The sequence below is a fragment of the Arenimonas sp. genome (assembly GCF_047602345.1).
Lineage (GTDB): Bacteria > Pseudomonadota > Gammaproteobacteria > Xanthomonadales > Xanthomonadaceae > Arenimonas.
On sequence record NZ_JASGHN010000003.1, the window covers coordinates 1 to 57,671 of the forward strand.

General features: G+C 65.3%; 45 protein-coding genes, 1 tRNA gene and 3 pseudogenes (1 of these 49 running past the window's edge). 33 read left to right on the forward strand and 16 right to left on the reverse strand.

From position 1 onward, the window contains the following. Positions 1-257: pseudogene (locus QM707_RS00995) on the reverse strand (hypothetical protein); the annotation flags it as partial. 218 nt (positions 258-475) lie between these two features. Here QM707_RS00995 and QM707_RS01000 point away from each other — a divergent pair. Further along, positions 476-812 (forward strand): annotated as a pseudogene (locus QM707_RS01000) (4a-hydroxytetrahydrobiopterin dehydratase). A gap of 35 nt (positions 813-847) precedes the next feature. On the opposite strand, the gene QM707_RS01005 reads toward QM707_RS01000, so the two are convergent. Next, the gene (locus QM707_RS01005; RefSeq protein WP_415000012.1) at positions 848-1,900 is read right to left on the reverse strand and encodes an RluA family pseudouridine synthase; all 1,053 of its coding nucleotides are present in this window, start codon (positions 1,898-1,900) and stop codon (positions 848-850) included. Positions 1,901-2,260: 360 nt separating this feature from the next. On the opposite strand from QM707_RS01005, the gene rne reads away from it, so the two are divergent. Then, a complete protein-coding gene (rne, locus tag QM707_RS01010) occupies positions 2,261-5,224 on the forward strand; it encodes a ribonuclease E (protein WP_415000013.1) in 2,964 nt (987 codons plus the stop codon). A gap of 51 nt (positions 5,225-5,275) precedes the next feature. Here the strand turns inward: rne and QM707_RS01015 are convergent, their stop codons facing one another. Continuing rightward, a complete protein-coding gene (locus QM707_RS01015; RefSeq protein WP_415000014.1) occupies positions 5,276-5,914 on the reverse strand; it encodes a response regulator in 639 nt (212 codons plus the stop codon). Positions 5,915-6,029: 115 nt separating this feature from the next. After that, positions 6,030-6,539, reverse strand: a complete 510-nt coding sequence (locus QM707_RS01020; RefSeq protein ID WP_415000015.1) for a YbjN domain-containing protein — start codon at positions 6,537-6,539, stop codon at positions 6,030-6,032. Positions 6,540-6,733: 194 nt separating this feature from the next. Between QM707_RS01020 and QM707_RS01025 the strand changes: the two genes are divergently transcribed. The 15 genes from QM707_RS01025 (at position 6,734) to QM707_RS01095 (ending at position 23,340) form a co-directional block, all read left to right on the forward strand. Then, a tRNA-Ser gene (locus QM707_RS01025) sits at positions 6,734-6,823 on the forward strand. A 274-nt stretch (positions 6,824-7,097) separates the two neighbouring features. Then, a complete protein-coding gene (locus QM707_RS01030) occupies positions 7,098-8,540 on the forward strand; it encodes an aldehyde dehydrogenase (RefSeq protein WP_415000016.1) in 1,443 nt (480 codons plus the stop codon). Positions 8,541-8,543: 3 nt separating this feature from the next. Further along, on the forward strand, positions 8,544-9,206 hold the full coding sequence (gene can / locus QM707_RS01035; RefSeq protein ID WP_415000017.1) for a carbonate dehydratase: 663 nt from the start codon (positions 8,544-8,546) through the stop codon (positions 9,204-9,206). After that, positions 9,203-9,634: a RidA family protein gene (locus QM707_RS01040; RefSeq protein ID WP_415000018.1), complete on the forward strand. Its 432-nt coding sequence runs from the start codon at positions 9,203-9,205 to the stop codon at positions 9,632-9,634. The genes can and QM707_RS01040 overlap by 4 nt, the downstream gene beginning before the upstream one ends. Before the next feature lies 1 nt (position 9,635). Next, positions 9,636-10,169, forward strand: a complete 534-nt coding sequence (locus tag QM707_RS01045) for a 3-hydroxyanthranilate 3,4-dioxygenase (RefSeq protein WP_415000019.1) — start codon at positions 9,636-9,638, stop codon at positions 10,167-10,169. Positions 10,170-10,201: 32 nt separating this feature from the next. After that, positions 10,202-11,212 carry an amidohydrolase family protein gene (locus QM707_RS01050; RefSeq protein WP_415000020.1) on the forward strand — a complete coding sequence of 337 codons (1,011 nt, stop codon included), beginning with the start codon at positions 10,202-10,204 and terminating at the stop codon, positions 11,210-11,212. A 46-nt stretch (positions 11,213-11,258) separates the two neighbouring features. Further along, positions 11,259-12,545, forward strand: a complete 1,287-nt coding sequence (kynU, locus tag QM707_RS01055) for a kynureninase (RefSeq protein WP_415000021.1) — start codon at positions 11,259-11,261, stop codon at positions 12,543-12,545. Between the two features lie 2 nt (positions 12,546-12,547). Beyond that, the gene (locus tag QM707_RS01060; RefSeq protein ID WP_415000022.1) at positions 12,548-13,597 is read left to right on the forward strand and encodes a GGDEF domain-containing protein; all 1,050 of its coding nucleotides are present in this window, start codon (positions 12,548-12,550) and stop codon (positions 13,595-13,597) included. A gap of 25 nt (positions 13,598-13,622) precedes the next feature. Then, positions 13,623-14,990, forward strand: a complete 1,368-nt coding sequence (locus QM707_RS01065) for an FAD-dependent oxidoreductase (protein WP_415000023.1) — start codon at positions 13,623-13,625, stop codon at positions 14,988-14,990. Between the two features lie 66 nt (positions 14,991-15,056). Continuing rightward, complete coding sequence (locus QM707_RS01070) at positions 15,057-17,642, forward strand: EAL domain-containing protein (protein WP_415000024.1); 2,586 nt, start codon at positions 15,057-15,059, stop codon at positions 17,640-17,642. A 60-nt stretch (positions 17,643-17,702) separates the two neighbouring features. Then, positions 17,703-19,136: an exodeoxyribonuclease I gene (sbcB, locus tag QM707_RS01075; RefSeq protein ID WP_415000025.1), complete on the forward strand. Its 1,434-nt coding sequence runs from the start codon at positions 17,703-17,705 to the stop codon at positions 19,134-19,136. Continuing rightward, positions 19,133-19,816 carry a DUF2461 domain-containing protein gene (locus QM707_RS01080; protein WP_415000026.1) on the forward strand — a complete coding sequence of 228 codons (684 nt, stop codon included), beginning with the start codon at positions 19,133-19,135 and terminating at the stop codon, positions 19,814-19,816. Before sbcB ends, QM707_RS01080 begins: the two co-directional genes overlap by 4 nt. A 215-nt stretch (positions 19,817-20,031) precedes the next feature. Continuing rightward, positions 20,032-20,889 (forward strand): hypothetical protein, encoded by an 858-nt coding sequence (locus QM707_RS01085; protein WP_415000027.1) that lies wholly within the window; start codon positions 20,032-20,034, stop codon positions 20,887-20,889. A gap of 9 nt (positions 20,890-20,898) precedes the next feature. Beyond that, positions 20,899-22,095, forward strand: coding sequence for a DUF4785 domain-containing protein (locus QM707_RS01090; protein WP_415000028.1), 1,197 nt, complete (start codon positions 20,899-20,901; stop codon positions 22,093-22,095). A 90-nt stretch (positions 22,096-22,185) separates the two neighbouring features. Further along, positions 22,186-23,340 (forward strand): MFS transporter, encoded by a 1,155-nt coding sequence (locus tag QM707_RS01095; RefSeq protein WP_415000029.1) that lies wholly within the window; start codon positions 22,186-22,188, stop codon positions 23,338-23,340. A 6-nt stretch (positions 23,341-23,346) separates the two neighbouring features. On the opposite strand, the gene QM707_RS01100 is transcribed toward QM707_RS01095, so the two are convergent. The 5 genes and pseudogenes from QM707_RS01100 to QM707_RS01120 form a co-directional block, all read right to left on the reverse strand. Then, on the reverse strand, positions 23,347-23,910 hold the full coding sequence (locus QM707_RS01100; protein ID WP_415000030.1) for an ester cyclase: 564 nt from the start codon (positions 23,908-23,910) through the stop codon (positions 23,347-23,349). Between the two features lie 17 nt (positions 23,911-23,927). Next, positions 23,928-25,076, reverse strand: a complete 1,149-nt coding sequence (locus QM707_RS01105) for an extracellular solute-binding protein (protein ID WP_415000031.1) — start codon at positions 25,074-25,076, stop codon at positions 23,928-23,930. A gap of 98 nt (positions 25,077-25,174) precedes the next feature. Continuing rightward, on the reverse strand, positions 25,175-26,164 hold the full coding sequence (locus QM707_RS01110; protein WP_415000032.1) for a 5'-nucleotidase: 990 nt from the start codon (positions 26,162-26,164) through the stop codon (positions 25,175-25,177). 40 nt (positions 26,165-26,204) lie between these two features. Beyond that, on the reverse strand, positions 26,205-26,975 hold the full coding sequence (locus QM707_RS01115; RefSeq protein ID WP_415000198.1) for an NAD kinase: 771 nt from the start codon (positions 26,973-26,975) through the stop codon (positions 26,205-26,207). A gap of 92 nt (positions 26,976-27,067) precedes the next feature. Then, positions 27,068-31,988: pseudogene (locus QM707_RS01120) on the reverse strand (NAD-glutamate dehydrogenase). 165 nt (positions 31,989-32,153) lie between these two features. Between QM707_RS01120 and QM707_RS01125 the strand changes: the two are divergent. After that, entirely contained in the window at positions 32,154-33,089 is a 936-nt protein-coding gene (locus QM707_RS01125; RefSeq protein ID WP_415000033.1) for a CPBP family intramembrane glutamic endopeptidase, read from the forward strand. Positions 33,090-33,155: 66 nt separating this feature from the next. Here QM707_RS01125 and QM707_RS01130 read toward each other — a convergent pair whose 3' ends face one another. Further along, positions 33,156-34,349, reverse strand: coding sequence for an acyl-CoA dehydrogenase family protein (locus tag QM707_RS01130; RefSeq protein WP_415000034.1), 1,194 nt, complete (start codon positions 34,347-34,349; stop codon positions 33,156-33,158). 103 nt (positions 34,350-34,452) lie between these two features. Between QM707_RS01130 and QM707_RS01135 the strand changes: the two genes are divergently transcribed. From QM707_RS01135 to QM707_RS01145, 3 genes are read left to right on the forward strand one after another with little or no spacing between them, the layout of a single operon-like run. Further along, positions 34,453-35,382 carry an ArsR/SmtB family transcription factor gene (locus QM707_RS01135; protein WP_415000035.1) on the forward strand — a complete coding sequence of 310 codons (930 nt, stop codon included), beginning with the start codon at positions 34,453-34,455 and terminating at the stop codon, positions 35,380-35,382. After that, on the forward strand, positions 35,379-39,158 hold the full coding sequence (gene metH, locus QM707_RS01140) for a methionine synthase (protein ID WP_415000036.1): 3,780 nt from the start codon (positions 35,379-35,381) through the stop codon (positions 39,156-39,158). Before QM707_RS01135 ends, metH begins: the two co-directional genes overlap by 4 nt. Continuing rightward, complete coding sequence (locus tag QM707_RS01145) at positions 39,155-39,901, forward strand: hypothetical protein (protein ID WP_415000037.1); 747 nt, start codon at positions 39,155-39,157, stop codon at positions 39,899-39,901. Before metH ends, QM707_RS01145 begins: the two co-directional genes overlap by 4 nt. 13 nt (positions 39,902-39,914) lie before the next feature. Here QM707_RS01145 and QM707_RS01150 read toward each other — a convergent pair whose 3' ends face one another. From QM707_RS01150 to QM707_RS01170, 5 genes are all read right to left on the reverse strand, one after another. Beyond that, positions 39,915-40,544 carry a DUF2058 domain-containing protein gene (locus QM707_RS01150; protein WP_415000038.1) on the reverse strand — a complete coding sequence of 210 codons (630 nt, stop codon included), beginning with the start codon at positions 40,542-40,544 and terminating at the stop codon, positions 39,915-39,917. 62 nt (positions 40,545-40,606) lie between these two features. After that, on the reverse strand, positions 40,607-40,843 hold the full coding sequence (locus tag QM707_RS01155; protein ID WP_415000039.1) for a SlyX family protein: 237 nt from the start codon (positions 40,841-40,843) through the stop codon (positions 40,607-40,609). Between the two features lie 4 nt (positions 40,844-40,847). Then, positions 40,848-42,188, reverse strand: coding sequence for a UDP-glucose dehydrogenase family protein (locus QM707_RS01160; RefSeq protein ID WP_415000040.1), 1,341 nt, complete (start codon positions 42,186-42,188; stop codon positions 40,848-40,850). Between the two features lie 49 nt (positions 42,189-42,237). After that, on the reverse strand, positions 42,238-42,978 hold the full coding sequence (locus tag QM707_RS01165) for an FKBP-type peptidyl-prolyl cis-trans isomerase (RefSeq protein ID WP_415000041.1): 741 nt from the start codon (positions 42,976-42,978) through the stop codon (positions 42,238-42,240). Between the two features lie 82 nt (positions 42,979-43,060). Then, positions 43,061-43,624, reverse strand: coding sequence for a glutathione peroxidase (locus QM707_RS01170; protein WP_415000042.1), 564 nt, complete (start codon positions 43,622-43,624; stop codon positions 43,061-43,063). 141 nt (positions 43,625-43,765) lie between these two features. Between QM707_RS01170 and QM707_RS01175 the strand changes: the two genes are divergently transcribed. From QM707_RS01175 to QM707_RS01200, 6 genes are all read left to right on the forward strand, one after another. Next, positions 43,766-44,011: a hypothetical protein gene (locus QM707_RS01175; protein WP_415000043.1), complete on the forward strand. Its 246-nt coding sequence runs from the start codon at positions 43,766-43,768 to the stop codon at positions 44,009-44,011. A 1-nt stretch (position 44,012) separates the two neighbouring features. Then, the gene (locus QM707_RS01180; RefSeq protein ID WP_415000044.1) at positions 44,013-44,381 is read left to right on the forward strand and encodes a GntR family transcriptional regulator; all 369 of its coding nucleotides are present in this window, start codon (positions 44,013-44,015) and stop codon (positions 44,379-44,381) included. Further along, positions 44,378-45,235, forward strand: a complete 858-nt coding sequence (locus QM707_RS01185; RefSeq protein ID WP_415000045.1) for an ABC transporter ATP-binding protein — start codon at positions 44,378-44,380, stop codon at positions 45,233-45,235. Before QM707_RS01180 ends, QM707_RS01185 begins: the two co-directional genes overlap by 4 nt. Continuing rightward, positions 45,232-46,188, forward strand: a complete 957-nt coding sequence (locus tag QM707_RS01190; protein ID WP_415000046.1) for an ABC transporter permease — start codon at positions 45,232-45,234, stop codon at positions 46,186-46,188. The genes QM707_RS01185 and QM707_RS01190 overlap by 4 nt, the downstream gene beginning before the upstream one ends. A gap of 184 nt (positions 46,189-46,372) precedes the next feature. Beyond that, positions 46,373-47,224, forward strand: coding sequence for a DUF2268 domain-containing putative Zn-dependent protease (locus QM707_RS01195; RefSeq protein ID WP_415000047.1), 852 nt, complete (start codon positions 46,373-46,375; stop codon positions 47,222-47,224). Between the two features lie 75 nt (positions 47,225-47,299). Next, complete coding sequence (locus tag QM707_RS01200; protein WP_415000048.1) at positions 47,300-47,971, forward strand: hypothetical protein; 672 nt, start codon at positions 47,300-47,302, stop codon at positions 47,969-47,971. Here the strand turns inward: QM707_RS01200 and QM707_RS01205 are convergent. Then, positions 47,968-49,368: a class II fumarate hydratase gene (locus QM707_RS01205; protein WP_415000049.1), complete on the reverse strand. Its 1,401-nt coding sequence runs from the start codon at positions 49,366-49,368 to the stop codon at positions 47,968-47,970. The two genes, QM707_RS01200 and QM707_RS01205, sit on opposite strands and share 4 nt — an antisense overlap. A gap of 156 nt (positions 49,369-49,524) precedes the next feature. Between QM707_RS01205 and purB the strand changes: the two genes are divergently transcribed. The 6 genes from purB to sucB all read left to right on the forward strand — a co-directional run. Beyond that, positions 49,525-50,892, forward strand: a complete 1,368-nt coding sequence (purB, locus tag QM707_RS01210) for an adenylosuccinate lyase (RefSeq protein WP_415000050.1) — start codon at positions 49,525-49,527, stop codon at positions 50,890-50,892. Positions 50,893-50,894: 2 nt separating this feature from the next. Further along, positions 50,895-51,788 carry a subclass B3 metallo-beta-lactamase gene (gene bla / locus QM707_RS01215; RefSeq protein ID WP_415000051.1) on the forward strand — a complete coding sequence of 298 codons (894 nt, stop codon included), beginning with the start codon at positions 50,895-50,897 and terminating at the stop codon, positions 51,786-51,788. After that, entirely contained in the window at positions 51,785-52,978 is a 1,194-nt protein-coding gene (locus tag QM707_RS01220; protein ID WP_415000052.1) for a JmjC domain-containing protein, read from the forward strand. Before bla ends, QM707_RS01220 begins: the two co-directional genes overlap by 4 nt. 9 nt (positions 52,979-52,987) lie before the next feature. After that, on the forward strand, positions 52,988-53,962 hold the full coding sequence (locus QM707_RS01225) for a GNAT family N-acetyltransferase (protein ID WP_415000053.1): 975 nt from the start codon (positions 52,988-52,990) through the stop codon (positions 53,960-53,962). 154 nt (positions 53,963-54,116) lie between these two features. Continuing rightward, positions 54,117-56,948: a 2-oxoglutarate dehydrogenase E1 component gene (locus QM707_RS01230; protein ID WP_415000054.1), complete on the forward strand. Its 2,832-nt coding sequence runs from the start codon at positions 54,117-54,119 to the stop codon at positions 56,946-56,948. Positions 56,949-56,988: 40 nt separating this feature from the next. Continuing rightward, positions 56,989-57,671, forward strand: the 5' portion of a protein-coding gene (sucB, locus tag QM707_RS01235; protein ID WP_415000055.1) for a dihydrolipoyllysine-residue succinyltransferase. Its footprint extends 493 nt past the window's final position; 683 of the gene's 1,176 nt are visible here — the first part of the coding sequence; the start codon lies at positions 56,989-56,991; the stop codon falls past the right edge of the window.

The following is a 57,671-nucleotide window of genomic DNA, read 5'->3' on the forward strand; positions in this document are numbered from 1 at the left end:
TGTTCTTGGTTCAAGTACGTATTGCTAAGGTTAATACGGGAAACACGATAGAATCCGAACAGCACCTCGGATTGATTTCGAGATCGACAGCACTGCACACGCTCGATCAGGCTGGCATCGCCCTTGGGAGCTTCGCCCTTGATGCGCGGCGCCTTGATCGTGAGCTGGTTGCCGGTCGGTTCGGCGTGGATGTCGATTTCGGCCCGTCGAGGAATTTCGCACTGGGCGCGTCCACGTAAAGCACGAAACTCTCGCATTGCACTTCCCGCTCGTCGCCCAGCAGATCGCCGTGTTCAGCGAACTCGAGCCGGGCGTCGGCCCGGGGCGTGCCGGGATGCACGGCGGAGATGCGGATGCCGACGGCATCGCCGCCCTGGGTTTGCAGCAGGCGACGAAAATGCGTCTGCGCCGATTCGGAGATGTTGATCATGGCGCTATTCTACGCCGATCGCCCTGCCCGCTTCCGGAGCCCGCCATGTCGTCCCTATTGACCGAACTCGCCTCGCGACATTGCAAGCCGCTGAAAGGCGCCAGAATCGCCTTCCGACCGATCGGGTCGACGGCTACCTAGCCGCGTTCCGGGCCGGGAACTGGCCGACGGCGGCGAGGCCATCGTCAAGACCTTCGCTTTCGACGACTACTGCCGGACCATGGCCTTCGTGAACGCGCTGGCCTTCCTCGCGCACCGGCAGGACCATCACCCCGACCTCGGCGTGCATTACGACCGCTGTGTCGTACGTTATTCGACCCATGATGTCGGCGGCCTGAGCCAGAACGATTTCATCTGCGCGGCGCAAGCGGAACTCCTGTAGTGGTGGGCTTTGGCCCACCACTACAAGCGCATCATCTAACGCAAGGAAAATGGTGGACCAAGGCCCACCCTAGAACCGATCGAGCACGGCCCGCAGATGCGTCCGCCAGCGAGCACATTGATCAGATAGGGTTTCGCGCCGCCGTCGAGCGCGAACTCCATCGACGCGGCATGCAGGAACAGTCGCTTCAGGCCAACCTGCTCGGCCAGGCGTTTGTTCGCCTCGCGATCGCCGTACTTCTCGTCGCCCGCCACCGGATGGCCGAGATGCTGGGCATGCACGCGGATCTGGTGGGTTCTGCCGGTTTCGATGCGTACTTCGCAGAAACTGTGCCCACCACGGCGCTCTATCAGTGTGAAATGGCTGATGGAGGGTTTGCCGCCCTGGTCCACCCGCACCATGCGCTCCCCGCCCTGCAGGACCGACTTCTGCAAGGGCGCTTCCACCGTCATTGTGCCCGAGGGCATCTTGCCCACCAGCAGCGTGAGGTACTTCTTGTTCGGCGCCTCCTCGTCCTCGCCCTCCCGCAGCAGGGCCTGCAGCTCGAGCAAGGCCGAGCGCTTCTTGGCGATGATCAGTACGCCGCTGGTGTCGCGATCGAGCCGGTGCACGAGCTCGAACGGCTCATCGGGTCGCAGGGCACGCAAGCCTTCGATTACGCCGAAACTGACGCCACTGCCCCCATGAACGGCGATGCCGGAGGGCTTGTTCAGGGCGAGGAACAGCCTGTCTTCGTAGACGATGCTGGCCGCCAGCCGATCCAGCATGGCTTTCGGCGGCGGCCGGGTCTCGCCGGGCGCCTCCAGACGGACCGGAGGGATGCGGACCTCATCCCCACCGCTGAGCCGGGAATCGGGCTTGGCCCGCTTTCCATTGATCCGGACCTGTCCGCTGCGCACGATCTTGTAGATGACGCTGCGCGGGGCGCCCTTGAGCTGGCCCAGCAGGAAATTGTCCAGGCGCTGCCCGTCGCGGTCCTCCGGCACCCGGACCTGACGAACTCCGCCCGAAGCGGCCTTGTCGCCCCCGGAGCCGCCGCCTGGAGACGGCCGGTTTCCATCCGGGCCGGGAGTTTTATTTGCCGCCATGGGTGCCCATCCGATACACTAAGTCCGCGAGATAACGTCCTGATTTCGCTGAGTTGCCGGCCGAAAGCCTGCAGCAGCGTTTCCCGACAGGCCGCTGACCACATCCCACGGGGATGTTCATGTTAGCCGGTGTGGCAGGCGGACGGATATCGCCCCGGGCTTCGGTCCGGGACCGAACCTGGAAACGCTCGGCGTTTCCGCGGCCCATTCATCGATACCAATGTTTTAGCGCTCCCGTGGGTTCGCCCAAGGTACTGAAGCGCTGGAAGTTCCCCCAGGGCCGAATGCGCCTGCGCTTCGGTCCGGACAACGGGCGTGGACCCCGGCGTTCCTCGCGGTAGAGCGCGTGAGGAACCTACAATGAAGCGGATGCTTATCAACGCCACGCAGGCGGAAGAACTGCGTGTGGCCATCGTCGACGGCCAGAATCTGTACGACATCGACATCGAACAGCCGTCGAAAGAACAGAAGAAGTCGAATATCTACAAGGGCCGCATCGTCCGGCTCGAACCTTCCCTCGAAGCGGCCTTCGTCGAATACGGCGGCGAGCGCCATGGTTTCCTTCCGCTGAAGGAAATCTCGCGCGACTACTTCGTGCCGGGCGTGAATCCCGACAAGGCGGGCCTGAAGGAAATCCTGCGCGAAGGCCAGGAGGTCGTCGTTCAGGTCGACAAGGAAGAGCGCGGCAACAAGGGCGCGGCCCTGACCACGTTCATCTCGCTGGCCGGCCGCTACATGGTGCTGATGCCGAACTCGCCCACTGCCGGCGGCGTGTCCCGCCGCATCGAGGGCGAGGACCGTCAGGCGCTGAAGGAAGCGATGGACGCGCTGACCATTCCCGACGACATGGGCGTGATCATCCGCACCGCCGGCGTCGGCCGCGACGCCGAAGAACTGCAGTGGGACCTGAACTACCTGCTGCAGGTATGGAAGGCCATCACCGACGCGGCGCTGTCCAAGCCCGCGCCCTTCCTGATCTACCAGGAATCCCGCCTGATCATCCGCGCCCTGCGCGATTACCTGCGTTCGGACGTCGGCGAGATCCTCGTCGATACCGACGCCATGTACGAGGAAGCGCGCGACTTCATGCAGTCGGTGATGCCGCAGCAGCTGCGCAAGCTCAAGCCGTACAAGGATTCGATCCCGCTGTTCAACCGCTTCCAGATCGAATCGCAGATCGAGAACGCCTACGAACGCACCGTACGCCTGCCGTCGGGCGGTTCGATCGTGATGGACCAGACCGAGGCCTTGACCGCAGTCGACGTCAACTCCTCGCGCGCCACCAAGGGCGGCGATATCGAAGAGACGGCGCTGCAGACCAATCTCGAAGCCGCCGAAGAAGTCGCCCGCCAGCTCCGCCTGCGCGACCTCGGCGGCCTGGTGGTGATCGACTTCATCGACATGAATTCGAGCAAGCACCAGCGCCAGGTCGAGGATCGTCTGCATCAGGCGCTCAAGCACGACCGCGCCCGGGTGCAGATCGGCAAGATCTCGCGTTTCGGCCTGCTGGAGATGTCGCGACAGCGCCTGCGCCCGAGCCTGGGCGAGTCCAGCCAGATCGTCTGCCCGCGTTGCGACGGCCATGGCCGCATGCGCAGTGTCGAATCCCTGTCGCTGTCGATCCTGCGCCTCGCCGAAGAGCATGCGATGAAGGAAAACACCGGCCAGGTGCTGGTGCAGGCCCCGAGCGAGATCGCCAACTATCTGCTCAACGAGAAGCGCCGTGCCATCGTCGAGATCGAGCAGCGCCACGATTCTCCGATCCTGATCGTCGCGGACGAACAACTCGAGACGCCGCATTACAACGTCAGTCGCATTCGCGAAGGCGACCTGGGCGAAGAAACGAGCAAGCCGAGTTATCACCGCACGACGCCGCGCAAGCTCGAGATCCACTCGCTGACCAAGGCGCAACTCAACGTGCCGTCGATGCCGGCGGTCACCAACGTCAAGCCGACGCAACCCGCGCCGCTCCGCGAAACACGCGAGGAAGAGCCCGCTCCCGCCGCTGCGCCTGCGCCTGTCGTCGCCGCGACCCCGGCGAAGCCAGGCCTCTTCGCCCGCATGAAGGCGGCGCTGTTCGGTACGCCCGCCATCGAGCCGTCGACGCCGGCGAAGCCCGAGCAACGCGAAGACCGCGGACGCGGCAACGACCGTGGCCGCGATCGCGGTCGCGACAACCGCAACCAGCAACACGGCAATCGGAACCAGGGCAACCGCCAGAACCAGCAGGCCCGCCCACAGCAACAACAACAGCACGGCAAACAACAGCAACAGCAGCAAAAGCCCGAGCGCAGCGAAGAACAGAAACGCCAGGACGAACAGCGCAAGCTGGAGCAGCAGCAGCGCCGCGAAGAGCAACAGCGCAAGGAAGCGGAGCGTCGCGAAGCACAGCGCCAGGAGAATATCCGCCGCGAAGCCGAGCGGCGCGCCGCACGCGAAGCCGAACGCCAGCAGCAGGCGGCGGCCCCGGCCCAGCCCCTCTCGGAAATCGGCGCCGACGAGCCGAAGGCCCTTGATGCGAACGAGGAAATCGTGATCGCCGCAACGGGCGAAGCCAGCGCCGCCAATCCCGCCGAGGCAGTGGCTGGAGAAGGCGGTCGTCGTCGTCGCGGACGCCGCGGCGGACGTCGTCGCCGTCGCCAGCAGGGCGAAGCCGGCGAAGCTGCCGCCGCAGGCGCTGTTGCCGGCCTCGGCGATTTCGACGAAGAAGAACCCGATGACGAGGTGGAGGGCGAGGAAGGCGACCGCACGCTCGGTCAGTCGGACGAACCGCGCTCACCGCCAGCTCCGGTTTTCGCGTCGGCATTGCCCGTCAGTTCCTACGAATCGGACTTCGACGACTTGGGCGAGCCTCCCAGCCCCAAGGCAACCGGGAGTGGTGAAGCATCGATGTCCGCCGTGGAACCCGCTGCGTCCCTGCCGCCTGCCATACATGCAGAGGATGCGATGGAAAGGACGGCAAGTCTGCCGATCGACGATTCGACGGCGACGGCCCCGGCCGCTGAGGTCGAAACCGTCGTCGATGTGGCCTACTTCGCCGACGAAGCCGATCCTTTCCAGCCATTGGATGAACCGAGCGTCATTACCAGCACGCCGACCGTACTGGAACACACGGCGATCCACACTGCACCCGATGCCGCTCCGCCCCCGGCGCAAGCAGCTCAGGCCAGTCTCGATCTGCCGTTGCCGATGGAGCAGGCGACCGTCGACACGACGCCGCTGGACGCACCGATGTCCTACGGTGCGCCCGTGCCTGAATCCGCGAATAGCGAGCCGGGCGAGATCGAGACGGCGGCCGAGGAGCCGCGTCCGCCCCTGATCTGATCGCGATCTTCCGGCACTCCTTCAGAAGGCGCCTTCGGGCGCCTTCTGCTTTCAGTGGGCAAGCGCCGGATCCAGCAACCCGTACTGCCCAGCCAATCGCGCCAGCGCCACGTTGTCCTTGATGCCGAGCTTCTCGAAAAGACGATACTTGTGTGTCGCGACGGTCTTGCTGCTCAGACTGAGACGGCGCGCGATTTCCTCCGCACGCAGTCCCTGGCAAAGCAGCAGGGCAACCTCCAGTTCCCGAGGCGAGAGCAACTCGAATGGCGAGCGCTTGTCGCCGGCCAACGCGAGCTTCTGCGCGATCTCGCCGCCGACATAGCGTTTTCCCCGCGCCGCGTCCCGGATCGCCCGGAACAGCTCCTGCGCATCACAAGCCTTGCCGACATAGCCGCGCGCACCGGCATCGAGCAAACGCTTCGGCATGGGGCCATCTTCCTGCACCGAAACGATGACTACTTTCGACTCCGACCCGCTACGCACCAAGCGTTCGGTAACCTCGAGGCCGCTGATGCCGGGCAAGTGCAGATCGCATAACACGACGTCCGGCTTGAGGCGCCGGATCAGCGGCAGCCCTTCTTCGCCGCTTCCGGCTTCGCCGATCACCTCGAAATCCACCTGCCCTTGCAAGGTCATGCGATAGCCGGTACGCACCAAGGCATGATCGTCGAGTAGGAATATCCGAATCATCGATCTTCCCCGTGTTTGACGCCATGCCAGACTATACAAACCAGCGCCCGTCGCCATGCCGATCTGTCCGAATCCGCAGTAGGGATTTTCTTACCCTACTCCGCCGCGCCAGGTCTCAGGACGAACGCATCGGTTCGCTCTCGGGCTCTTCCGTATCGTCGGGCGAGTCGATGCGCTCCATGAAACGCCCGAGCACTTCCTCCCACACCGCCATCCACTCGGCGAACTGTTCCTTGTCGATGCCGCGTGTCACATCCACATCCATCTGCAGGTAGGGGTCGCCTTCGTCGTCCAGATAGACCGAGCCGTAGCGCATCGTACGGTTCCAGTCGTTGACGTCCTCGAGCGACATGCCTTCTTCCAGATCGAAGCCGGAAAGGAACTGGATGGACGAACAACGATCCTTGGCGCAGTCGTAGAAACGCAGGTTGAAGTTCGCGCCCGCCAGCGCGCTCTCGATCTGCGGATCGCCCTGCTCGTCCTCGCCGAGCTTGGCTCGCACGCCATAGTCCTGCATCGCGGCCACGATATCGGCCACCGGCACCCCCTGTGCTTCCGCGCCCTCGGCGATCGACGCCGGTAACAGTAGCGCCAACGAGAAAATCCAGGCCGCCGTTCGGTTCATCTGGACTCCCAAGGGCGATGTCGGCTCGATGCGAGCATGCCGGCTTTCTGTACAATCCGGCAACTCCGGTTCGCGGCGGGAAGCCGCGAACGCAGATGCGAACCATGGAGAGATGGCCGAGTGGTCGAGGGCGAGGCAGGAGCCGAGCGGCAAGCGCGCCACGGGTGGCTTTGCCCCGGGGCGCTGAAAAAATCGGAGAGATGGCCGAGTGGTTTAAGGCAGCAGTCTTGAAAACTGCCGTAGGTGTGAGCCTACCGTGGGTTCGAATCCCACTCTCTCCGCCAATATTCGCGGCAGGGGCGGCGCTTCCATTTGCCCCATGTCCGCAGGCGCGCTGATTCGACTGATCGGCAGGCCGAAACCCGCTCCTGCGGTTTCGGCATTCCTACCATCCATGGTAGTCAGACTGCCGATCAGCACGGCGCAGCCGCCCCGCAGGGGCGAAGGTCATGGATGGCCTGGGTGAATCCCACCGCTTCCGCCAAACCCGTGCGACAAAGCCACGGTTGAATGCGCCCGAACTGTCCGCGCAGGCCATGCCCGGTTAAGCTTGCACCCATGCTCAGCCTGACTCAGCTCATCGGCGATCGCGCCCTTCCCGCTGCCTCCGGCACTTGGCTGGACGTACACGAACCGGCGACCGCCCGGGTTCACGCACTCTGCCCCGACGGCGACGCCGCCGATGTCGCCAGCGCGGTCGAAGCGGCGCGCTCGGCCTGCTCCGGCTGGTCCTCACTGCCCGGATCGGAACGCGCGCGCTGGATGAATCGGCTCGCCGATGCCCTGGAATCCCGGATCGACGAGTTCGCGCGGGCCGAATCGCGCGACGCCGGGAAACCGCTCGCGCTCGCACGCGATATCGAGATTCCTCGCGCCGTCAGCAACCTGCGTTTTTTCGCCGCGGCGGCAATGCAGTTCGCCAGCGAATCGCACCAGGGGCAGGCCGGCCTGAACTACACATTGCGCCAGCCGCTCGGCGTCGTAGGCTGCATCAGCCCCTGGAACCTGCCGCTATACCTGTTCACCTGGAAGATCGCACCGGCCCTGGCGGCGGGGAACTGCGTCGTCGCCAAGCCCAGCGAAGTGACGCCGGTCACGGCCTGGATGCTGGGTGAACTGGCACGCGAGATCGGCTTCCCGGCTGGCGTGTTGAACATCGTGCATGGCCTCGGCCCCAAGGTCGGCCAGGCTATCGTCGACCATCCTGGCGTCAAGGCGGTGAGTTTCACCGGCAGCACGGCCGTCGGCCAGCGCATCGCCGCCGCGTGCGCGAGCAGTCTGAAGAAGGTCTCGCTGGAGCTAGGCGGCAAGAACCCGACTATCGTGTTCGCCGATGCTCCGCGCCCTGGCCTGTTCGACACGTTGATGCGATCCGCTTTCCAGAACAGCGGGCAGATTTGTCTGTGCGGTTCGCGCATGCTGATCGAACGCCGCATCTACGACGAAGTACGCGACGAACTGGTCGCCAGGGCAAGGCAATTGCGCGTCGGCGATCCCGACGACCCAGCCACGCAACAGGGCCCCCTGGTGTCCCGGGCGCATTGCGACAAAGTCCGCGGTTGCATCGCCACCGCGCGCGACGAAGGCGCCGTCGTGCTTTGCGGCGGCGAAGCGCTGCAGCCACCCGGACGATGCGAAAACGGCTGGTTCATGGCGCCTACCATCATCGAAGGCCTTGGCCCCTACACTCGTACCAACACCGAAGAGATCTTCGGCCCGGTGCTGAGCCTGCAGGCCTTCGACGACGAGGAAGAAGCGCTCACGCTTGCCAATGCCGCCTCCTACGGCCTTTCGGCCAGCGTGTGGACCAGCGACCTGCGCCGCGCGCATCGCGTCGCCGAGCGGCTCGAAGCCGGCATCGTCTGGATCAACACCTGGCTCGAACGCGATCTGCGCACGCCCTTCGGTGGAGTGAAGCAGTCTGGCCTCGGCCGCGAAGGCGGACTGGAAGCCATGCGTTTCTTCACTGAAGCCAAGAACGTCTGCATCAACCTGGGCTGATCCATGAGCGAACTGCGCGAACTGTTGGAGCGAAACCGGGCATGGGCGAAGAAGGTCCGCGAGGAAGATCCGGACTTCTTCAAACGCCTGTCCCAGCTGCAGGCACCGAAGTACTTGTGGATCGGCTGCTCCGACTCACGCGTCCCGGCCAACCAGATCACCGGATTGCAGCCAGGCGAAGTCTTCGTGCACCGGAACATCGCCAACGTCGTCGTGCACACGGACCTGAACTGCCTGAGCACCATCCAGTTCGCCGTCGACGTGCTCAAGGTCGAACACATCCTGGTCGTAGGGCACTATGGTTGCGGCGGCGTGCACGCGGCGCTGACCGGCGCCCGCATCGGGCTGGTGGACAACTGGTTGCGCCATGTCGCGGACGTGGCCCAGAAGCACGCGCCGCTGCTCGCCGAAGCGGGGCTCGAATCGTTGCGGCACGCGCGCCTGTGCGAACTCAATGTGATCGAACAGGTCGCCAACGTCTGCCAGACGACCGTAGTGCAGGACGCCTGGACGCGTGGGCAACCGCTGTCGGTGCACGGTTGGGTCTATAGCCTGCTCGATGGCCGCGTGCGCGAGCTGGGCATGGACGTGGATCGTTCCGAATCCCTCGCCACCGCCTTCGAAACGGCCATCGCCAGAGTCCGCGCGCAAGGAACAACCCCGTGAGCGAAGCCATCCACGCCGGCAACGCGCCCAAGGCCGTCGGTCTCTATCCGCATGCGCGGCGCGTCGGCCGGATGCTGTACCTGTCCGGTATCGGACCGCGCGATGCGCGCAACAACAGCATCCCAGGCAACGTGCACGACGACGATGGCCGATTGATCGGCTACGACATCGTCAAACAATGCCATTCCGTCTTCGCCAATGTGCGTGCCGTGCTGGAAGCCAGCGGCGCCGGCTGGGACGACCTGGTGGACGTCACCGTCTACCTGACCGACATGGCCGCGGATTTCCGCCACTACAACGCCGTCTGGGCCGAGTATTTCCCGGACGCGGAAAAGGCGCCCTGCCGAACCACGCTCGGCATCACGGCCCTGCCTACGCCGATCGCCATCGAACTCAAGTGCCTGGCCGTACTGCCGGAGGGGAAGTGACATGGCGCTGACGCCCGCCTTCAACTTGCAGGCCTGGATCGACGAGCACCGCCACCTGCTCAAGCCGCCGGTCGGCAACAAGTGCATCGTCGATGGCGACTTCATCGTGATGATCGTCGGCGGCCCCAACCAGCGCACCGACTATCACTGGGAAGAAGGCCCGGAGTTCTTCTACCAGCTCGAAGGCGAAGCCGTTCTGCGCCTGCAGGAGGACGGCAAGGTCCGCGACGTGCCGATCAAGGCCGGCGAAATGTTCTACCTGCCGCCGCGGATCCCGCATTCGCCGCAGCGCATGCCCAACTCGGTGGGCCTGGTGATCGAGCGCCGTCGGCTCGCGCACGAAGACGACGGTCTGCTGTGGTTCTGCGAACGCTGCAACCACAAGCTCTACGAAGAATATTTCCACCTCAACAACATCGAGACGGACTTCCCGGCCGTCTTCGAACGCTTCTACCGCTCGCGCGAACACCGTACCTGCAAGCAGTGCGGCCACCTCAATCCCGCGCCGGCGAAGTACGAGTTCCCCGACACCTGACCCCGGCCGGCATGGCCGGCTACAATGCCGCCATGCTCAAGATCGACACCCACGCCCACTACCTGCCCCGCGATTGGCCGGACCTCGCCGCCAAGTACGGCGACAACCGTTTTGCGGTGATCCATCACGGCGACGACGGCCGGCATCGTATTTACAAGGACGGCAAGTTCTTCCGCGAGATCTGGCCCAAGACCTGGGATCCGGAAGAGCGCATCGCCGACTACGCACGCTTCGGCGTGCAGGTCCAGGTGATCAGCACGGTGCCGGTGATGTTCAGCTATTGGGCCAAGCCGCACCATGCGCTGGAACTGCACCAGTCGCTCAACGACCACATGGCCGAAACCTGCCGCACGCACCGACGGCACTACGCCGGCATCGGCACGGTGCCGCTGCAATCGCCCCGCCTGGCCATCCAGGAACTCGAACGCTGCATGGACCAGCTCGACCTGCAGGGCGTGCAGATCGGCTCGCACGTCAACGACTGGAACCTCGACGCACCCGAACTCTTCGAGTTCTTCGAGGCCGCACAGGACCTGAACGCCGCCATCCTGCTGCACCCCTGGGAAATGATGGGCACCGACGACATGCCCAAGTATTGGCTGCCCTGGTTGGTCGGTATGCCGGCCGAACTCTCGCGCGCCGCCTGCTGCCTGATCTTCGGCGGCGTGCTCGAACGCCTGCCGCGCCTGAAGATCTGCTTCGCCCACGGCGGCGGCAGCTTCCCGTACACGATCGGCCGCATCGAACACGGCTTCAACATGCGCCCCGACCTCGTCGCGACGGACAACCCGCGCAACCCGCGCGAATACCTGCCGCGCATGTACTTCGATTCCTGGGTCGCCGATCCGCGCGCGCTGCGCTACCTGATCGATACCGTCGGCGTCAGCCGCACCATGCTGGGTACCGACTATCCTTTCCCGCTCGGCGAACAGGAACCCGGCGCCGGCATCGCGGCGATGGGTCTTTCGCAGGCCGAGCAGGAACGCATCTACCACGGCACCGCACTGGAATGGCTGGGTCTGCCGCTGTCGAGGTTCGCGTGAACGCGCATCCGACCAGAACGCCTCGTTTCCCTTCTTCTGTCACGCCATGACCGACCTTTTTTCCGCCGATCACGCCCAAGGCCTGGACGCCTCCGATCCTCTACGCGCGTTCCGCGACGAATTCCTGATTCCGAAGCATGCGGGCCGCGAACAGTTGTATTTCTGCGGCAATTCACTCGGCCTGCAGCCGAAGGCCGCGCGCCCGGCGCTGATGGACGAACTCGACAACTGGGCCGAACACGGCGTCGAAGGGCATTTCCAGGGGCGCTATCCCTGGATGCCATACCACGCCTTCGTGCGCGACTCGCTGGCCGAATGCGTCGGCGCCTTGCCCTCCGAAGTGGTCGCGATGAACTCGCTGTCGGCGAACTTGCACCTGCTCATGGTGAGTTTCTATCGTCCCACGCGCGACCGCCCCGCCATCCTGATCGAAGCCGGCGCCTTCCCCTCCGACCGTTATGCGGTCGAATCGCAGATCCGCTTTCACGGCTTCGACCCCGCGACCGACCTGATCGAGATCGAAGGCGACGAAGCCGACGGCACCATCTCGCGCGAGGCACTCGAACGCGTCTTGGCCGAACAAGGCCATCGCATCGCGCTCGTATTGTGGCCGGGCGTGCAATATCGGACAGGCCAGGCTTTCGACCTGAAGGAACTGGTCGGCTGGGCGCACAGCCAGGGCGCCGTCATCGGCTTCGACCTGGCCCACGGGGTCGGCAATCTTGCGTTGCAGTTGCACGACAGCGGCGTCGATTTCGCCGTCTGGTGCAGTTACAAATACCTGAACTCCGGCCCGGGCGCGATCGCCGGCGCCTTCGTGCACGAACGGCATGCACGCAGCGACCGTCCGCGCTTCGCCGGCTGGTGGGGCCACGACCAGGCCACGCGTTTCCGCATGGGCCCGCAGTTCGTGCCTACGCCCGGCGCCGATGGCTGGCAGCTCAGCAATCCGCCGATCTTCGCGTTAGCGCCGTTGCGCGTATCGCTGGAGATTTTCCAGCGCGCCGGCATGCAGAACCTGCGGCAGAAGTCCGAGAGACTGACCGGGTACCTGGAAGCGCTGATCCGGCAACGGCTGGGCGATGTGCTGCAGATCGTCACGCCAAAAGAAGCGGCGCGCCGCGGCTGCCAGCTATCGCTGCGCGTGAAGGGCGGCCGGGAGCGCGGACGCGCGCTGTTCGAACACTTGATGTCGCAGGGCATCGTCGGCGACTGGCGCGAACCCGACGTGATCCGTATTTCGCCGACGCCCTTGTACAACCGTTTCGAGGATGTGCGGCTTTTCGTCCTCGCGGTGGAGGCATGGGCCGCAGGCGGGTCGCCGGAGCGCTGAGCATGCTCGATCTCCGGCGTGACTCCTTCAGCCAGCTGCGCGACGTCCTGCGCTGGCGAGTCGCGCTGGTGCTGTCGGTATTGATCTCGGTGTTGATGGTGATCCTCGGGGGCCTCAATACACGGATGGGACTGGCCGATACGGCGCTGCTGGCCTGGGTAGTGCTGGGCATCGCCGTCGTCTGCATCCTTGGCCTGCTGGTCCTGCCCAAAGCGCAGGGCGGCACCTTGTTCTTCCTGTCCATCGCCCTCTTGCTGGTGGTGGTGATGGCCTTCGGCCTGTATCACGGCCGCAACATGCAGCACTGGGCCTACATCTTTCCGCCGGTTCTGATTTTCCTCGTGCGCTCCGGCCCGGCGTTGGCCGGCATGATCGTTTTCGGAGCCTATGCGTCCGCCGTCACGGCATTGTTGCTGCCGGCGATCGAAGTCGTGCGCTTCGCCAGCGGCTACGGCCTGCTGGTCTGTTTCATGTACACCTATGCCTTGCTGCAAGAACGCGCCGCTTCGATGCTGCGCTACCACTCGGATCACGACGCCCTCAGCAATTGCCTGAACCGGCGCACCTTCAACGAAGCGCTGGAGGCCTTGGCTAGCCCGCGCAGCACGGCGCGCAGCTGCACCTTCCTGCTGATCGACATCGATCACTTCAAGTCGATCAACGACCAGCACGGCCATCTGGTCGGCGATCGCATCATCACCCAGGTGGCGGCCGAACTCGGTCGTCTGCTCGACCCCGGCACGCCCCTGTTCCGCTATGGCGGCGAGGAATTCGCCGTGATGCTGGTCGACGCCGGCGACGAGGTCGGGCCTGCATTGGGCGAACGCCTGCGCGCGCATGTCGCTGCCTGCGATTTCCAGGGAGTCCAGGTCACCGTCAGCATAGGCGTCGGGCGCTGGCACGCCGGACAGGGCGGATTGTCCGTCGCGCTGGACCAGGCCGACCAGGCGCTATACGACGCCAAGCGCGGCGGGCGCAATCGCAGCGTCGCCTTCGCTCCTTCCACCGGTGCGACGCGTTCGGATCCATCTCCCGCCGTTTCGCTCCATTGAACCCACTCGTCAGCTAGGACATCGAATGCAGGCTGGTTCGCAGACAATCACCGTCATCGGCGCCGGCCTGGCGGGCGCCTTGCTCGCGACCCTCCTGGCGCAGCGTGGCTGGCAGGTCGAAGTGTTCGAAAAACGCGGCGACCCGCGACGCAAGGGTTACGAGGGCGGTCGCTCGATCAATCTGGCGCTCGCCGAGCGCGGTCTGCATGGATTGCGCCAGGCCGGTCTCACCGATGAAGTGATGGCGCAGGCCGTGATGATGCGCGGCCGCATGGTGCATCCGCTCGACGGCCCGACGCAGTTGCTGCGCTATGGCAAGGACGATTCCGAGGTCATCTGGTCCGTGCATCGTGGCCGTCTCAACATCGCCCTGCTCGACGCCGCCGAAGCTGTGGGCGCCCGCCTGCGTTTCGACGCACGCTTGGAAGCGGTGGATTTCGACGCCCGGCGTTTCACCGTCGTCGACGAATCCGGCGAGCGTCGCGAAGAACACGCGTTCTCCGTTCTGCTCGGCGCCGATGGCGCCGGTTCGGGACTACGGCATGCAATGAATAGCGTGGTCGCCATCAACGAGCGTTTCGAACCGCTCGGCCATGGCTACAAGGAACTTGAGATCCCGCCGGCGGCCGACGGCGGATTCCGCATCGAGCCCAATGCGCTGCATATCTGGCCGCGTGGCGGCTACATGTGCATCGCCTTGCCCAATACCGAGAAGACTTTCACCGTCACTTTGTTCCTGCCTTACGAGGGCGAAGCCCCGAGTTTCGCCACGCTGCCAGATGTCGGCGCCGCCCATGCGTTCTTCGCCAGCGATTTTCCCGACGCCCTGCCCCTGATCCCTGAGTTCGATGCGGACTGGTCGAACAACCCGACCAGCGGGCTCGGCACCCTCTACCTCGATGCCTGGCGCCTCGATGGACGCGCCGTGTTGCTGGGGGATGCTGCGCACGCGATGGTGCCCTTCCACGGCCAGGGCATGAACTGCGCCTTCGAGGACTGCCTCGCACTGGTGCGCCACATCGAAAACGCCGCCGGCTGGGACGAAGCCTTCGCCGGCTTCGAAGCCGAGCGTCGTCCCAATGCCGCCGCCATCCAGGCGATGGCGCTGGAGAACTACATCGAGATGCGCGACCGGGTCGACGATCCGGATTTCCTGCTTCAGCGGCAACTCGAGCGCGTACTGGCCGAACGCCATCCAGGCCTGTTCGTTCCGCGCTACTCCATGGTCAGTTTCATGCGGGTGCCCTACGCGACGGCTCTGGAGCGTGGCCGAACCCAACGGGCCTTGCTGGCCGAGAGCACAGCCGGTTGTCGCAACCTCGATGAGATCGATCTGGGCGCGGCCGACGCCCGGGTGCGTGCCCGCCTGACGCCACTGCCGGAAGAAGCCTGAGGGCCGGGACTTGGCGGCATCGGGCCGGGGGAGTAGCCTGAACCGTTCCTGACCCTGGAACCGCGCGTGAAACCCGTCCTGCTCGCCGAGGCTTCCCAGACGCGCCGACGCGCCCTGTCGGCCTTGCTGGCACAACACGGATTCGGCGTCACGGCGGTGGCCTCGCTGGGAGAGGCCTACGCCTATCTGCAGCGCATGAACCTCAGCACGGTGAACGTCGAGGCGGTGCTTTTCGGTTGGCCGGACTACACCGACGGGTCGGCCGAAGATGTGTTCGGCTTGCTGCACAGCGATCGCTTCGAACACTTGCCCGTACTCGTGCTCGCGGACACCAACGACTCCGCAGCGGTCAACTGGCGCATGACGCGCCCGCGCAGCGCGCTCCTGCTCTGGAGCGACTACATGGAAACCGGCGCGGCGCTCGAACAGCTGCTGCTGCCGACCGCACCCACCGGGAACCTGAGCCTGGGCGTCGGCGGTCCCGCCTTGCGCGTGCTCTTCGTCGACGACTCGGCCACCATCCGTGCCGGCTACTCCAAGCTCCTGCAGCGGCAAGGCTATATCGTCGAGATCGCCAGCAGCGTGGCCGAGGGCCTGCAGAAAGCGCAGAAACACTCGTTCGACATCGCCATCATCGACTACCTGATGCCGGAACAGAACGGCACCGCGCTCATTTCGGCGTTGCGCAACAACCCCGACACCGCGCACATCCTCTGCGCGACGATCACCGGTACTTATTCCGACGCCGTCATCCACGAGTCCCTGTCCTGCGGCGCCGTGGAGTGCCTATTCAAGAGCGAGGCCAAGGACCTGGTGCTGGCGCGCATCGCTTCGCTGGCACGCACGATCATCGATGCCAAGGCGATCGACCATGAGCGTCGACGCCTGCAGGGCATCCTGTCGTCGGTGGGCGATGGCGTGTACGGTGTCGCGCCGGACGGCACGATCCAGTTCGTCAATCCGGCCGCGCTCGACCTGTTGCACTACTCGCGCGCCGAAGATCTTGTCGGTCGCAACGCCTTCGAAGCTTTCCATCATTCGAACGAGGATGGTTCGCCCGCCACGCGCGCCACTTCCTACCTCAACCAGTGTTACGCCAACGGCAGCGACATCACCGCCTGGCAAACCGTGTTCTGGACCGCGCACCGGCGCAGCATCCCGGTCGAGTGTACGGTGCACCCCTTGCGCGAGGACGGCGAGCGCACCGGTTCGGTCGTCGCTTTCCGCGACATCTCGGCGCGGCGCCGGCTGGAAGACGAACTGCGCTGGCAGGCCGAACACGATGGCCTGACCAAACTCAACAACCGCACGTGGTTCGAATCCCAGCTCGAACAGGAAATCGGCCGGCTGCGCCGCACTGGCCAGACTTCGCTGCTGCTGTTCATCGATCTCGACCGCTTCAAGTACATCAACGACACCGCCGGCCATACCGCCGGCGATCGCCTGCTGGTCGAAGTCAGCCAGCGCCTGAAGTCGCGCCTTCGCGGCAGCGACTACCTGGCGCGCATGGGCGGCGACGAGTTCGCGGTCCTGTTGACCAATGTCTCGGCGAACGACCTGCCGACGCTGGCCGATGGCTTCCGTCGCGTACTCACGGCCACGCCCTTCACTTACGGCGGCAAGAACTATCGCATCACTCTGTCGGTCGGCGCCGCCAAACTCGATCGCGATACCGGTTCGCTCAATGACGCGATGGCGCATGCGGACATCGCCTGCCATATCGCCAAGAACGCCGGTCGCAACCAGACGCACCTGTACACGCCCGCTTCCGGTCGCCAGGCGGCGATGGATGTCGACCTGGGCTGGTCCGTGCGCCTGGAAGAAGCCCTGCGAACCGATCGCTTCGTGCTCTGCTATCAACCGATCGTGCCCTTGAAAGGCGTCGATCGCGAGCTGGCGACCGGCAATACGCGCGACCTGTGGCTACGCCAGCTCGAGCGCAACGCCGACAGCGATGCCCTGTTCGAAGTCCTGCTGCGCCTGCGCGGCAACCAGGGCGAGCTGATTTCCCCCGGCGCCTTCCTGCCGGCGGCGGAACGCTTCGGCATGATGCCGGACATCGATCGCTGGACGATCGACAACGCACTGAAGGCGATGCGCGAAGTGCGCCATAGCCCGCGTCCCTTCGCGCTGACCATCAACGTTTCCGGCCAGACCTTCGAAAAGGGCGATCTGCCGGCCTACGTGACCAGCAAGATCGTCGAGTACGACATCAATCCGACCCAGTTGGTGTTCGAAATCACCGAATCGCATTCGATCGGCGATCTGGAAAATGCGCAACGGCAGTTGCATGAGCTACGCCAGCTCGGCTGCCAGATCGCCGTGGACGATTTCGGCACCGGCTTCTCGACCTTCGCCTACCTGAAGCAGCTGGAAGCCGACATCCTGAAGATTGACGGTTCGCTGATCCAGGGCCTGCCGGACGATCCGCTGGACCGCACCGTGATCGCGGCACTGACCTCGATCGCCGAAACGGCGAACAAGCGCACGATCGCGGAATGCGTCGAAGACCCTGCCGTGCTGAACTGCCTGTACGAATGCGGCGTCGACTACGTGCAGGGTTATGCGATCGGCATGCCGCGCCTGCACCTGTCCTTGGCCCTCTCGGCGGCCGATCCGCACCTGCCCGATGCCCTGCCCGCCGCCGGCTGAGGCATCGATCGCGCCCATCTGCGAGAATCCCGGCACAACCTTTCCGCACGCGAGTCAGGGATGACCGCCAGTTTCCTCTGGTACGACCTAGAAACCTTCGGCCGCGATCCGCGGCGTACGCGTATCGCGCAATTCGCAGCGATCCGTACCGATGCGGAGCTGCGCCAGATCGGCGAACCGATCTCGATCTTCTGCCGGCCCGCCGACGACCTGCTGCCCTCGCCCGAAGCGGTGCTGATCACCGGCATCGCGCCGCAGCAGGCCGAGCGCGATGGATTGCCGGAAGCGGAGTTCTTCGCGCAACTGCAGGAGGAGTTGACCGTCTCCGACACCTGCGCGGTCGGTTACAACTCGCTGCGTTTCGACGACGAATTCCTGCGCTTCGGTCTGTACCGCAATTTCCACGATCCGTACGAACGCGAGTGGCGAAACGGCAATTCGCGCTGGGATCTTCTCGACGTGATGCGCCTGGCCGAGGCCTTGCGCCCGGACGGCATCCAGTGGCCCACCCATGAAGACGGCGCACCGAGCTTCAAGCTGGAACAGCTCGCGGAGGCGAATGGCGTGCGCGAGGGCCAGGCACACGAAGCCCTGTCCGACGTGCGAGCCCTGATCGGCATGGCGCGGCTGTTCCGTACCGCCCAGCCCAGACTCTGGGACTACGCGTTGAAAGCGCGCGACAAGCGCCATGCGACGCAACTGCTCGATCCGCTGGCGATGCGCCCGGTGCTGCATGTCTCCGGGCGCTACCCGGCTTCGCGGCATTGCAGCGCCTTGGTTCTGCCGCTGGCGAGGCATCCGAAGATCGACAGCCGCAGCATCGTTTTCGACCTCGATGCCGATCCGACCGAACTGCTGGAACTCGAGGCAGCGGACATCGCCGGCCGCATCTACACGCCGACGGCCGATCTGCCCGAGGGCGTGGCGCGCATTCCGTTGAAGGAAGTGCATGCCAACCGCTGCCCGATCCTGATTCCGCTGGAACACCTGCGAGGCGCCGACTACGACCGGCTCGGCATCGACCGCGAGCGCTGCGAAGCGCATGCCGAGCGCCTGCGCGCTGCGCCGGCGCTGGCGGAGAAGGTCCGGCGCGTGTTCGCCAAGGAAGCGGCGCGGGCACCCACCGACGCCGACGCCGCGCTCTACGATGGTTTCGTACCCGATGCCGACCGTCGCCTGTTCGCGAAAGTTCGTAGCGCAACGCCTTCGGCACTCGCCTCCATCGCGAAGGACTTCGCCGATCCGCGCTACCCGGAACTGCTGTTCCGGTATCGCGCCCGGAATTACCCCGACAGCCTGGACGCCGACGAGCGCTGGCGCTGGAACGACTACCGACGCAAGCGCCTGTCCGAAGGCTCCGAACTGTCGGAACTCGGGTTCACGTCGTATTACGAACGCATCGCTACGCTGCGCGCAACGCATGCCGAAGGCCCGCCGCAGGCGCTGCTGGACAGCCTGGAGGCCTGGGGACGAAGGATCGAGGAGACGCTATGAGCCAGTATTTCACCGACAAAACCTTCAAGTTCCTGCGCAGCCTGGCGCGCAACAACGAGCGCGAATGGTTCCAGGCGCACAAGGACGATTACGAGCAGCACCTGAAGCTGCCCTTCCAGCGCCTGATCGCCGATCTGCAGCCCGACTTGCTGGCCGTCAGCGAGCACTACCGCGCCGACCCGAAAGGTGTCGGCGGTTCCCTGTTCCGCATCCACCGCGATACGCGCTTCTCGAACGACAAGACGCCGTACAAGCCCTGGGGTGGCGCGCGCTTCTTCCATGCACGCAGCAAGCAGGTCGAAGCGCCGTCCTTCTACCTGCACGTGCAGCCCGGCAACTGTTTCGTCGGCGCCGGCGTCTGGCATCCGGAACCCGATACGCAGAGGAAGATTCGCCAATTCCTGATCGACAACCCGGGCAGTTGGAAGGCCGCCGTGCGCTCGCCCGCCTTCAAGCGCCGCTACGAGATGGATGGCGACAGCCTCAGCCGCCCGCCGCGCGGGTTTCCGGCGGATCACGAATTGATCGACGACATCAAACGCAAGGACTTCGTAGCGACCGCAGCCCTGGAAGATGCGGTGGTGCTCGGGCCCAGGCTGCGCCAGGCCTTGGCCGGGCATTTCCAGGGCTTGGCGCCATTGGTTGACTATCTATGCGCCGCACTTGATCTTGAGTTTTAGGCCTGCATTCAACTAGTTGAGAAGTTTTCCTCACGGTACTTTCAAGGTTTCTGCCGCGCCGCAGCTCCCGCGACGCAGCATCGAAATGTGTTGACCGTCACATACCGATCCGTATAGTCAGGCGCCATACGCTGGCGAAGGGAAGTGCCGGCGACATCCGGGTCGGGGGCACAGGACGAGGCCCCACCCCGCATCGCTTTCCGGGGAGGGAAAACGTGCGCTATCTACTTCTGGCTGCCTTGGCGGCCCTGTCCAACCTGTGCCACGCGCAGGTCACCGGCGTCGCCTTCGTGCATGGCACGGGCTCGCAAACCAACGCTTATGCGGACTACTGGAAACCGGCTTTCGTCGACAACGTGCGCGGCGGCCTGACCACGCCCGCCAACTATGTCGTGATCAATTGCGACTTCACCCAGTACATGTGGGACAGCCGCGCCTCGGGCTGCCTGGCGACGCAACTGACCAACTTCATCAACGCCAAGGGCATCACCCGACTGATCGTCATCACCCATTCGAACGGCGGCAACGTCGTGCGCTGGATCATGTCGAACCCGACCTACGACAGCCGCTACCCGAACATCATCAGCAAGATCGTTCGCGTGAACGCGTTGGCACCCTCGTCTGCCGGTACGCCGCTGGCTGACGCGGTGCTGGCCGGCAATGTCTTCGAAACCTCGCTCGGCTGGCTGCTCGGCTACCAGAACGATGCCGTGCGCCAGCAACAGGTCAGCTGGATGGCGCAATACAACGCGCAGAACCTGTACGGCACCAGCGGGCGTCCGGCCTTGCCCAAGACCTTCCGCAGCGTCGTCGGCACCGACGTCGACTCCGCGATCTGGGACTCGGACTCCTACTGCGGCGGCTATGCCGAGAACGTCGGCCTCGAAACCACGCAGTGGTGGCTGAACTCCTGCTCGGACGGATTCCTGAACTGCACTAGTCAGTCCGCAGCCGGCACGGTCTGGTTCCAGGACAAGACGCGCATGGCAGGCGCCGAACCCTTGTCGCACAACCAGAGCCGCCGCGCCTGCTTCGGCCTGGACACCATTCTTCGCGCCGACATGAAGAGCTGAGGACAGACCATGAACAAGACCCTGATCTTCGCTTTGATTGCTGCATCACTCACATCCCAGGCCTACGCGGCGAACTGGTTGCCGGCCAACGGCAACGACCTGGTCGCGCAGCGCGCTCTTGCCCTGCCGGTGCCGGCCGGCGATTTCGAACGCAAGCCGGTCCATTTCGCCTGGGGACTGGATCCGCACGCCGAGCTTCGCAATGCCGAGCGATTCACCGCCGAAAGCCGCGAATACTGGATGCAGGCCGACGCCGGGGAATTGCGGCGCGGGCTCGATATCGAGACCACGTCGCCCGGCGCCTTGATCCGCCTGAGCCCTGCCGACCACCAGGCCCGTGTCGATCTTTCGATGGTGCGCCTGTCGCGCGGCGGCGAAGCGATCGATGCGCGCAAGGCCTTCGCGCAGTCGGCCGGCGAATCGCAGTTGCGCGAAGCCGGCATGGACGTCAGCGCCGGCACCGCCGTGCTGCGCCTGGAACCCGCGCTCGGCCAGGGCCGTTTCCGCCTGCAGCTCGATCAGGCACGCGGTCGCTACCTCGTGCACGTGTACGAGCCCGATAGCCCCTATCGACTCGATGCTCGCGCCAACCGCGCCAATCTGCTGGCCGGCAATCGGCTCGAGGTCACCGTGGCGATGCGCAAGGCAGACCGCCCGATCGCAACCGCCGAACTTCAGGGGCAGTTGATTTCACCGGCGGGCGCGAACTACGAACTGCGCGTGACGCGTGCGCCTGACGGTTCCTATTCGGCCAGCGCGACCGTGCCGGACGAAGCCCGTAGCGCGCCAGGCCTTTGGGAAGTGCAGCTACTGGCCGGCAGTGTGGAAGGAGGACGACGCATCCAGCGCGACGTGCGTACTGCCGTGGCGATCGCGCAGCCCACGGCGAAGCTCGCCAACGGTTACAGCTTCGACAGCGCGAGCCTGCGCTTGACCGTGCCGCTGCAGGTGGGTTCGACCGGACGCTATCAAGTCGGCGCTACCCTCTACGCCACCGGCAGCGACGGCATCGCCCGCCCGGTATCGCAGGCGCATGGCGCCGCCTGGCTGGACGCCGGTTCGCGTCAGTTGAGCCTGGCCTTCGATCGCGCGCATGTCCCGGGCGGCTATGGCGCCCCGTACGAGGTGCGTTTCCTTGAACTCAAGGACCAGACGCGCCTGGGCACGCTAGAAACGCGCGAACGGGCCGCTCGCATCGCCGACTGATTCGCGCGGCGCGGAAACAAGAGAGAATGGCGGCCGGGCGCAAGCCCGGCCGTTTTCTTTCCGCAGATCCCCGACCGCGCCAGACACCGCATGGATGCCCGCTACTTCCGCTTCGCGGTCTTCTACTTCTTCTACTACGCCGCGCTGGGCGCCTACACGCCTTACGTCGGGCGCTGGGTGGATGCGCTCGGACACAGCGGCTATGTCGTCGGCGGCATGCTGGTGCTATGGTATGGAACGCGCATCATCGCCCCGCCGTTGTGGACGGGCTTCACTTCGAGCAGCGCGACGCCAGGCCACTGGCTCGTCTATGGCGCCGGCCTGACGACACTCCTGTTCGCCGGCTTCCTGCTCGCGCGCGAAGCCTGGCAGCTATTGGCCGTGATGGCCGTGTTCGGCCTGTTCTTCAACGCGATCATGCCGCAGTTCGAAGCGATGACGCTGACCGAACTGGGCGAGCAACGCACGCAGTACGGGCGTATCCGCGTCTGGGGTTCCATCGGCTTCCTGATCGTGGCATCGAGTTTCGGCTGGCTGATGGATCGTCTCGGGAACGCATCCTTCGTCTGGCTGAGCCTGCCTCTTTTCCTGGGCTTGCTGTGCACCAGTTGGCTGCACCGGCGCGACCGCCAACCGGAATCGCAGGAAGCGCCGACGAGCCTGGCCAAATCGCTGCGCAGGCGCGGCGTGAAATCGTTCCTGATGGTAGCCCTACTGATGCAGCTCGCTTTCGGCCCGTTCTACGTCTTCTTCACCCTGCACCTGCAGCGCGAAGGGCACGATGGTTTGGACATCGGCGTGCTCTGGGGGCTGGGCGTGCTGATAGAGATCCTGTTGTTCTGGCACGCACCTCGCCTGATGGAGAAATACGGCGCGCAACGCCTGCTCGGGTTCTGCCTGGCGGTGACGGTGGCGCGCTGGCTGATGACCGCTTTCTTCGCGGCATCCTTGCCCTTGATGGCCCTGACGCAGGCCAGCCATGCCTTCAGTTTCGCCATCTTCCATGCCTGCTGCATGCAACGCATCGGCGAGTTGTTCCCGCCGCGCGAAGTCGCTGCCGGGCAAAGTTTGCTTTACGGCTTCAGTTCGGGCCTAGGAGGCGTGCTCGGTGCGGGCATGGCGGCGGCGATGTGGGAGTGGCGCGGCGGTACGGCGGCTTTCGTCGCTGGCGCGATGGTCGCCGCGATCGCCTGGGGCTTCCATTTCGCGAGCTGCCGGGCGCGCGAACGCGCCTCGGCAGCATGACGATCGCTACCAGCCGAGCTGGCGATTGAGGCTGGCGACATCGTAGTAATCGGCCTGATAGAAGATCTTGCCGTCCTTGACGCGCATGATGGTGCCGCCCTTGATATTGACCTTCTGTTGCGAGGCCGGGATGCCGGCCCACGTACCGGTATTGGTGCCGGTGAGCTGCCATTCGTAGGCGATGCCGTTGCCCTGGATGATCGGGTCGCCGCGCAGCGTCCATTCCAGATCCGGCATCGCCCTCATCAGGACGCCGATGACGTTGTCTTCGGCTGCCTGGCGTCCTCGTTGCACTTCGCCGACGGAAACATCCAGATACAGCACGCCTTCGTCCAGATACGAGCCCGCGCCGGGAATATCGTGCGCGTTCCACGCGGACAGATAATCGTCCAGGAGTTTGTCCATCGCCTGCACGGAGGCCTCGGGCGCCGGTGTCGGTGCGGGCGCTGTCGCCGCAGCGCTGGCCGACGGCATCGCGGGTTTCGCCTCCGGCGCCGGCGGTTCGGGCGCTTTGGCGCAAGCCAGCAACAGCAACGTGGAAGACAGCATGAGGGGGATTCGGTATTGCATGCGTGGCTCCGGAAAATTCAAGGCGAATCGCCGCTCGGGGACGCCGAGTCCACGAGCCAGCGGCTATAGGGAACGCAGGATCGGCCGCCGCAGCGGGCAGTCGGCAGGTGGCTGAAGCTCACCCGGTCCAGCGCGTCGACGCCCAGTTCGGCGCAGCGGGCGGGATCGAGCAAGCGTCCCTCGCGACAGACCGAGGCGACGACCGGCATCGTGCTCGCCGCCGCCGACAACTGGGCCTGCACCCGTGGCTTCAGCGACCATGACATGAACGCGTACGCGCAATTCGGGTGTCGCGCCGTCGCTTTCAACATCGCCGCGTCTATCCAGCCGGTACTTCCTTCGGCAGGCAGGGTCATCGCCACGCTGTTGCCTTCGTCGCGCAGGCGATCGAACAAACGGACGGTAGCCGCCATCGCCACGACGGACGCCTGCTGGAAATCGGCCAGCTGTCCGGCCTCGCCCTCGCTGCGGACGGAATGCAGCAAGGCACGTTGGCCCTGCAAGAGTTCCACGGCGGCGGCGAACTGTCGCTCATCGAGTTCGAACGGATCGGCGATTGCCAGCGAAGGTTGCCGCACGCGCAGCACCAGGGCCGCGTCGGCGATGCTCGCCGCATCGACAGCAGACTGGATGCGACCGGCATTCGTCCTGCCGTCCGGCAGGTTCTGCGCGTCGTAAAGCACGGACCAGCCAGTGATGGGTTGCGGAAACACCCTCGGGTCGTACAAGAGGACATGCGCGCCTGCCTGGAACGGCACGGCATACCTGGCGCCGAACTGGCTCAACCATGGCATGTCGGCGAATTTCGGAGCCAGGGCGGACAGGCCAGGCAGTCGGCGTACATCCAGCGGCTGCACGACGCCACCCTGCACCAGTTGAACGCCGACGATGCCGTCGGCAACGACCAGATCGATCGTTTCGCGCTGCGCCTTGGCGATGAACTCTTCCGCGCTTCCGGCGCCGGCAATGTTCAGGCGACATCCGGTGCTGCGTTCGAACTCATCGAACCAGGCGCCGCGCGGCCGTTCTGCCGATCTGCCGGCGTAAGCCGACGGCAGCAGGACGCCGAGCTCGGCTTCGAGCGGATATACCGCCGGGGCCGCGTCGGCGGTCTCGTCCTTGTCCGAGTCCGGCCGCGCGCAAGCCGCCAGGCAGGCGATCGCCATCAACAGCAATAGTCTGTTCCGGCCTGCCATCACGGGGGAAAGGAATGTTCGGGGGACTCCAGCTTGCCCATCCGGCCGCGCCGGGGCAAGCGCCTGCCTCAGTCGTTGGATACGCCGTGAGGCACATGGCCGGTGGCGACGTGTCGACGCGCATTTTCGACGTTGTGACTGGAGTCGTCGAAGAAGATGTCGGCGCCGAAAGCCTGGAGGAAAGGTCCCTTGTCGCGCCCGCCGAGGAACAGGGCTTCATCGATGCGCACGCCCCAATCGCGCAAGGTCAGGATGACCCGCTTGTGCGCCGGCGCCGAACGCGCCGTGACGAGGGCGGTGCGTATCGGCGAGTCTTCGACCGGAAACGCCTGTTGGAGATCGTGCAGCGCGGCGAGGAAGCCGCGGAAAGGCCCGCCCGAGAGCGGCTCATGCGCACGCCGCGATTCGTGCGCATGGAAAGCCGCCAGCCCGTCCTGCTGGGAGACGCGCTCGGATTCGTCGCTGAAGATCACCGCGTCGCCGTCGAAAGCGATGCGCAGCTGATCGTGCGCCTCAACGGCAGAATGCCCCGCACCGCGCTCGCCGCCGTCGGTCTTGTCGCCCGGTCTCGAGGTGAGGATGGTCGCGGCGGCCACGCCTTGCCGGAGCGCGTTGCGCACCGATTCGGGATTCGCCGACAGGAACAACTGGGCGCCGAAGGGATGGATATAGGGCGCCGTCGGCGCGCCGCTGGTGAACACCGCCCTGGCGATGCCCAGGCGATAGTGTTCGATGGCGTTGAAGATGCGCAGACCGGTGTCGGAAGAGTTGCGCGACAGCAGGATGACTTCGACGCGAGGCCGGTCTTCCGGCGCTCCCTGATTCAGGGCCAGCAGCTTGCGGACGAGCGGGAACGCGATACCCGGCGACAGGATCTCGTTCTCGCGCCGCCGCTGGAACTCGGCGTACGCATCGACGCCCTCCTTCTGGTAGAGGTCGTGCCCTTCTTCCAGGTCGAACAGGGCTCGCGCGGTGATGGCCACGACGAGTCGCCCGCCCGCATGGATCGGCGTGGCCGTACCCAGCGGATGTTGTGTCGACGGAAGGTCCCTGCTCATGCGGCCATTGTGCCCCGAGCCGTCTCGTGCGCTGCGATCATCAGGTGACGAACTGCTCGTTGAGGATGCGCTCCTCGAGGTTGTGCTCGGGATCGAACAGCAGGGTCACGGTGCGATCGCGCGACTCGCGCACGCTGACCTCCACGACATTGCGAACTTCGTGCGAGTCGGCGGTGGCGCTGACGGGCCGCTTGTAGGGGTCCAGTACCTCCAGGCGCACTTCCGTATCCGATCGCAGGATGGCGCCGCGCCAGCGCCTCGGCCGAAACGCCGCGATCGGCGTCAGCGCGATGACCGCCGATCCCAAAGGCAGGATCGGGCCATGGGCCGAAAAATTGTATGCCGTACTGCCGGCCGGCGTTGCCACCAGCACGCCATCGCAAACCAACTCGTCCAGGCGCGGTTGGCCGTTCAAATGCACGCGCAGCTGTGCGGTCTGGCGGGTCTGTCGCAATAGCGACACTTCGTTGTAGGCGAGAAAGCTGCTGCTGGTGCCGGCCTCGGTCACGGCCGTCATTTCCAGCGGACGCAGGACGGCTGCCTGCGCGGCGCGCAAGCGCATGGACAATTCGTCGGGACGATAATGGTTCATCAGGAACCCGACCGTGCCGAGTTTCATGCCGTAGACCGGTACGCCGCGCCCACCATGCCGGTGCAAGGTCTGCAGCATGAACCCGTCGCCGCCCAGCGCGCAGATGACATCCGCCGTTTCCGGCGGATGCTGAGCGTGCCGAGCGGTCAGGTATTCGAGCGCCGCCTGCGCCTCCGGCGCGGGACTGGCGAGAAAGGCGATGCGCGGCTCGTCAGGCAGTGGCATGCGTCACGTCTCCGATTCGGCCATGAGCATAGCCGATGCTCCCGCGTTAGCGGAAACATCGGGCTGTCGTGCAGCAATCGCCTCGATCAACCGGCGCGCGCGCCTGCCGAAGCGATCTGGGCCAGGCGACGCACGGCGACAGACAGGGTGGCGAAATCCATGCTGCGCAAATTGCGCATGTCGGCGAACATGCTCAGCGTGTACTTCAGCGCCGCGTCGTCGCGGGCCAGCCACTGACCCACCAGAGCACCCGGCGGAGTGCCGGGTGCGGCCGATCCCAGGACAAGGCCGACCAAGGAGCGTTGTTGCGCCTGCAGTTCGTCGCGCAACACACCGCGCGCCTGCGCATGCCAACGGCCATCGACCGGCAGTTTCTCCACGTTGTCCATCAACCATTTGCTGTGCAGGGCATCGGACAGGGCGAAATAAACCTCGCCGACGTCGGCGACGCCGAGACGACGCTCGATCGCGACCTCGACGATGTCCATGCCATAGGTCAGATACGGCAAACAGGCGAGCGACCGCGCGAGTTCCGGTGGGAAACCCAATCCGGTCCAGTGCTCGACATGCGCTGCATGGCAGCCTGGCTCTCGGCTGGCAGGATGCGCGGCAGGGCCGCGCGCAGCTGCCGCATCGGCTCGCCGTAGCGCTCCACCATCGCGGCGATATTGAGGCTCTCGCCCGGACGATTGAGCAGCCAGCGCGTCATGTTGCGCTGCAGATGCCAAAGATCGCTGAGCGCCTCGATCTGCGCCGCCTCGGGCACCTTCAGGTCGTGCCCGTCGATGCTCGCCCATAGGTCGCGCGCATCCAGCACCTCGCGCGTAATGCTGTAGGCCTTGGCGATCTGCGCCGGCGTCTCCCCCGCGTCCTCCTGCATGCGCAGGACGAAGGTCGAACCCATGCGGTTGACCATCGAATTGGTCACGGCGGTCGCGATGATCTCGCGGCGCAAGCGATGGTTCTCCATGTCGGCGGAGTACCGTTCCTGCAGCGCTTTCGGGAAATAGCGCACCAGCTCCTTCGACAGGTACGGATCTTCGGGCACGTCCGAATCGAGCAGCTCGTTGAAGATGACGATCTTGTCGTAGGACAGCAGCACCGCCAGTTCCGGTCGCGTCAGGCCCTGGCCGCGCGACTTTCGGTCGGCCAGCTCGCTGTCGCTGGGCAGGAACTCGATGGCGCGATCGAGCAGCCCTTGCGATTCCAGCGTGCGGATGAAATGCCCGAAGGAACCGAGGCGCGACGCGCTCATCGCCTCCATCAGGCTGATCGCCTGGTTCTGCCGGTAGTTGTCGTTCAACACCAGGTCGCCGACCTCGTCTGTCATGCTGGCGAGCAAGGTATTGCGCTGTTCCATGCCGAGATCGCCGCGCTGCACGACGGCGCCGAGCAGGATCTTGATGTTGACCTCGTGGTCGGACGTGTCGACACCGGCCGAGTTGTCGATGAAGTCGGTATTGAGCAGCACGCCGGCATGAGCGGCTTCGATGCGGCCGCGCTGGGTCATGCCCAGGTTACCGCCCTCGCCCACCATCCTGCAACGCAGCTCGTTGCCGTTGACGCGCAAGGCATTGTTGGCGCGGTCGCCGACTCGGCATGGTCTCCGCGGTCGGCCTTGACGTAGGTGCCGATACCGCCGTTCCACAACAGGTCGACCGGCGCCTTCAGGATCGCGTCATCAGGTCGGTCGGCGTCATCTGCTCGGCGTCGCTTTCGATCGCCAGCGCCGCCTTGATCTCCGGCGACAGCGGAATCGTCTTGGCGCCGCGCGCATAGACGCCGCCGCCAGCCGAAATCAGCGACTTGTCGTAATCGTCCCAGCTCGAGCGAGGCAGTTTGAAATGCCTGTCGCGTTCGACGAAGAGCACAGCGATGGTATTCGGATCCAGGAAAATATGCCGGTGATCGAACGCCGCCAGCAGGCGGATATGCTTGGACAACAGCATGCCGTTGCCGAACACGTCGCCGGACATGTCGCCGATGCCGACGCAGGTGAAGTCCTGGTTCTGGCAGTCGACGCCGAGCGCACGGAAATGCCGCTTCACCGACTCCCACCCGCCCTTGGCGGTGATGCCCATGCCCTTGTGGTCGTAACCGACCGAGCCACCCGAAGCGAAGGCGTCGTCCAGCCAGAAACCATGTTCGGCAGAGATCCCGTTGGCGATGTCGGAGAAGGTCGCCGTGCCCTTGTCCGCCGCGACGACGAGATACGGATCGTCCTGGTCGTGGCGCACGACGTCGGCCGGCGGCACGATGCGCCCATCGACGATGTTGTCGGTGATGTCGAGCAGGCCGTTGATGAATCGCTTGTAGCAGGCGATGCCTTCCGCCAGCACCGCGTCGCGATCGCCGCCCATCGGCGGACGTTTGACGAAGAAGCCGCCCTTGGAGCCGACCGGCACGATGACGGTGTTCTTGACCATCTGCGCCTTGACCAGTCCCAGCACTTCGGTGCGGAAATCCTCGCGTCGATCGGACCAGCGCAGACCGCCGCGGGCCACCGGACCAAAACGCAGGTGCACGCCTTCGACGAAGGGCGAATAGACGAAGATCTCGCGGTAGGGACGCGGTTTCGGCAAATCCGGCAAAGCCGCCGGATCGAACTTGAAGCTGACGTAATCCTTGTGGGTTCCGCCCTCGCCCTTGCGCTGGTAGAAGCTGGTGCGCAGGGTCGCGTTGATCGCCGTCATGAAGCCGCGCAGGATGCGGTCCTCGTCGAGGCTGGAAACCTTTTCGAGCGTGATGGCGAGAGCATCGAGACGGGCATCGATCTGCGCCTCGCGATCGAGCGCGCGGTCGGCGCCCATCTCTTCGAGGATCGTCGCCAGTTTTTCGCGCTCGGCAACCGGCACCACCTCGGTCAGCGAAAGGCGAAGTGCCTCGCAGGTCTTGGCATCGGCCTTGGCGTCGCGGCCCGGTTCGAAACGCGCCTCGAACAACTCGACCAGCAGGCGGGCGATCAACGGATAACGCGCCAGCGTTTCTTCCATGTAGACCTGCGAGAACGTCACGCCGGTCTGCAACTGGTACTTGCAGTAACCGCGCAACATCGCGACCTGGCGCCAGCTGAGGCCGGCGGCCATGACCAGACGGTTGAAACCGTCGTTCTCGGCGTCGCCGCGCCAGACGGCGGCGAATGCGTCCTCGAAGCGCGCACGCACGCCTTCGACGTTCACCTGGCCGGACAGCGGTTCGACTTCGAAATCCTGGATGACGACGCGGCCACCCTCGCCATCGATTTCGTAGGGATGCTCGCTGTTGATGCGCAGGCCGAGGTTCTCCAGCATCGGCAGCGCATCGGACAGGGCGATCTCGCGGCCGAGCCGGAACAGCTTGAAACGCAGTTCGCCTTCGCCGCTGCGATAGAGCGAGAGGCGCAGCGCCTTGTCGTCCGACAGCGACGCGGCCTGCAGCAGGTCCGCCGCGGCCAGCTCGGGCGTCACCGATTCGACATAGCCGGCCGGCAAGGCCTTGCCGAAGCGTTGCAGCAGCTTCAGGCCCTGCTCTTCGCCATGCTGCGCGAGTAGTTGTTCGCGCAGTTCGTCGTGCCAGTTGCGCACGATGCGCGCCAGCTCGGCTTCGAGAGCGGCGTGGTCGACCTGCACCTTTTCGCCGCTCTTCGGGCGGATGATCAGGTGCAACTGCGCCAGCGGCGACTTCGCCGATCTGGATGTTCGTATCGAGGCGCTCGCCCTTCAATTCGCGCATCAGCAGCGCTTCAATGCGCTGGCGGATCTCGGTGTTGAAGCGGTCTCGCGGGATGTAGACCAGGGCCGAATAGAAGCGGCCGTATCGGTCGCGGCGCAGGAACAGGCGCGGACGCACGCGTTCCTGCAGGCTCAGGATGCCGAGGCTGGTTCGCGTGAGTTCGTCGGCGTTGGCCTGGAACAGCTCGTCGCGCGGCAGGGTTTCGAGGATGTGCTTGAGCGCCTTGCCGCTATGTCCGCTTTCGGCCAGGCCGGAGGCGCGCATGACGTCCTCGAAGCGATGGCGCACGACCGGAATGTCCCAGGGACGCCGGTTGTAGGCGCTGGAGGTATACAGGCCGAGGAAACGCTGTTCGCGCACGGCGCGGCCTTCCTTGTCGAAGATCAGCACGCCGATGTAGTCCATGTAGCCGGCGCGATGCACGGTGGAGCGGGCGTTGGTCTTGGTCAGGATCAGCGGATCCATCGTCGCGCCTTTCGGCAGGTCGGCGGCCGCCAAGCCCGTCAACGGACGTGGGGCGGCTTCGTCGTCCTTGCCGCGCATCAGGCCCAGGCCCGTACCCTGCACCGGACAGAGCATGGGCTTGCCGTCGCGCGGGGCGACTTCGTACTCGCGATAGCCCAGGAAGGTGAAATGGTTGTCGGCCGCCCAGTGCAGGAAGGCCTGCGCTTCGGCGCGCTGTTCGTCGCCGACGGGCATCGTACGACTGCCGAGTTCGTCGGCGATCGATTCCATCTTCGTCCGCATTTCCTTCCAGTCCGACACGGAGGCGCGCACGTCGTCGAGCGACTGCGCGATCTCGTCGCGCAGTCGGCGCAGCGATTCCTCGTCGCCCTGGCGATCGATCTCCAGATGCATGAAGGACTCCGCGGCGCCGCTACCGACGGCGAGCAGCCGCCCGGAGGCATCGCGCTGCAAGGAGACCACCGGATGCACGATGCCGTGCAGGGCGATGCCGCGCTGGGCCAGAAGCATGCTCACCGAATCGACCAGGAAGGGCATGTCGTCGTTGACGATCTGCACGATGGTGTGGCCGCTGTCGGTCGCACCTTCGGCGACCGCATCGGACACCTGGATCAGCGTCTGGCCCGGCGAACGTTGCTGCGCGGCGGCCAGGGCCGAAAGCGCGATGCCGGCCCAATACGCCGCCGGACGCAAAGAAAGCTCTTCCTCGGGCAGGCGGGCGAAATAGGCCTGGGTGAAATCGCGGGCCATGCCCTGTTCGGTCGTCGGCGATTTCGCCTGCACGGTCGCGAGGATGGAATCGAGGGAGGCGGCTACGGTCTGGGCGTTCATGAAACGCGGTTCTCGGGCTTTCAGAAAGTGCGAAATTGTACCCGGTACGGCTGGCCGACGAGTAGCTCGCCCTGCCCAAAGTCACCCTCACGAACGGACGATTCCGCCGTCCAGCCCGAGGCCTAGAATCGCGCCCTGCACCGCGCGCTGCGCAAGGACCAAACCATGACCCAGACCCGCAACGTCCTGTCGCCGACGATCGCGGTCGCCGCCTATGCGGCCGTCTATTCGCTTTCGCTATACGCCCTTTCGCTGCAGCCGGGCTTCTCTCTGATCGAGCCCCTGTTCGTGCTGGGCGTACTCGGCATCGCCATGCCCGTGCTGGCGGTGGCCCTGACCCGCAACGCCCGAAACCCCGGCCCATCCGCGCGCCCCATCGGTACGCGCGAAACCCTGGCGAGCCTCGGCTACCTGGCGCTGTTCGCGTTGTTCGTTCTCGGCTTCGGCTTCAGCGTCATCAACGAGGCCATCGCCGACGAACCGACCCGCTCGCTGGCCAAGCTCGGTGTCAAGCTGGCGACGATGGTCGCATTGCCTGTCGCGTTGCTCGCGATGTTCGGTCACCGCTGGCGCGACACGCTGGCGCCGGGATGGAGTTGGCCGAAGCATGGCCGCGCGCTGATCGGCGTCGGACTCGCGCTGCTCGCCTTTCAGGCGGTGTTCGGCCGCGGCTTGCAGAGCCTCGACGCCTTGCAACCTGCATGGAGCACGATGGCGTGGGCGATTCCCGCCTGCTTCCTGCTGGCCAGTCTGGAGGCAGGCTTGTGCGAGGAAGTGCTGTTCCGCGTGTTCCTGCAGACCCGGCTTGCGGCCTTCCTGAAATCGGAACTGGGCGCGATCGCCATCGGTTCCTTGCTGTTCGGCTTGGCGCATGCGCCCGGCCTGTACCTTCGCGGCGCGGCACTGATGGAAGGCGCTGGCGGACAACCGACGCTGCTCTGGTCGCTCGCCTATTCGATCGCGATCATTTCCCCGGCCGGCATCCTGTTCGGCGTGCTGTGGTCGCGCACGCGCTCACTGGCCCTGATCGTCGTGCTGCATGGCCTGACCGATACCCTGCCCCATCTGGCGCCCTTCATCGAAACATGGGCATCGCACTGAATCCGGCCAGGAAACGGAGAAGCCCCGCCGAAGCGGGGCTTCCCGTCGTCCATCCGCCACTGCGCTTCAGCGCAGGCCGGTCTCGTTGCGGGCGATGACCAGGCGCTGGATTTCCGACGTGCCTTCGTAGATCTCGGTGATTTTCGCGTCGCGGAAGTACCGCTCGAGCGGCATTTCCTTCGAATAGCCCATGCCGCCGTGAATCTGCACCGCCTGGTGGCTGATCCACATGGCCGCTTCCGAGGCCGTCAGCTTGGCGATGGCGGCTTCGTTGCTGAAACGCGCGCCGCCCTTCTCGAACTCGCCTTTCTGCCAGGCCGCGCGCAGCGTCAGCAGCAGGGCCGCGTCGAGCTTGCATTTCATGTCGGCGATCTTGGCCTGCGTCATCTGGAAGGTACCGATCGGCGCACCGAACGCCTTGCGCTCCTTCACGTAGGCGAGCGTCGCTTCGTAGGCGGCGCGGGCGATGCCGATGGCCTGCGAGGCGATGCCGATGCGGCCGGCGTCGAGCACGCCCATGGCGATCTTAAAGCCATGGCCCTCTTCGCCCAACACGTCGTCGGCGCTGCACACGTAGTCCTGGAACTCGATCTCGCAGGTGGCCGAGGCGCGGATGCCGAGCTTGGGCTCGGTCTTGCCGCGATGGAAGCCCGGCTTCGTGGTGTCGATCATGAAAGCGGTGATGCCGCGCGCGCCCTTGTCCGGATCGGTCATCGCGAACAGCACGATGTACTTCGCCACCGGGCCCGACGTGATCCAGCTCTTCTTGCCATTGATGACGAAGCTGCCGTCGGCCTGCTTGCTGGCCTTGCAGCGCATCGCCGTGGCGTCGGAGCCGGATTGCGGCTCGGTCAGGGCGAAGGCGCCGATCTCGCGGCCTTCGGCGATCGCGCGCACGTAGAGCTGCTTCTGCGCTTCCGTGCCGAACTTCAGGATGCCGTTGCAGAACAGCGAATTGTTCACCGAGACGATGGTCGAGTGCGCTGCGTCGGCGTGGGCGATCTCGACCATGGCCAGCACGTAGCTGATCGGGTCCATGCCGGCACCGCCGTATTCGGCCGGTACTTCGATGCCCATCAGGCCGTTCTCGCCCAGCGTACGGATGTTCTCCAGCGGGAATTCGCCGGTCTGGTCGTGGTGCTCGGCGCTGGGCGCGATCTTTTCCTGGGCGATGCGGCGCGCCACATCCTGGATCATCAGCTGCTCTTCGGTGAATCGGAAATCCACGGCCTGTCCTCGGAAACGGTTCTCAGCCGCCAATTCTAACCGTTCGCCGCCGTGCGGTCGTGGCCGGATACGCGCTTGACCCGCGCCGCGGCGGCGTCCAAACTTCCAATATCTTATGATCGCGATGGAAAGATAAATGGATCTCGATGCCTGGTCCGCCTGTCTCCGGGTCTTGGCCGACCCGACCCGCGTACGCCTGCTCGCCCTGCTCGAGCGCGAGGAACTCACCGTCGCCGAGCTGTCGGCCGTCACGCGGCTCGCGCAACCGCGCGTTTCCACTCATCTGGCCAAGCTCAAAGAGGCCGACCTTGTGCGCGACCGCCGCGCCGGCGTCTCGGCCTATTACCGGTTCAACGCCGATCATCTGGAACCCGGCGAACAACGCCTGTGGGAAACCCTGCGCGACGCCACCGACGATCCGCTGCTGCGGCAGGATGCCGAGCGCCTGCCGGCCATCCTCGCGACCCGCGCGGCGGACCAGAACTGGGCCGACTCCGTCGCCGGCGACATGGAGCGCCATTATTCGCCCGGCCGCACCTGGGAGGCGCTGGCGCGCTCGGCGCTTTCGCTGCTGTCGCCCGGCGACGTGCTCGACATCGCTTCGGGCGATGGCGTGCTGGCCGAACTGCTGGCGCCGTTGTCGAAGCGCTATGTCTGTATCGACAGCAGCGCCAAGGTCGTTGCCGCCGCCAGCGAACGCCTGCAGAAACTCGCTCATGTGGAAGTCGTCGAAGGCGACATGCAGGCGCTTCCCTTCGACAAGCCGCAGTTCGACCTCGTGCTGCTGATGCACGCCCTGACCTACGCGGACAAACCCGGCGTCGCGATCGCCGAAGGCGCCCGCGTGCTGCGCAAGGGCGGACAGCTGCTGGCGACCTGCCTGGGGCGGCATGAACACAAGGCCGCCGTTACGCCTTACGGCCACGTCAACCTCGGCTTCACCGAAAAGGAACTGCGCCGCTATGCCGAAAAGGCCGGCCTGGTCGTGTTGACCTGCGAATCGGTCACGCGCGAAAAGCGCCCCCCGCATTTCGAAGTCCTGACCCTGCTGGCGCGCAAGGCATGACCGACTTGCCGTGGAAGAGTCCGACGCGAGTGGCAGCGCTGCATCGCGCGTTGCGCGAGCGCATCCTCGTGCTCGACGGCGCCATGGGCACGATGATCCAGCAGCATCATCTCGACGAGGCGGCCTATCGCGGCGAACGTTTCGCGCACGGACTCGATGGCCTGCGCCTGGTGCCCGCCACCGAAGAAGCCGATCACGAGCATGGCCCCTCCTGCGGTTGCGCCAGTAGCGACCTGAAGGGCAACAACGACCTGCTGACGCTGACGCAGCCGGCGATCATCCGCGGCATCCATGCCGCCTACCTCGAGGCCGGCGCGGATTTCGTCGAGACCAATACCTTCAATTCCACCCGCGTCTCGCAAGCCGACTACCGTCTGGAGCACCTGGTGCCCGAACTCAACCGCGAATCGGCCGCGCTGGCGCGGTCGGTCTGCGATGAGTTCGAGGCGCAAGACCCGTCGCGGCCGCGCTTCGCCATCGGCGTGCTCGGGCCGACGTCGCGCACCGCCTCGATCAGTCCCGACGTCAACGATCCGGCCTTCCGCAACGTGAGCTTCGACGAACTGGTGGAGAACTACGAGGAAGCCGCCGAGGCACTACTCGACGGCGGCTGCGACGTGCTGATGATCGAGACGATCTTCGATACGCTCAACGCCAAGGCGGCCGCCTTCGCCGTCGACAAACTGTTCGAACGGCTCGGCCTTCGCGTGCCGCTGATGATTTCCGGCACGATCACCGACCGCTCCGGCCGCACCCTGTCCGGTCAGACGGCCGAAGCCTTCTGGTACTCGCTGCGCCATGCGCGACCGATCAGCATCGGCCTGAACTGCGCGTTGGGCGCACGCGACCTGCGAGCCCATGTCGACATGCTTTCGCAGGTCGCCGACGTGCACGTGAGCTGCCACCCGAACGCCGGCCTGCCGAACGCTTTCGGCGGCTACGACGAAGGCCCGGGCGAAACCTCGTCGGTTCTGGGCGAATTCGCCCGCGCCGGCCTGCTCAATATCGTCGGCGGCTGCTGCGGCACGACGCCCGCGCATATCGCGGCGATCGCCGCGGCGGTAGCCGGCATCGCACCGCGTGCCATTCCCGAGGTCGCGCCCTATACGCGCCTGTCGGGCCTGGAGCCCTTCGTCATCACGCCCGAGAGCAATTTCGTCAACGTCGGCGAGCGGACCAATGTCACTGGCTCGGCGCAGTTCAAGAAGCTGATCCTGGAAGGGCGCCTGGACGAGGCCCTGGTCGTGGCCCGGCAGCAGGTCGAGAACGGCGCCCAGGTCATCGACATCAACATGGACGAGGGCCTGCTCGACGCCGAACAGGCGATGCGGCGCTTCTGCAACCTGATCGCCTCCGAGCCGGATATCGCCCGCGTTCCGCTGATGATCGATTCGTCGAAGTGGAGCGTCATCGAGGCCGGCCTCAAGTGCGTGCAGGGCAAGGCCATCGTCAATTCCATCTCGATGAAGGAAGGCGAAGCGGCCTTCCTCGAACAGGCGGCGCTAGTGCGCCGTTACGGCGCCGCCGTCGTCGTGATGGCCTTCGACGAACAGGGCCAGGCCGACACCTACGAGCGCAAGGTCGAGATCTGCGGCCGCGCGTTCCGTCTGTTGACCGAAACCGCCGGGTTCGCGCCCGAAGATATCGTCTTCGACCCCAACATCTTCGCCATCGCCACCGGCATCGACGAACACAACGGCTATGCCGTCGCTTTCATCGAGGCTGCGCGCGAACTGAAGCGCCGCTTCCCCCTGAGCCACGTCTCCGGCGGCGTCTCCAACGTTTCCTTCTCGTTCCGCGGCAACAACGCCGTGCGCGAGGCCATTCATGCGGTTTTCCTCTACCACGGCATCCGCGCCGGGCTGGACATGGGCATCGTCAATGCCGGCGCGATGCCGATCTACGACGATCTGGACCCCGTCCTGCGCGAGCGCGTCGAAGACGTGGTGCTGAATCGTCGCGACGACGCCACCGAACGTCTGCTGACGGAAGCCGAGAAGCATCGCTCGAAAAAGGGCGAGGTCAAGGTCGAGGAGCTGGCCTGGCGCGACGCCGAGGTGAACGCCCGCCTGTCGCATGCCCTGGTGCATGGCATCGACAAGTACATCGAAGCCGATACGGAGGAAGCGCGCCTCGCCTCGCCGCGACCGCTGGCGGTCATCGAAGGCCCGCTCATGGCCGGCATGAACGTCGTCGGCGACCTGTTCGGCGCCGGCAAGATGTTCCTGCCACAGGTGGTGAAGTCGGCGCGCGTGATGAAGAAGGCCGTCGCTCACCTGCTTCCCTACATCGAGGCGGAAAAGGCGGCGAACGGCGATACGGCCAGCAGCAAGGGCAAGGTGCTGATGGCGACCGTGAAGGGCGACGTGCACGACATCGGCAAAAACATCGTCGGCGTCGTCCTTGCCTGCAACAATTTCGAGGTCATCGATCTCGGCGTCATGGTGCCGGCGCAGGTCATCCTCGACCGCGCCCGCGCCGAGGACGTGGACATGATCGGCCTTTCGGGCCTGATCACGCCGTCGCTGGAAGAAATGTCGCATCTCGCCCGGGAGATGGGGCGACAGGGCTTCGACAAGCCCTTGCTGATCGGCGGCGCGACCACGTCGCGGGCGCATACGGCACTGAAGATCGCACCGCACTACCGCGAGCCGGTGGTTTGGGTGAAGGACGCAAGCCGCGCCGTCGGCGTGGCTACGTCCCTGGTCAGCCGGGAACTGCGCGAACCGCTGGTCGCGCAGGTGCAGGCCGACTACGCCGAGGTCAGACGCCGCCACAGCAATCGCGGCGACGCCAAGCCGCTGCTTTCCCTGCAGAGATCGCGCCAGAAGAAATTCGACGGCAACTGGGACCGGTACGAACCGCCCGTACCGGCGCGGCCGGGCCTGGCGATCTACGACGACGTACCGCTCGCTGCGTTGCGCGAGCTCTTCGACTGGACGCCATTCTTCCAGACCTGGGAATTGTCCGGCCGCTACCCCGACATCCTCGACGATGCCATCGTCGGATCGCAGTGCCACGAGTTGTTCCGAGATGCGAACGCCATGCTCGATCGCATCATCGCGGAGCGCTGGTTGACGGCGAAAGCAGTGGCCGGCCTGTGGCCGGCGAACGCGATCGGCGACGATATCCGCGTCTTCGACCCCACAGGCGCCCCCGTCACCCTGCACTGCCTGCGTCAACAGGCCGACAAGCCCGACGACCGCGCCAATTTCTGTCTGGCCGATTTCGTCGCGCCGGAAGGCTCGGGCCGGCAGGACTTCATCGGCGCCTTCGCCGTCAACGCCGGCATCGGCATCGACGCCCATGTCGCGCGTTTCGAAGCCGGGCACGACGATTACAACGCCATCCTGCTCAAGGCATTGGCCGATCGCTTCGCCGAAGCCTGCGCCGAATGGCTGCACCGCGAAGTTCGTACGCGCCTGTGGGCCTACGCAGCGGCGGAATCCCTGGACAACGAGGGCCTGATTCGCGAGCGCTATCGCGGCATCCGGCCGGCGCCCGGCTACCCCGCCTGCCCCGACCATACCGAGAAAGCGACGATCTTCCGCCTGCTGGATGCGGAAAAGAACATCGGCCTGCGGCTGACGGAGAGTTTCGCAATGCACCCGGCGTCGGCGGTCAGCGGGCTGTACTTCTCGCACCCGGACAGCCAGTACTTCGTCGTCGGGCGCCTTTCGCGCGAGCAGGTGGCAGACTATGCGCAACGCAAGGGCATGACGAACGCCGAAGCGGAACGATGGCTTGCGTCCAACCTGGACTACGATCCCGAATGAGCTCCGATCGCGTTTCCGTCGATGGCACGCCCCTGGCGGATCCGCCACTGTCGCGCGTCGTCGTCGTCGAAGGCATCAGCAACGCGGAGTTCCTCGGGCGCTATGCCCTGCCCGGCCGCGTCGGCCTGTCGGGCGGCGTGGACATGATCAACAAGTCGATCCGCAAGCTGCAGCACTACCTCACGATCGAAGGGCATCGCAGCCCGTTCTCGCACGCCTTCATCTGCAACGGCAAGCGCATCGACGGCCGCCACTGGGTGTTGGAATCGGACCTGGATTTCCGCCACAAGCAGATGCGCCTGGGCGTGCAGGAGAATCGCATCGACCGCTACCACGACGACCAGGCCACGCCGAACCTGGCCATCCTCGACTTCGGCCTGGACGATGCGCAGACCGCTGCCGTGCTGAGCGAAGGCCTCGATCTGCTCGCCGGGCTTTCGCACTATTCGCTGAGGGAACTGATCGGCAGCCTGCTGGCCATGCGCCAGCCGAACCTGCGCCGCCGGCGCAACCTGTTCGAAAGCGAGGGCGGCCTGTACTGCTCGGCGATGGTGCAGCACTGCTACGCGAAGGCCGGCATCGAGTTCGTCGCCGGCATCAACCACAAGAACGTCACGCCGCACGACATCTTCGCCACGCGGCATCCGCATACGGCCTACGTGCTGATCCGCGAACCGGGTCGCTCGTCCCTGCGCGAGTTCGTCGATTCGGTTTCCGACATCTTCGATAGCGTGTCGGCCTAGACCGGACCGTCGTTCACCAGACCAGGTCGTCGGGCACCTGGTATTGCGGATCGCCATACTGGTCGTCCGCCGCAGGCGCATTCGGATCGACCTTCAGGGCGACCGCGTCCGGGAAAATGGCTTCCGCTTCGGCCAGCACCGCCGCGGTGACCAGCATATAGCGTCCCTTGTCCTGCACGATGCCCAGCTCGCCGACATTCAACGCAGCCAGCTGTTCGGCCGTGACATGGATGCGCTTGATCTTGCCGCCGTAGGGGAAGTGTCGGGCGATCTCGGCCTCGGCCACGTTGAGGGACTTGTCTTTCAGGAACTCGACCAGCCTAGTGCGCGCCTCGCGGCGAACGCGAGCTTCTTCCTGTTTGAGGCGTTCGGCTTCGATGCGTTCTTCTTTTTCCTTCTGCGCACGGATCGCATAGGCCTTGCCGAGATCCATTTCCTCGCGCGTACGCGGCTTCGCACCGGAAGGCGCATGGCGTTGCCCGCCCGGCTTCGGCTGGCGCCCGTCATCCCGCGCCGATTTTCCTTCGCGACGGTCGCGCGACGGCTCCGGCCGGCGTTCGTGCTTGCGTTCCGGCTTTCGTTCGGCCTGCGGCAATGCCTTGAAGCCGAGGCCGAGCAACTGGTTCTTGAGGGAATCGCTCATCGTGGTCGTGCTTGCGTGTCGCCTGGCCGTTCGCGGGACGAGTGCTGCGCCGGCGACCGGAATCAATAGTGCGGCGGTGGCGGTTCCGATGCCGGATCCGAGTACAACAGCGTGCGCAGCTGCTTCAAATCGGCCAGGGCCTGCTGCAGCAGTTCCTGCGTTCGCACGTTCTCGGCGCGCGACGCGGCCAGGGCATCGCTCATTTCGGTCAGCGAATGTTCCTGGAACGCCAGGCGCGTCTCCAGTTCGTTGAAGCGCCGGTCGAACTGGAATTCGAGATTGGTGTCGGAAACGGGCATGGCCTCAGGACCGGCGGATGGAACGACCACGACCGATGCCGTAGTACGCCAGGCCAGCCGCCTCGACCACGGCCGGATCGTAGATGTTCCGGCCGTCGAATACCGCCGGACTCTTCAGCTGCGTCTTGAGCTTGGCGAAATCCGGCGCCCAGAACGCCTTCCACTCGGTAACGACGACGAGCGCGTCGGCGCCTTCCAGCGCTTCGGCCGGCGAAGCGCAGTAACGCAAGTCGGCGCGATCGCCATAGATGCGGCGGGTTTCGTCGATCGCTTCCGGATCGAATACCTGCGCCTTCGCGCCGGCGTCCCACAGCAGTTTCAGCAGGGTGCGACTGGATGCCTCGCGCATGTCGTCGGTATTGGGCTTGAAGGCCAGGCCCCAGACGGCGAAGGTGCGACCGCGGATCTCGCCATGGAAATGCCGTTCGATCAGCTCGAAGAGCTTGTGCTTCTGGCGTTCGTTCACCGCCTCGACCGACTGCAGGATCTGCGCCTCGTAGCCGTGCTGGCGCGCGGTGCGTTCGAGCGCCTGCACGTCCTTCGGGAAACAGGAACCGCCATAACCCGCGCCCGGGTAGATGAAGCTGTAGCCGATACGCGAGTCCGAACCGATGCCATGGCGAACCATTTCGATGTCGGCGCCGACACGCTCGGCGATGTTCGCCATTTCGTTCATGAAACTGATCTTCGTGGCCAGCATCGCATTGGCCGCGTACTTGGTCAGCTCGGCCGAACGCACGTCCATCACCACGATGCGCTCGTGGTTGCGGTTGAAAGGCGCATACAGGCGCTTCATCTGCTCGAGCGCGGCCGCACTCGCGGCGCCGATGACGATGCGGTCCGGACGCATGCAATCCTTGACGGCATCGCCTTCCTTCAGGAACTCCGGATTCGAGACCACGTCGAAGGCGATGTCGACGCCGCGCTCGGCCAGCACTTCGGCGATGGCATCGCGGACCTTGTCGGCCGTTCCGACCGGCACGGTGGACTTGTTGACGACCACGACGGGGCGCTCGAGGTGGCGACCGATGGTGCGCGCAACCGCCAGCACGTACTGCAGGTCGGCGCTGCCGTCCTCGTCCGGCGGCGTGCCGACGGCGATGAAGACGATTTCGCCATGATCGATGGCCGAAGCCGCATCGGTAGTGAAGGCGATCCGCCCCGAGCCGTGATTGGCCAGGACCATCTCTTCCAGCCCGGGCTCGTAGATGGGAATGACGCCCCGATTGAGGCCATCGACCTTGGCTTTGTCGATGTCGACGCAGACGACCTGGTTGCCAACCTCGGCGAGGCAGGTACCGGTGACCAATCCGACATAGCCGGTGCCAAAAACGGTTACGCGCATGTCTTCTCCGCGAATTCGTGCGGGGCGGCGAATACTTCGCCGCCGCGGATCATTTGGCGATGTCGAGCAGCTCGACTTCGAATACCAGGGTCGCGTTCGGACCAATCCTCGGCGGGGAGCCGGCCGGACCATAACCGATATTGCCCGGGATCCAGAACTTGAACTTGCTGCCCACGGGCATCAGTGCAAGGCCTTCCTGCCAGCCCTGGATGACCTGATTCAAGGCGAATTCGGCCGGCTGGCCGCGGTCATAAGAACTGTCGAACTTCTCGCCGTTGAGCAGGGTGCCCTTGTAATGCACGCGCACCATGTCGGTGGATTTCGGCTTCGCGCCGGCGCCGGGGCGGAGGATCTGGTACTGCAGCCCGCTGGGGGTCGTGCGCACGCCGGGCTTGGCCTTGTTCGCAGCGAGGAACTTCTGTCCTTCGACCTGGTTGGTCTGCGCTTCCTGGGCCTGCCTGGCCGACATCTTCGATTGCAGGCGCTGCATGAAGGCCGCTTTCACCTGTTCGGCCTGCGCGTCGGTCAGGCCCGTCGGCTTGCCGGCGAATCCGGCCTGAATGGTGCGCGTCAGCATCGCGACATCGAGCTCGTCCTTGATCGGCTCCAGCGACTTCACCATGTCCATGCCGATCATGATGCTGACCTTCTGCTTCTCGGTCAGGGCGCCCGCGGGCTTGGCCGGCGCGGCGGCCGTCGGCTTGGCGGCGGGTTTGGCAGGCGCCTGCGCCTGCGCGCTCACGGCGAGGACCAGCGCCGAAAGCGCCGCGCTACGAAGTACCGCTTTCATCAAGAACCACTCCAGATCGATCGGCCATGCCGGGGAGACCGCTATTGTCGCGGTCGCAGCTCCCGGCGGCAATGGAGTCGACTCAGCCTTTTTTCGCCGGTCTGGGCGCCGCCAGCAGGCTTTCGAGCTTGGCGATCAGGTCCGGATCGTCGGGTTTGGTACGGCTGCCGTAACTGGCGACCACACGACCGTTGCGGTCGATCAGGTACTTGTGGAAATTCCACGCCGGCGCATCGCCGCTCTGGGCCTTCAGCGCCTTGTAGAACGGCGTCGCGTCCTCGCCTTTCACATGCACCTTCTCGAACATCGGGAACTGCACGCCATACGTCAGCTTGCAGAATTCCTGGATCTGTTGCTCCGTCCCCGGCTCCTGCCCCATGAAGTCGTTGGAGGGGAAACCCAGCACGGCGAATCCACGGCCTTTGTACTTGGCGTGCATGGCCTCCAGGCCCTCGTACTGTGGGGTGAATCCGCACTTGCTGGCCGTGTTGACCACCAGGAGCACGTCGCCCCCGTAGGCCTTCGCCAGGTTCACCTGCTCCTTCCCCGCGAGGCGGCGATAGCTCACGTCCAGCAGACCCTGGCCAGCGAACACCGGAATAGCCAGAAAAGCCAGTAGAAACAAAAAGATGTGGCGAATCTTCATGCTGCGCCTCCGCGCCGGGTGAGGCCGCAGTCTATGCCATCAGTTGGTATGGAAAAGGTGATTCGGGTGTTGACATCGGAAATTTCACTGTTATAGTTACCTACAACACCTAATCGTTACCTCACCAACACGGGAGGCCCTATGTACCACAAAGTCCGCAATACCCTGACCGGCCTGACCGTCGCGCTGTCGATGCTGTGCGTGAGTTACGGCCTCGGCCAGCCCCCGAAGGCCTCCGTCAGCGATGGCACCCGCCTGGTCGCTTCCGCACTCCAGGCCGACAACGCCGACGCCACGACCACGGTGCGCCACAAGGCCAGCCTGCGCCGTCACCTGTCGATGCCCTACTTCTCCTTCGGCCCGCTGCTGCCCCGCCAGGAGTCCTGATATGGCGATCGCATGGAGTGACAACGCACCGATCTATCGCCAGCTCAAGGAGCGCGTGGTGGAGATGATGCTGGATGGCGTGCTGAAGCCCGGCGACGCCCTGCCCTCGGTACGGCAGATCGCCGCCGACTACCAGCTCAATCCGATTACCGTCTCGCGCGCCTACCAGGAACTGGCGGACGAGGCACTGGTTGAAAAACGAAGGGGACTTGGCATGTACGTAACCGATGGCGCACGCGACAAGCTGCTCAGCAGCGAGCGCGAGCGTTTCCTCAAGGAAGAATGGCCGGCGATGCTCGAGCGCATCCGCCGCCTGGGACTGAACCTCGAACAGCTGTTGCAGGCCTCCAACGACGGAGGTGCGCAATGAGCGCCGTCGTCCGTGCCCGCGGCCTGAGCAAGCGCTACGGCAACCAGGTGGCCGTCGACAACATCAGTTTCGAAATCCCCGCCGGTCGCATCGTCGGCCTGATCGGTCCCAACGGCTCCGGCAAGACCACCACCCTGAAGGCCATGCTCGGCCTGGCGCCATTCGACGGCGAGCTGACCGTGCTCGGCCTCGATCCGCGCACGCAGCGCGACGAGCTGATGCACCAGGTCTGCTTCATCGCCGACGTCGCCATCCTGCCGCGCTGGCTGAAGGTAAAGGACGCCATCGATTTCGTCGCCGGCGTGCATCCGAAGTTCGACCGAAAGAAGGCCGAGGCTTACATCGCGCACACCAAGCTCAAGCCGAACATGAAGGTCAAGGAGATGTCCAAGGGCATGATCGTGCAGTTGCACCTCGCCTTGGTCATGGCCATCGACGCCAAGCTGCTGGTTCTCGACGAACCGACGCTCGGCCTCGACATCCTCTACCGCAAGCAGTTCTACCAGAACCTGCTGGAAGACTATTTCGACGAGGAAAAGACCATCATCGTCACCACCCACCAGGTCGAGGAGATCGAGCACATCCTCAGCGACCTGATGTTCATCCGCGAAGGCAAGATCACCTTGTCGGCGACGATGGACGAAGTCGGCGAGCGTTTCGCCGAGGTGATGATCTCCGCCGACAAGGCCGACGCCGCGCGCGCCCTCAAGCCGATCGACGAGCGCCAGGTCTTCGGCAAGTCGGTGATGCTGTTCGACGGCGTGCCGCGCGAGAAGCTGGCCGAGCTTGGCGAAACGCGCAATGTCGGCATCGCCGACCTGTTCGTGGCAACGATGAAAGGAACCTACGCATGAACACCTTCAAGTGGCTGCTCAAGCGCGAATACTGGGAACACAAGGGCGGGCTGTTCTGGGCCCCGGCCGTCGTCGGCACCCTGATGGTCGCGATGATGCTGGTGACGTTCATCGTCGTACTGGCCAGCGGCAAGATGCATGGCGTGCACGTCAACGGCATGGAAATGCACAGCATGGCCGAAATGGCCACGCCGGAAGTGCGGGCCAAGATGGCGGAAGGACTTAGCTCGATGTTCGTCGGCAGCGTCGTGCCGATCATGATCGCGATGAGCTTCGTCGTGTTCTTCTACTACATCGGCGCCTTGTACGACGATCGCAGCAATCGCAGCGTGCTGTTCTGGAAGTCCCTGCCCGTCTCCGATCGCGACACGGTTCTGTCGAAAGTGGCGACCGGTCTGGTGGTCGCACCCGTGATGGCCTGGGGCGCGTCGCTGATCGTCTCGATACTGGTGACGCTGCTGCTCTGCGCCACTGCGGCGGTAGCGGGCGTGAACGTGTTCGGCGCGGTGCTCAGCCATAGCCGTACCTACACGATGCCGTTCGAGTTCCTCGCCGTGCTGCCCGTGTACATGGTCTGGGCGCTGCCTACCGTCGGCTGGCTGTTGATGGTGTCGGCCTGGGCGCGCACCAAGCCCTTCCTCTGGGCGGTGGGCGTACCGCTGGTAAGCGGCGGCCTGCTGAGCTGGATGAACGCGATTCTCGGCCTGCAATGGAAGCTCGAAATCCTGTGGCAGAGCGTCATCGGTCGACTGCTGCTCAGCGCCGTGCCCGGTTCCTGGTCCTTCCTGCTGCGCGACGCCAGTCGCATCGGCGCCGACGAGCTCGACAAGGGTTCACCGCTGGTTTCGTCCTGGAGCGTGATGGCTACGCCGGAAATCTGGATCGGCGCCGTGGTCGGCATCGCCCTGATCGTGGTCGCCATCCGCCTGCGCCGGTATCGGGATGAGGGCTAAGGCGGATCGCCGACGGCTTGCCTGACACGGCTGGCTGGAGCGCGGTCGAGCGATCGCCCCGCTTGCCAGGACTTCAAGAAAAACGACGCCCCGGATCTCCGGGGCGTTTTTCCAGGTGAACCCGTCACATCCTGCCGGCCGGCGCGTCATTGCCGATGCCACCCCACGAAACGGAGTTCGAACCATGAAGCATCTCATCCTGCTGGCTGCCCTGTCGCCGGCTCTCGCTTTCGCCGCGCAGCCCATCGATTTCCATTACACCAATACCCAGGTTCTCGACGCCCCGGCCGACGCCGGCGACGCTACCGGCAAAGCCTGGTTCACCCGCTGCGCCGAAGGCGGCGAATTCGCGATGCTGGCGCCCGGCTACGCACCGGACCCGCGCATGACGCGCGAAGAACGCGAAGCGGCCGAGAAGGATTTCGACCGCGCAAAGTTCGAAGCCATCGCGCAGCAGGCCTTCGATCGCGTGCAGCAGGAACTGCCGCAGGATAAGTTGAGCCTCTGCGTCGATTTCACCCGCCCCGACGATGCGTTCGCGCGCGACAAGATGCGCGGCGTCATGGCGCTGACCGCCGGCAGCGGCCGCATCATCGTCAAGCTGCATCCGGGCAGCGATTGGGCCAAGCTGCTGCCCTACGTGCTCGCACACGAGCTGCACCACAGCTACTGGGCCAAACATCATTTCGATCCGAACAAGCCGTTCACGCTGGGCGAGTACCTGGTGTTCGAAGGCCGAGCCGACAATTTCGCCAAGCATGCCTTCGGCGAACATCCGGCGCCCTGGATCGATGCCCTGAGCGCGGACCAGTACCGGTCCACCCTGAAAACGTTCGCGCCGCTCTACGGCGATAGCAGCCCGCAAGTCTTGATGGGAGCCATGTTCGGCAATCCGGCCGCCGGCATCCCGCAATGGGCGGGCTACACCGTGGGCTATCGCCTGGTAGCCGAGAAGATCGCGCACGACAAGCTGACGGACTGGCCGGCGATCAGCGCGCTGCCCGCCGACAATTTCCTGCCGCCGCAATCGCCCTGACGCCCGCGATTAAACCCTGCCGGGCGCTCGGACATCCCTAGGACATCGCATCCGCCGCAACCCAGGAGAACCGCCATGGTCACCGAAATCGCGCAGCGCCTTGCTTCGTGCGAAACCTCGCAACGCCGCCTCAGGGCACTGTTCGTGCTGCAAACCCTGCTGCTGGCCTGTTGCATCGTGTTCATCGCCATCGGCCAGGCCAATGCCTCGCGACCGGCGGAGAGCATGCGCCTGAAGGAGTTGGTGATAGTCGATGCCGACGGCGTACCGCGCGTGCGCATCAGCGGAGACGTGCCGGATGCGGTGGTCCAGGGCCGCGTCGTACCGCGCGGCGACAAAGCCGCGGGCGTTATCCTCTATGACGATACCGGCCAGGAGCGCGGCGGCTACGTCACCTTCGATGCGTCGGGCAACGTGGCGCTGACGCTGGATACGCGCCAGCGGCAGGCGACGCTATTCGTCGCCGGCCCGGACACGGGTTCGGCCCTGGCCTTGTGGCACGGCAAGGACAAGATCGAATTGCGCTCGGATGGCGAAGGCAGCCGCCTGACCACCGTGCAAGCCGGTCGCGTGATCGAGCAACGGCCGGAAGTCGCACGCATCGATGCCGAGGGCTGCGGCGAATACCGGAAGTCCCTGGGCCAGTTCGGGCGCGACGAAGTCCTCGGCTTCTGTCGCCAGCGCTATACTGATACGGCCTGCAATGCCTGCATGGCCGAACCTGCGGCTACCGGCGATCCGGACTAACCGCCGCCCCCGCCCGATCCGATGCCGCCTCGCGTCAGCGCCTTCGGATCGAGCAGGCCACGCAGTTTTTTCTCCGGCAACCCCGTCATTTCGACGGCCACATCGAGCACGGGGCGGTTTTCCTTGTAGGCCCGTTTGGCGATCGCGGCGGCGGCTTCATAACCGATCACCGGGTTCAACGCCGTGACCAGGATGGGATTGCGCGCCAGCGCTTCGTCCAGCCGGTCGCGGCGCACGACGAATCCGGCGATCGCCTTGTCGGCCAACTGCACGGATGCCGTGGACAGCAATTCGATCGACTGCAGCAGGTTGTGCGCGATCACCGGCAACATCACGTTCAACTGGAAATTGCCGCTGGCGCCGGCGAAAACGATGGCGGCGTGATTGCCCACCACCTGGGCACAAACCATCGCCACTGATTCCGGGATCACCGGATTGACCTTGCCCGGCATGATCGAACTGCCCGGCTGCAGTGCCGGCAGTTCGATTTCGCCCAAGCCGGCCAACGGCCCGGAGTTCATCCAGCGCAGATCGTTGGCGATCTTGCTCAGCGCCGTCGCCAGGGCCGCCAGTTGTCCGGAGAATTCGACGGCGGCATCCTGCGAAGCGATGCCCTCGAACAGGTTGGAAGCCTGCGAAAAACGCACGCCGGTGCGCTGGCGCAGTTGCGCGATCGCGCGCTTGCCGAAACGCCGGTCGGCGTTGATGCCGGTGCCGATGGCGGTGCCGCCGAGCGGCAGGCGATGCAAACGCGCGGCGCTGTCGTCCAGGCGCTCGATCGCCGAAGCCAGCTGCGCCGACCAGGCCGACAACTCCTGTCCCAACGTGAGCGGCATCGCATCCATCAGGTGCGTGCGGCCGGTCTTGACCACGTCGCGCAGGCTGCGCGAGCGCCACTCGATCGTCTTCCGGAGATGCTTCAGCGCGGGACGCAAGGCATCGTGCCAACGCAGGGCGGCCGATACCTGGATCGCGGTCGGGATCACGTCGTTCGAGCTTTGCCCGAGATTGACATGGTCGTTCGGATGCACCGGCTTGCCGTGTGCGCGCGACGCCAGGGTCGCGATCACCTCGTTCGCATTCATGTTGCTCGACGTGCCGGAACCGGTCTGGAATACGTCTACCGGGAAATCCGCGTCGTGTTCGCCCGAGGCCACCGCGCCCGCCGCCCCGACGATCGTTCGGGCGATGCCGCGCTCGAGCAAGCCCAGGTCTCCATTGGCCGTCGCCGCCGCGGCCTTGATCTCGCCCAAGGCGCGGATGAAGGCGCGCGGCATGCGCAGGCCGGAAATCGGGAAGTTGTCGACGGCACGCTGTGTCTGGGCGCCATACAACGCAGTGGCGGGAACCAGCATCTCGCCCATGCTGTCGTGAACCTTGCGGGTCTTACCGGCCATGCTCGGGCTCCGGAAACGGGTATCGACAGCATAGCGGCCGCGGTCGCCGCTCGGGAGCATGTAAAATGTCGGGCGGTTCGGTTCCTGGCGCATCGCGAGCGCCTGACCCGCCTCTGCCGGAACGGCTCCGCCCCCTGTCTCTCCACGGAATCCCCGATGTCGCACGCCACCCTGCTCGCCCTGTCCCCGCTCGATGGCCGTTATGCCGGCAAGGTGGACGCGCTGCGTCCGGTATTCTCCGAGTACGGATTGATCAAGGCCCGCGTCTGCGTCGAGGTCGAATGGCTGATCGCCCTGGCCGACGAGCCGGGCATCGTCGAATTGCAGGCCTTCTCCGAAGCGGCGAAACAACGCCTGCGCGCGCTGGCCGCCGACTTCAGCCCCGAGCAGGCGGAAGAGGTCAAGAAGATCGAGCGTACGACCAACCACGACGTCAAGGCCGTCGAGTATTTCCTGAAGAAGCAGATCGACAGCGATGCCGAACTGCGCGGCGCGCTCGAGTTCGTGCACTTCGCCTGCACCAGCGAGGACATCAACAACCTCAGCTATTCGCTGATGCTGGAAGAAGCCCGCAATCGCACCCTCCTGCCGGCCCTGGATGGCCTGATCGGCGACCTGCGCGCGCTCTCGCATCAGCACGCCGCGATGCCGATGCTGTCGCGCACGCACGGGCAGACCGCGTCGCCGACCACGCTGGGCAAGGAGCTGGCCAATGTCGTGGCCAGGCTCGAGCGCCAGCGCGCGCAGATCGCCAGCGTGCGTCTGAGCGGCAAGATCAATGGCGCGGTCGGCAACTACAACGCCCATGTCGTCGCCTACCCGGGCGTCGACTGGCCGACGCTCGCTCAGGATTTCGTGCAGGGGCTCGGCCTGCATTTCAACGCCTACACCACCCAGATCGAGCCGCACGATTGCGTGGCCGAGATCGGCGATGCCATGCGACGCGCCAATACGATCCTGATCGACCTCTGCCGCGACATCTGGGGCTATATTTCGCTCGGCTACTTCCGCCAGCGCCTGAAAGAGGGCGAGGTCGGCTCGAGCACGATGCCGCACAAGGTCAACCCGATCGACTTCGAGAACGCCGAAGGCAATCTAGGATTGGCCAATGCCCTGTTCGAACATCTCAGCGCGAAGCTGCCGATCAGCCGCTGGCAGCGCGACCTGACCGATTCCACCGTGTTGCGCGCGCTGGGCACGGGCTTCGGCCATAGCCTCGTCGCCTTCGATTCGCTGGCCAAGGGCTTGGGCAAACTCACCGTCGCACCGGAAAAACTGCAGGCCGATCTCGATGCCGCCTGGGAAGTCCTGGCCGAACCGGTGCAAACCGTGATGCGCCGTCATGGGCTGCCGAACCCGTACGAACAGCTGAAAGCGTTGACGCGCGGCCAGGGCATCGACGAAGCAGCAATGCGCCAGTTCATCGCCGGCCTGGATCTTCCGGACGATGCGAAGCAACGCCTGATCGCGCTGACGCCAGCGGGCTATACCGGCCTGGCCGAGCGCCTGGCGCGGGAAATCTGAGCATGCGCCTGTCGCGTCGCGGGCTCGTCGCACTGCTACTGGCGCTTCCGTTTTCCTGTGCGGCTTCCGAAGCGACGCCGCCCGCGCCTCAGGCGTGCAAGGACGACGCCGGCTGGAACGACCCCGCGCAGCCACTGAAAATCCATGGCAATACCTGGTTCGTCGGCACCTGCGGCATCAGTGCGGTCCTGATCACCTCCGACGCTGGCCACGTACTGATCGATGGCGGCACGGAGAAAGGCGCAACCCTGATCCTCGCCAACATCCGCACGCTCGGCTTCGACCCGCGCGATGTGAAGCTGATCCTCAACTCCCACGAACATCACGATCATGCCGGCGGCTTGGCGGCGTTGCAGCAAGCAACGGGCGCGGACGTCGTCGTCCGTGCTCCAACGCTGACCGTGCTCGCGCGCGGCAAGAGCGATCGCAGCGATCCGCAGTTCCTGGACCTCAACAGCCTTCCCGTCGTGTCGCGACTTCGCGCGCTCGCCGACGGCGAAATCCTCGAGATCGGAAGGCTTCGACTGAAGGCGCATGCGACACCCGGGCATTCGCCCGGCGGCACGAGCTGGACCTGGACCTCGTGCGAGGGCAGCGACTGCCGGGGCATCGCCTACGTCGACAGCCTGAGTTCGATTTCCGACAAGCAGTATCGCTATTCCGATCATCCCGAATATCTGGCCGCGTTCCGCCGGACATTGAAGACCGTCGCCGCCCTGCCCTGCGATGTTTTGCTGACCCCGCATCCCAGCGCTAGCGCGATGTGGTCGCGGCTCGGAGCCGGTGCGACCGATCCCCTGGCCGAGCCCGATGGCTGCAAGACGTATGCGGCCAATGCGATGGACAGGCTCGAGGCGCGGCTGGCCGAAGAACATCGCGCGAAGGCCAAGCCGTGATCGAAGTCGCCGCCAGCAAGAAGCATCCGCTCGGCATGCCGATCGCGGATTTCCTGCGCGACTATTGGCAGAAGAAGCCGCTGTTGATTCGGCAGGCCTTTCCCGGCTACGTCGCACCTCTCGCCCCGGAAGACCTGGCCGGGCTGGCCTGCGAAGAAGCGGCGCTGGCGCGCCTGGTCACCTATCACCGGCGCAAGAACGTTTGGACCCTGCGCAACGGCCCGTTCGCGGAAGAGGAATTCCCCGGACTGGGCGACAAGGACTGGACCTTGTTGGTCCAGGACATGGACAAGTGGGACGCCGACGTGCGTGCCCTGTTGACGCATTTCCGTTTCCTGCCGGCCTGGCGCGTGGACGATGTGATGATCAGTTTCGCCACGCCGGGCGGTTCGGTCGGACCGCACGTGGACCAGTACGACGTCTTCCTGCTGCAGGCGCTTGGCCGTCGGCGCTGGCAGATCGATGTCGATCCCGATGCCCCCAGGGACTTCCGTCCAGATGTCGAACTGAAGCTGCTGCAGCGTTTCGCGCCTTCGCACGATTGGGTGCTCGAACCTGGCGACATGCTCTACCTGCCGCCCGGCGTTCCGCACCATGGCGAGGCCGTCGATGCCTGCATGACTTTCTCGATCGGCATGCGCGCGCCCTCGCAGGCCGAACTGGTGGTCGACCTGGCCGAAGAACTGGCCGCGCAGCTGCCGGAAGAATCGCGTTATGCCGATCCGGACCTGCTGGCGCCCGACGATGCTTTCGAAATCGGCGACGACGCGATGGCTCGCGTGGAAGGCGCGTTGTCCGCTTTGCGCACGATGGACGAAGCGCAGACGCGCGAATGGTTCGGGCGCTTCATCACGCGCTATCGTGCGTCGGGCGAGATCGCACCGCCTACGCGCACGCCTTCCTTCGCCGATGCGACCAAGGCACTGGGCGAAGGCGGCCTGCTGCTGCGCCATCCCTTCGCGCGCGCGGCGTGGTCGCGGCTCGGCCGGAAGGCGCGCTTGTTCGTCAACGGCGAATCGCATGCGATGGGCCAGGCCTCGGCGAAGCTGCTCGCGGCCGCCGAATCGCTGGATGCCGGCGCGCTCGATCGGCTCGACGAGGCCGGCCGCGAGGCCGTCGCCTCGTTGCTGACCGCCGGCGTTTACCAGCTCCAGCGTGCGAAGAGGGCGCGCCGCGGCCGCGCTGGCTAGAATGGCGCCATGAGCGCTACCGATTTGCCCGAAGACGATTTCCGCGTGGAACCGGCCGACTACCGGGCCGATTTCGAGGACCTGCGACATGTCCGCGAGACCGTCTTCGTCGTCGAACAACAGGTCCCGTTGGACATGGAATGGGACGAGCTGGATCCGCAATGCCAGCATGTGCTCGCCCGCGACTCGCAGAACCGGCCGATCGGCACCGGGCGGCTGACGCCCGAGCACAAGATCGGTCGCATGGCCGTACTGAAGGAATGGCGCGGCCGAGGCGTCGGCGATGCCCTGTTGCGCGAACTGATCGAGCGGGCCCGGCAACTCGGTTGGGCCGAAGTCAGCCTGCACGCGCAAGTTTCGGCCATGGGCTTCTACGAAAAATTCGGCTTCCAGCCGCAGGGCGAACGCTTCGACGAGGCCGGCATCGAACACCAGACGATGTTCCTGGAACTTGCCCCCTTGCCGCCCTCGCAGCGCGCGCCGGCGCCGGCGCGAGGCCCCTCGGGACGGCCGATGGAGTTCGACAAGGTCGAGTCCGTGATCGAGGCCGTTCGGCTCCTCGCGGTGGATGCCCGTCGCGATCTGGTCGTCTACACCCGCGACCTGGAACCGGCGGTATTCGCGCAAGCAGCGGTCGTCGAGGCGTTCAAACAATTCGCCATCTCGGGTCGGGGCGGCACCGTTCGCATCCTCGTGCAGAACCCGAGCGTGGTGCAGAACCAGCCGCACCCCATGCTGGCCCTGGCGCAACGCCTGAGTTCGGCGTTCCAGCTGCGCACGCCGCAGGACCCGGAAGATCTGCAATACCCCTCGGTTTACCTGGCCAACGATCGCGACGGCTACCTGTTCCGCCTGCTCGGCAGTCGTTTCGATGGCGAATGGTGCGAGGCCCTGCCCGCACGCAACCGGCAGCTGCTCGAGCATTTCCAGCGGGTCTGGGAACGTTGCCGTCCGTGCACCGAATTCCGGACCTTGGGCATCTGAGCCCGAGGGCTGGTCTCGGTCGGCACCGCCGGTACTAAAGGCCCTGAGCCTCGCGCTATAATCATCGGCCCTGTCCGGTGGTTTCGGACGGGACCCCGAATTCCAACCCGAACAATGACTTGGCCTGCAGTCTTGAGGGGCCCGAGCGGACGCCGTGGATAGCCTGATCAAGCAGTTTTCTCAGTCCTCCCAGCTTTCCGGCGGCAACGCCGGCTTCATCGAAGACCTGTACGAGCAGTACCTGGCCGATCCCGACAGCGTCGGCGCGAAGTGGAAGGCCTATTTCGACGGCTTCAAGGGCCGCGAAGCGGGCGATGTTCCGCATTCCGCCGTCATGGCGCAGGTGCAACGCGCCGCCGCTTCGGCCAAGTACGCAACCGGCGGCGCGGTCGACGAGGAGGGCGCGCGCAAGCAGGCCGCCGTCGGCAAGCTCGTCACCGCTTATCGCTCGCGCGGTCATCTGACCGCGAAACTCGACCCGCTCGCGATGACGCCGCCGCAACCCGCGCCGGATCTCGAACTCGGGTTCCATGGGCTGTCCGACGCCGACCTCGATCGCGAGTTCGCCGCCGGCACGCAGTTCGGCGCGGACCGTTTCAAGCTGCGCGACCTGATCGCGAAGCTGAAGGCGACGTATTCCGGCAGCATCGGTGCCGAGTTCATGCACATCTCCGACGCCGCGCAACGGCGTTGGCTGCAGGAGCGCCTGGAAGGCGCCGCCGGCAAGTACGGTTTCGCCGCCGCCGATCGCCAGCGCATCCTCGAACGCCTGACGGCCGCGGAAGGCCTCGAGCGTTACCTGCACACCAAGTACGTCGGCCAGAAGCGCTTCTCGCTCGAAGGCGGCGATTCGCTGATCCCGTTGATGGACGTGCTGATCCGCCGCGCCGGCGGCGAAGGCGTCAAGGACATCATCATCGGCATGGCCCATCGCGGTCGCCTGAACGTGCTGATCAACACGCTGGGCAAACCGACGCAGAAACTCTTCGCCGAATTCGAAGGCAAGTTCGATCACCCGGACACGCCCGAGCATTCCGGCGACGTGAAGTACCACATGGGCTTTTCGGCCGATGTGGCGACGCCGGGCGGCCCGGTGCACCTCGCCCTCGCCTTCAATCCCTCGCACCTCGAAATCGTCGACCCCGTCGTCGCCGGCAGCGTGCGTGCGCGCCAGATGCGCCGCAGCGACGATTGCGCCCAGGTAATGCCGGTGCTGATCCACGGCGACTCGGCCTTCGCCGGCCAGGGCGTCATCATGGAACTGTTCCAGATGTCGCAGGCCCGCGGCTTCAAGGTCGGCGGCACCGTGCACATCGTCGTCAACAACCAGGTGGGTTTCACCACCTCGCGCCCGGACGACACGCGCTCGACCCTGTACTGCACCGACCCGGCCAAGATCGTCAGCGCGCCCGTGCTGCACGTGAACGGCGACGATCCGGAAGCGGTGGCGTTCTGCGCGCAGATCGCGTTCGACTATCGCAAGACCTTCGGCCGCGACGTCGTCATCGACCTCGTCTGCTATCGCCGCCACGGCCATAACGAAGCCGACGAGCCCGCGGCGACGCAGCCTTTGATGTACCAGAACATCCGTGCCCGCAAGACCACGCGCGAGATGTACGCCGAATCGCTGGCCGCGCAGGGCGTGGTCCCGGCCGACGCCGCGAAGGCGCTGGTGGACGGCTATCGCAACAAGCTCGACAAGGGCGAAGTCACCACCGAACTGGCCGCCGCCGACAAGGACAGCGTCGCCATCGACTGGTCGCCCTTCCTGCACGGCAAGCTCAGCGACACGGTCAAGACCGGCATCGCCCGCTTCTCGCTCGACAACCTGGCGAAGAAGATCAACACGCTGCCGGAGACGCTGAAACTGCATCCGCGCGTCGCCAAGATCTACGAAGACCGCCGCAAGATGGCCGCCGGCGAAATGCCGATGGACTGGGGCTTCGCCGAGAATCTCGCCTACGCCACCCTGCTGACCGAAGGTTACCGTCTTCGCCTGGTCGGTCAGGATGCGGGCCGCGGCACTTTCTTCCATCGCCATGCGGTCGTGCACGATCAGGCCACGGGCGAAGCGACGATGTCGCTGCGCCAATTGGTGAAGGATCCGGAGCACGCGCTCGTGATCGACTCGCTGCTGTCGGAAGAAGCGGTGATGGCGTTCGAATACGGTTACTCGACCGCCGAGCCGATGACGCTGAACATCTGGGAAGGCCAGTTCGGCGATTTCGCCAATGGGGCCCAGGTGGTGATCGACCAGTTCATCTGCTCGGGCGAGGCCAAATGGGGTCGTCTCTGCGGTCTCGTGCTGTTCCTGCCGCACGGCTACGAAGGCCAGGGCCCCGAGCACAGTTCGGCGCGTCTGGAGCGCTTCCTGCAGTTGTGCGCGCTGAACAACATCCAGGTCTGCACGCCGACCACGCCGGCCCAGATGTTCCACATGTTGCGCCGCCAGATGCTGCGCCCGACGCGCAAGCCGCTGATCGTGATGACGCCGAAGTCCATGCTGCGGCACAAGCTTTCCGTCTCGTCGATGGACGACCTCGCCAACGGCGGATTCCAGAACCTGATCCCGGACAGCCTGTGCAAGGACGCGTTCAAGGCGCGCCGCGTCGTCGTCTGCGGCGGCAAGGTCTATTACGACTTGATGGAGATGGTCGAAAGCAAGGCCATCAGCGACGTTGCCGTCGTACGCGTCGAGCAGTTGTATCCGTTCCCGCGCACCGAGCTCGCGGCTGAACTCAAGCGCTTCCCCAATGCGCGCGAAGTGGTCTGGTGCCAGGAAGAGCCGCAGAACCAGGGCGCCTGGTTCCAGATCCAGCACCACCTGCGCGCCTGCCTCGGCAGCGGCCAGCAGCTGCACTACGCCGGACGCGCACGCTCCGCCGCGCCGGCCTGCGGCCATCTGAATTCGCACAATGCCGAACAGGCGCAACTGCTCGCCGACGCCCTGGTCAACAAGGCCAATGGCGAACATACGGCCGAATAACCGAACACTCTCACTCGAATACTTCACCAAGGCCCAGCCCATGAGCATCGAAGTCAAAGTTCCCGTCCTGCCGGAATCCGTTTCCGACGCCACCATCGCCACCTGGCACAAGAAGGCCGGCGACAGCGTGCGCCGCGACGAAAACCTGCTCGACCTCGAAACCGACAAGGTCGTGCTCGAAGTGCCTTCGCCGGTCGACGGCGTGCTGAAGGAACTGAAGTTCAAGCAGGGCGATACGGTGACGAGCTCGCAGGTGATCGCGATCATCGAAGAGGGTGCGGTAGCCGCTGCGCCCGCCCCGGCTGCCGCGGCTCCCGCGGCCGCTGCACCGGCCCATGCTACTGCCGCTCCGGCCGCCGCACCTGCCGCCAAGACCGATACCACGGGCCTGCCGCCGGGCGCCGCGTTCTACGCCGCGCAGAACAATGTCAACCCCGCTGACGTCGCGGGCACTGGCCGCAAGGGCGCGGTGACGAAGGAAGACCTCGTCAACCACGTCAAGGGTGGTGGTGGCGCGCGCCCCGAGTCGCGCGTGCCGATGACCCGCATTCGCCAGCGCATCGCCGAGCGCATGATGCAGTCGAAGAACTCGATCGCCATGCTCACCTCGTTCAACGAAGTGAACCTGGGCAAGGTCATGGCGATGCGCAAGGAACTCGGCGAGCCCTTCGAGAAGACGCACGGCATCAAGCTCGGCTTCATGAGCTTCTTCGCCAAGGCTGC

Coding starts and splice junctions, on each gene's coding strand:
- QM707_RS01005 (WP_415000012.1), bottom strand. CDS start 1,900: ATGGCGGCAAATAAAACTCCCGGCCCGGATGGAAACCGGCCGTCTCCA.
- rne (WP_415000013.1), top strand. CDS start 2,261: ATGAAGCGGATGCTTATCAACGCCACGCAGGCGGAAGAACTGCGTGTG.
- QM707_RS01015 (WP_415000014.1), bottom strand. CDS start 5,914: ATGATTCGGATATTCCTACTCGACGATCATGCCTTGGTGCGTACCGGC.
- QM707_RS01020 (WP_415000015.1), bottom strand. CDS start 6,539: ATGAACCGAACGGCGGCCTGGATTTTCTCGTTGGCGCTACTGTTACCG.
- QM707_RS01030 (WP_415000016.1), top strand. CDS start 7,098: ATGCTCAGCCTGACTCAGCTCATCGGCGATCGCGCCCTTCCCGCTGCC.
- can (WP_415000017.1), top strand. CDS start 8,544: ATGAGCGAACTGCGCGAACTGTTGGAGCGAAACCGGGCATGGGCGAAG.
- QM707_RS01045 (WP_415000019.1), top strand. CDS start 9,636: ATGGCGCTGACGCCCGCCTTCAACTTGCAGGCCTGGATCGACGAGCAC.
- QM707_RS01050 (WP_415000020.1), top strand. CDS start 10,202: ATGCTCAAGATCGACACCCACGCCCACTACCTGCCCCGCGATTGGCCG.
- kynU (WP_415000021.1), top strand. CDS start 11,259: ATGACCGACCTTTTTTCCGCCGATCACGCCCAAGGCCTGGACGCCTCC.
- QM707_RS01060 (WP_415000022.1), top strand. CDS start 12,548: ATGCTCGATCTCCGGCGTGACTCCTTCAGCCAGCTGCGCGACGTCCTG.
- QM707_RS01065 (WP_415000023.1), top strand. CDS start 13,623: ATGCAGGCTGGTTCGCAGACAATCACCGTCATCGGCGCCGGCCTGGCG.
- sbcB (WP_415000025.1), top strand. CDS start 17,703: ATGACCGCCAGTTTCCTCTGGTACGACCTAGAAACCTTCGGCCGCGAT.
- QM707_RS01080 (WP_415000026.1), top strand. CDS start 19,133: ATGAGCCAGTATTTCACCGACAAAACCTTCAAGTTCCTGCGCAGCCTG.
- QM707_RS01090 (WP_415000028.1), top strand. CDS start 20,899: ATGAACAAGACCCTGATCTTCGCTTTGATTGCTGCATCACTCACATCC.
- QM707_RS01095 (WP_415000029.1), top strand. CDS start 22,186: ATGGATGCCCGCTACTTCCGCTTCGCGGTCTTCTACTTCTTCTACTAC.
- QM707_RS01100 (WP_415000030.1), bottom strand. CDS start 23,910: ATGCAATACCGAATCCCCCTCATGCTGTCTTCCACGTTGCTGTTGCTG.
- QM707_RS01105 (WP_415000031.1), bottom strand. CDS start 25,076: ATGGCGATCGCCTGCCTGGCGGCTTGCGCGCGGCCGGACTCGGACAAG.
- QM707_RS01110 (WP_415000032.1), bottom strand. CDS start 26,164: ATGAGCAGGGACCTTCCGTCGACACAACATCCGCTGGGTACGGCCACG.
- QM707_RS01125 (WP_415000033.1), top strand. CDS start 32,154: ATGACCCAGACCCGCAACGTCCTGTCGCCGACGATCGCGGTCGCCGCC.
- QM707_RS01135 (WP_415000035.1), top strand. CDS start 34,453: ATGGATCTCGATGCCTGGTCCGCCTGTCTCCGGGTCTTGGCCGACCCG.
- metH (WP_415000036.1), top strand. CDS start 35,379: ATGACCGACTTGCCGTGGAAGAGTCCGACGCGAGTGGCAGCGCTGCAT.
- QM707_RS01145 (WP_415000037.1), top strand. CDS start 39,155: ATGAGCTCCGATCGCGTTTCCGTCGATGGCACGCCCCTGGCGGATCCG.
- QM707_RS01150 (WP_415000038.1), bottom strand. CDS start 40,544: ATGAGCGATTCCCTCAAGAACCAGTTGCTCGGCCTCGGCTTCAAGGCA.
- QM707_RS01155 (WP_415000039.1), bottom strand. CDS start 40,843: ATGCCCGTTTCCGACACCAATCTCGAATTCCAGTTCGACCGGCGCTTC.
- QM707_RS01160 (WP_415000040.1), bottom strand. CDS start 42,188: ATGCGCGTAACCGTTTTTGGCACCGGCTATGTCGGATTGGTCACCGGT.
- QM707_RS01165 (WP_415000041.1), bottom strand. CDS start 42,978: ATGAAAGCGGTACTTCGTAGCGCGGCGCTTTCGGCGCTGGTCCTCGCC.
- QM707_RS01170 (WP_415000042.1), bottom strand. CDS start 43,624: ATGAAGATTCGCCACATCTTTTTGTTTCTACTGGCTTTTCTGGCTATT.
- QM707_RS01175 (WP_415000043.1), top strand. CDS start 43,766: ATGTACCACAAAGTCCGCAATACCCTGACCGGCCTGACCGTCGCGCTG.
- QM707_RS01180 (WP_415000044.1), top strand. CDS start 44,013: ATGGCGATCGCATGGAGTGACAACGCACCGATCTATCGCCAGCTCAAG.
- QM707_RS01185 (WP_415000045.1), top strand. CDS start 44,378: ATGAGCGCCGTCGTCCGTGCCCGCGGCCTGAGCAAGCGCTACGGCAAC.
- QM707_RS01190 (WP_415000046.1), top strand. CDS start 45,232: ATGAACACCTTCAAGTGGCTGCTCAAGCGCGAATACTGGGAACACAAG.
- QM707_RS01195 (WP_415000047.1), top strand. CDS start 46,373: ATGAAGCATCTCATCCTGCTGGCTGCCCTGTCGCCGGCTCTCGCTTTC.
- QM707_RS01200 (WP_415000048.1), top strand. CDS start 47,300: ATGGTCACCGAAATCGCGCAGCGCCTTGCTTCGTGCGAAACCTCGCAA.
- QM707_RS01205 (WP_415000049.1), bottom strand. CDS start 49,368: ATGGCCGGTAAGACCCGCAAGGTTCACGACAGCATGGGCGAGATGCTG.
- purB (WP_415000050.1), top strand. CDS start 49,525: ATGTCGCACGCCACCCTGCTCGCCCTGTCCCCGCTCGATGGCCGTTAT.
- bla (WP_415000051.1), top strand. CDS start 50,895: ATGCGCCTGTCGCGTCGCGGGCTCGTCGCACTGCTACTGGCGCTTCCG.
- QM707_RS01225 (WP_415000053.1), top strand. CDS start 52,988: ATGAGCGCTACCGATTTGCCCGAAGACGATTTCCGCGTGGAACCGGCC.